Source organism: Reyranella sp. CPCC 100927, assembly GCF_007859315.1.
Taxonomy (GTDB): Bacteria; Pseudomonadota; Alphaproteobacteria; order Reyranellales; family Reyranellaceae; genus Vineibacter.
This window is the reverse complement of sequence record NZ_VOHA01000004.1, coordinates 278241-333735: the sequence shown is the minus strand read 5'-3', so window position 1 is coordinate 333735 and position 55495 is coordinate 278241. Positions and strand designations below refer to the sequence as shown.

At 65.1% G+C, this 55495-nt stretch carries 59 protein-coding genes and 1 riboswitch (2 of these 60 only partly in view); of the genes, 27 read left to right on the top strand and 32 right to left on the bottom strand.

Features of this window, described 5'->3' with window-relative positions:
- On the bottom strand, positions 1 to 863 hold the 5' portion of the coding sequence (locus FQU96_RS14380; RefSeq protein WP_178130525.1) for an LLM class flavin-dependent oxidoreductase. It extends 229 nt beyond the left edge of the window; the window shows 863 of its 1092 coding nt (coding positions 1–863); its start codon is at positions 861 to 863; the stop codon falls past the left edge of the window.
- 711 nt (positions 864 to 1574) lie between these two features.
- On the opposite strand from FQU96_RS14380, the gene FQU96_RS42650 reads away from it, so the two are divergent.
- Positions 1575 to 1886 (top strand): hypothetical protein, encoded by a 312-nt coding sequence (locus FQU96_RS42650; protein WP_255468205.1) that lies wholly within the window; start codon positions 1575 to 1577, stop codon positions 1884 to 1886.
- Positions 1887 to 1895: 9 nt separating this feature from the next.
- Here the strand turns inward: FQU96_RS42650 and FQU96_RS14370 are convergent, their stop codons facing one another.
- Positions 1896 to 2288 (bottom strand): VOC family protein, encoded by a 393-nt coding sequence (locus FQU96_RS14370; RefSeq protein ID WP_146541961.1) that lies wholly within the window; start codon positions 2286 to 2288, stop codon positions 1896 to 1898.
- A 143-nt stretch (positions 2289 to 2431) separates the two neighbouring features.
- Between FQU96_RS14370 and FQU96_RS14365 the strand changes: the two genes are divergently transcribed.
- A complete protein-coding gene (locus FQU96_RS14365; protein WP_146541960.1) occupies positions 2432 to 3415 on the top strand; it encodes a hypothetical protein in 984 nt (327 codons plus the stop codon).
- 10 nt (positions 3416 to 3425) lie between these two features.
- On the opposite strand, the gene FQU96_RS14360 is transcribed toward FQU96_RS14365, so the two are convergent.
- Complete coding sequence (locus tag FQU96_RS14360; RefSeq protein ID WP_146541959.1) at positions 3426 to 4685, bottom strand: MFS transporter; 1260 nt, start codon at positions 4683 to 4685, stop codon at positions 3426 to 3428.
- Between the two features lie 111 nt (positions 4686 to 4796).
- On the opposite strand from FQU96_RS14360, the gene FQU96_RS14355 reads away from it, so the two are divergent.
- Positions 4797 to 5423, top strand: a complete 627-nt coding sequence (locus FQU96_RS14355) for a TetR/AcrR family transcriptional regulator (protein ID WP_146541958.1) — start codon at positions 4797 to 4799, stop codon at positions 5421 to 5423.
- Here FQU96_RS14355 and FQU96_RS14350 read toward each other — a convergent pair.
- Positions 5410 to 6375, bottom strand: a complete 966-nt coding sequence (locus FQU96_RS14350) for a hypothetical protein (RefSeq protein WP_146541957.1) — start codon at positions 6373 to 6375, stop codon at positions 5410 to 5412. The genes FQU96_RS14355 and FQU96_RS14350 overlap by 14 nt on opposite strands.
- Before the next feature lie 121 nt (positions 6376 to 6496).
- On the opposite strand from FQU96_RS14350, the gene FQU96_RS14345 reads away from it, so the two are divergent.
- On the top strand, positions 6497 to 7231 hold the full coding sequence (locus FQU96_RS14345) for an SH3 domain-containing protein (protein WP_178130509.1): 735 nt from the start codon (positions 6497 to 6499) through the stop codon (positions 7229 to 7231).
- 30 nt (positions 7232 to 7261) lie between these two features.
- On the opposite strand, the gene FQU96_RS14340 is transcribed toward FQU96_RS14345, so the two are convergent.
- Positions 7262 to 8182, bottom strand: a complete 921-nt coding sequence (locus FQU96_RS14340; RefSeq protein WP_146541955.1) for an NAD(P)-dependent oxidoreductase — start codon at positions 8180 to 8182, stop codon at positions 7262 to 7264.
- Between the two features lie 63 nt (positions 8183 to 8245).
- The gene (locus tag FQU96_RS14335; RefSeq protein ID WP_146541954.1) at positions 8246 to 9172 is read right to left on the bottom strand and encodes a LysR family transcriptional regulator; all 927 of its coding nucleotides are present in this window, start codon (positions 9170 to 9172) and stop codon (positions 8246 to 8248) included.
- 163 nt (positions 9173 to 9335) lie between these two features.
- Here FQU96_RS14335 and FQU96_RS14330 point away from each other — a divergent pair, with 163 nt between their 5' ends.
- The 9 genes from FQU96_RS14330 (at position 9336) to FQU96_RS14290 (ending at position 19401) form a co-directional block, all read left to right on the top strand.
- Positions 9336 to 10949 (top strand): ABC transporter substrate-binding protein, encoded by a 1614-nt coding sequence (locus FQU96_RS14330; protein WP_146542176.1) that lies wholly within the window; start codon positions 9336 to 9338, stop codon positions 10947 to 10949.
- Positions 10950 to 10976: 27 nt separating this feature from the next.
- Positions 10977 to 11930, top strand: a complete 954-nt coding sequence (locus FQU96_RS14325) for an ABC transporter permease (RefSeq protein WP_146541953.1) — start codon at positions 10977 to 10979, stop codon at positions 11928 to 11930.
- A gap of 62 nt (positions 11931 to 11992) precedes the next feature.
- On the top strand, positions 11993 to 12844 hold the full coding sequence (locus FQU96_RS14320; protein ID WP_255468366.1) for an ABC transporter permease: 852 nt from the start codon (positions 11993 to 11995) through the stop codon (positions 12842 to 12844).
- A gap of 8 nt (positions 12845 to 12852) precedes the next feature.
- Complete coding sequence (locus tag FQU96_RS14315; RefSeq protein ID WP_146542175.1) at positions 12853 to 13911, top strand: ABC transporter ATP-binding protein; 1059 nt, start codon at positions 12853 to 12855, stop codon at positions 13909 to 13911.
- Positions 13904 to 14917 (top strand): ABC transporter ATP-binding protein, encoded by a 1014-nt coding sequence (locus tag FQU96_RS14310; protein WP_146541951.1) that lies wholly within the window; start codon positions 13904 to 13906, stop codon positions 14915 to 14917. Before FQU96_RS14315 ends, FQU96_RS14310 begins: the two co-directional genes overlap by 8 nt.
- A 25-nt stretch (positions 14918 to 14942) precedes the next feature.
- Positions 14943 to 16124: an amidase gene (locus FQU96_RS14305; RefSeq protein WP_146541950.1), complete on the top strand. Its 1182-nt coding sequence runs from the start codon at positions 14943 to 14945 to the stop codon at positions 16122 to 16124.
- 18 nt (positions 16125 to 16142) lie between these two features.
- Positions 16143 to 17249: a mandelate racemase/muconate lactonizing enzyme family protein gene (locus tag FQU96_RS14300; protein ID WP_146541949.1), complete on the top strand. Its 1107-nt coding sequence runs from the start codon at positions 16143 to 16145 to the stop codon at positions 17247 to 17249.
- A 47-nt stretch (positions 17250 to 17296) separates the two neighbouring features.
- Positions 17297 to 18397, top strand: a complete 1101-nt coding sequence (locus tag FQU96_RS14295) for a mandelate racemase/muconate lactonizing enzyme family protein (RefSeq protein WP_178130508.1) — start codon at positions 17297 to 17299, stop codon at positions 18395 to 18397.
- A gap of 65 nt (positions 18398 to 18462) precedes the next feature.
- Complete coding sequence (locus FQU96_RS14290; RefSeq protein WP_146541947.1) at positions 18463 to 19401, top strand: 2-hydroxyacid dehydrogenase; 939 nt, start codon at positions 18463 to 18465, stop codon at positions 19399 to 19401.
- 10 nt (positions 19402 to 19411) lie between these two features.
- Here the strand turns inward: FQU96_RS14290 and FQU96_RS14285 are convergent, their stop codons facing one another.
- The 4 genes from FQU96_RS14285 to FQU96_RS14270 all read right to left on the bottom strand — a co-directional run bounded on the left by FQU96_RS14285 (position 19412) and on the right by FQU96_RS14270 (position 22225).
- Positions 19412 to 20314, bottom strand: coding sequence for a 2OG-Fe(II) oxygenase (locus FQU96_RS14285; protein WP_146541946.1), 903 nt, complete (start codon positions 20312 to 20314; stop codon positions 19412 to 19414).
- A 229-nt stretch (positions 20315 to 20543) separates the two neighbouring features.
- Entirely contained in the window at positions 20544 to 20876 is a 333-nt protein-coding gene (locus tag FQU96_RS14280) for a DUF962 domain-containing protein (RefSeq protein ID WP_146541945.1), read from the bottom strand.
- Positions 20877 to 20976: 100 nt separating this feature from the next.
- A complete protein-coding gene (locus tag FQU96_RS14275) occupies positions 20977 to 21378 on the bottom strand; it encodes a hypothetical protein (RefSeq protein ID WP_146541944.1) in 402 nt (133 codons plus the stop codon).
- 79 nt (positions 21379 to 21457) lie between these two features.
- On the bottom strand, positions 21458 to 22225 hold the full coding sequence (locus FQU96_RS14270; RefSeq protein WP_178130507.1) for a C13 family peptidase: 768 nt from the start codon (positions 22223 to 22225) through the stop codon (positions 21458 to 21460).
- A gap of 155 nt (positions 22226 to 22380) precedes the next feature.
- On the opposite strand from FQU96_RS14270, the gene FQU96_RS14265 reads away from it, so the two are divergent.
- Together FQU96_RS14265 and FQU96_RS14260 are read left to right on the top strand one after the other, a co-directional pair.
- A complete protein-coding gene (locus FQU96_RS14265; protein WP_146541942.1) occupies positions 22381 to 22890 on the top strand; it encodes a Dps family protein in 510 nt (169 codons plus the stop codon).
- A 52-nt stretch (positions 22891 to 22942) separates the two neighbouring features.
- Positions 22943 to 23806, top strand: coding sequence for a pirin family protein (locus FQU96_RS14260; RefSeq protein WP_146541941.1), 864 nt, complete (start codon positions 22943 to 22945; stop codon positions 23804 to 23806).
- Between the two features lie 157 nt (positions 23807 to 23963).
- Here the strand turns inward: FQU96_RS14260 and FQU96_RS14255 are convergent, their stop codons facing one another.
- The 10 genes from FQU96_RS14255 to FQU96_RS14210 form a co-directional block, all read right to left on the bottom strand.
- Positions 23964 to 25184, bottom strand: coding sequence for a porin (locus FQU96_RS14255; RefSeq protein ID WP_146541940.1), 1221 nt, complete (start codon positions 25182 to 25184; stop codon positions 23964 to 23966).
- Between the two features lie 260 nt (positions 25185 to 25444).
- The gene (locus tag FQU96_RS14250) at positions 25445 to 26776 is read right to left on the bottom strand and encodes an ATP-binding protein (protein ID WP_146541939.1); all 1332 of its coding nucleotides are present in this window, start codon (positions 26774 to 26776) and stop codon (positions 25445 to 25447) included.
- Positions 26773 to 27528, bottom strand: a complete 756-nt coding sequence (locus FQU96_RS14245; protein WP_146541938.1) for a response regulator — start codon at positions 27526 to 27528, stop codon at positions 26773 to 26775. The genes FQU96_RS14250 and FQU96_RS14245 overlap by 4 nt, the downstream gene beginning before the upstream one ends.
- 10 nt (positions 27529 to 27538) lie before the next feature.
- Entirely contained in the window at positions 27539 to 27826 is a 288-nt protein-coding gene (locus tag FQU96_RS14240) for a copper-binding protein (protein ID WP_146541937.1), read from the bottom strand.
- Between the two features lie 40 nt (positions 27827 to 27866).
- Positions 27867 to 28364, bottom strand: coding sequence for a plastocyanin/azurin family copper-binding protein (locus tag FQU96_RS14235; RefSeq protein ID WP_146541936.1), 498 nt, complete (start codon positions 28362 to 28364; stop codon positions 27867 to 27869).
- Positions 28365 to 28380: 16 nt separating this feature from the next.
- Positions 28381 to 29772 carry a multicopper oxidase family protein gene (locus FQU96_RS14230; protein ID WP_146541935.1) on the bottom strand — a complete coding sequence of 464 codons (1392 nt, stop codon included), beginning with the start codon at positions 29770 to 29772 and terminating at the stop codon, positions 28381 to 28383.
- Positions 29773 to 29788: 16 nt separating this feature from the next.
- Positions 29789 to 31225 (bottom strand): TolC family protein, encoded by a 1437-nt coding sequence (locus FQU96_RS14225; RefSeq protein ID WP_255468175.1) that lies wholly within the window; start codon positions 31223 to 31225, stop codon positions 29789 to 29791.
- On the bottom strand, positions 31222 to 31446 hold the full coding sequence (locus tag FQU96_RS14220) for a hypothetical protein (protein WP_146541933.1): 225 nt from the start codon (positions 31444 to 31446) through the stop codon (positions 31222 to 31224). Before FQU96_RS14220 ends, FQU96_RS14225 begins: the two co-directional genes overlap by 4 nt.
- Before the next feature lie 161 nt (positions 31447 to 31607).
- The gene (locus FQU96_RS14215; protein WP_146541932.1) at positions 31608 to 32015 is read right to left on the bottom strand and encodes a hypothetical protein; all 408 of its coding nucleotides are present in this window, start codon (positions 32013 to 32015) and stop codon (positions 31608 to 31610) included.
- 65 nt (positions 32016 to 32080) lie between these two features.
- Positions 32081 to 32281, bottom strand: a complete 201-nt coding sequence (locus FQU96_RS14210) for a heavy-metal-associated domain-containing protein (RefSeq protein ID WP_146541931.1) — start codon at positions 32279 to 32281, stop codon at positions 32081 to 32083.
- Positions 32282 to 32437: 156 nt separating this feature from the next.
- Positions 32438 to 32576: riboswitch (yybP-ykoY riboswitch) on the top strand.
- Between the two features lie 67 nt (positions 32577 to 32643).
- On the opposite strand from FQU96_RS14210, the gene FQU96_RS14205 reads away from it, so the two are divergent.
- Positions 32644 to 33213 carry a TMEM165/GDT1 family protein gene (locus FQU96_RS14205; RefSeq protein WP_146541930.1) on the top strand — a complete coding sequence of 190 codons (570 nt, stop codon included), beginning with the start codon at positions 32644 to 32646 and terminating at the stop codon, positions 33211 to 33213.
- A 110-nt stretch (positions 33214 to 33323) separates the two neighbouring features.
- Here the strand turns inward: FQU96_RS14205 and FQU96_RS14200 are convergent, their stop codons facing one another.
- The 3 genes from FQU96_RS14200 to FQU96_RS14190 all read right to left on the bottom strand — a co-directional run bounded on the left by FQU96_RS14200 (position 33324) and on the right by FQU96_RS14190 (position 35558).
- On the bottom strand, positions 33324 to 34307 hold the full coding sequence (locus FQU96_RS14200; RefSeq protein WP_146541929.1) for a cation diffusion facilitator family transporter: 984 nt from the start codon (positions 34305 to 34307) through the stop codon (positions 33324 to 33326).
- Between the two features lie 163 nt (positions 34308 to 34470).
- The gene (locus FQU96_RS14195; protein ID WP_146541928.1) at positions 34471 to 34749 is read right to left on the bottom strand and encodes a hypothetical protein; all 279 of its coding nucleotides are present in this window, start codon (positions 34747 to 34749) and stop codon (positions 34471 to 34473) included.
- A 170-nt stretch (positions 34750 to 34919) separates the two neighbouring features.
- On the bottom strand, positions 34920 to 35558 hold the full coding sequence (locus FQU96_RS14190) for a tetratricopeptide repeat protein (protein ID WP_178130506.1): 639 nt from the start codon (positions 35556 to 35558) through the stop codon (positions 34920 to 34922).
- Positions 35559 to 35916: 358 nt separating this feature from the next.
- Here FQU96_RS14190 and FQU96_RS14185 point away from each other — a divergent pair, with 358 nt between their 5' ends.
- Positions 35917 to 41796, top strand: a complete 5880-nt coding sequence (locus tag FQU96_RS14185; RefSeq protein WP_146541926.1) for an autotransporter-associated beta strand repeat-containing protein — start codon at positions 35917 to 35919, stop codon at positions 41794 to 41796.
- Between the two features lie 197 nt (positions 41797 to 41993).
- On the top strand, positions 41994 to 42497 hold the full coding sequence (locus FQU96_RS14180) for a DUF6496 domain-containing protein (protein WP_146541925.1): 504 nt from the start codon (positions 41994 to 41996) through the stop codon (positions 42495 to 42497).
- A 223-nt stretch (positions 42498 to 42720) separates the two neighbouring features.
- Here the strand turns inward: FQU96_RS14180 and FQU96_RS14175 are convergent, their stop codons facing one another.
- A complete protein-coding gene (locus FQU96_RS14175) occupies positions 42721 to 43008 on the bottom strand; it encodes a hypothetical protein (RefSeq protein WP_146541924.1) in 288 nt (95 codons plus the stop codon).
- Positions 43009 to 43455: 447 nt separating this feature from the next.
- On the opposite strand from FQU96_RS14175, the gene FQU96_RS14170 reads away from it, so the two are divergent.
- Positions 43456 to 43635: a hypothetical protein gene (locus FQU96_RS14170; protein WP_146541923.1), complete on the top strand. Its 180-nt coding sequence runs from the start codon at positions 43456 to 43458 to the stop codon at positions 43633 to 43635.
- A gap of 75 nt (positions 43636 to 43710) precedes the next feature.
- On the opposite strand, the gene ppk2 is transcribed toward FQU96_RS14170, so the two are convergent.
- Complete coding sequence (gene ppk2 / locus FQU96_RS14165; RefSeq protein ID WP_146541922.1) at positions 43711 to 44634, bottom strand: polyphosphate kinase 2; 924 nt, start codon at positions 44632 to 44634, stop codon at positions 43711 to 43713.
- 156 nt (positions 44635 to 44790) lie between these two features.
- Here ppk2 and FQU96_RS14160 point away from each other — a divergent pair, with 156 nt between their 5' ends.
- Both FQU96_RS14160 and FQU96_RS14155 read left to right on the top strand, forming a co-directional pair.
- Complete coding sequence (locus FQU96_RS14160; RefSeq protein ID WP_146541921.1) at positions 44791 to 46080, top strand: tetratricopeptide repeat protein; 1290 nt, start codon at positions 44791 to 44793, stop codon at positions 46078 to 46080.
- A 128-nt stretch (positions 46081 to 46208) separates the two neighbouring features.
- Positions 46209 to 47357, top strand: coding sequence for a helix-turn-helix transcriptional regulator (locus FQU96_RS14155; protein ID WP_146541920.1), 1149 nt, complete (start codon positions 46209 to 46211; stop codon positions 47355 to 47357).
- A 14-nt stretch (positions 47358 to 47371) separates the two neighbouring features.
- On the opposite strand, the gene FQU96_RS14150 is transcribed toward FQU96_RS14155, so the two are convergent.
- The 3 genes from FQU96_RS14150 to FQU96_RS14140 all read right to left on the bottom strand — a co-directional run bounded on the left by FQU96_RS14150 (position 47372) and on the right by FQU96_RS14140 (position 49371).
- On the bottom strand, positions 47372 to 48529 hold the full coding sequence (locus tag FQU96_RS14150; RefSeq protein ID WP_146541919.1) for a tripartite tricarboxylate transporter substrate binding protein: 1158 nt from the start codon (positions 48527 to 48529) through the stop codon (positions 47372 to 47374).
- Complete coding sequence (locus tag FQU96_RS14145) at positions 48519 to 48827, bottom strand: hypothetical protein (RefSeq protein WP_146541918.1); 309 nt, start codon at positions 48825 to 48827, stop codon at positions 48519 to 48521. Before FQU96_RS14145 ends, FQU96_RS14150 begins: the two co-directional genes overlap by 11 nt.
- Positions 48828 to 48981: 154 nt before the next feature.
- Complete coding sequence (locus FQU96_RS14140; protein ID WP_146541917.1) at positions 48982 to 49371, bottom strand: GFA family protein; 390 nt, start codon at positions 49369 to 49371, stop codon at positions 48982 to 48984.
- Between the two features lie 257 nt (positions 49372 to 49628).
- Between FQU96_RS14140 and FQU96_RS14135 the strand changes: the two genes are divergently transcribed.
- From FQU96_RS14135 to FQU96_RS14115, 5 genes are all read left to right on the top strand, one after another.
- Entirely contained in the window at positions 49629 to 49844 is a 216-nt protein-coding gene (locus tag FQU96_RS14135) for a hypothetical protein (RefSeq protein WP_146541916.1), read from the top strand.
- A 395-nt stretch (positions 49845 to 50239) separates the two neighbouring features.
- The gene (locus tag FQU96_RS14130; RefSeq protein ID WP_255468151.1) at positions 50240 to 51328 is read left to right on the top strand and encodes an MFS transporter; all 1089 of its coding nucleotides are present in this window, start codon (positions 50240 to 50242) and stop codon (positions 51326 to 51328) included.
- Positions 51329 to 51567: 239 nt separating this feature from the next.
- Positions 51568 to 52065: a hypothetical protein gene (locus FQU96_RS14125; protein WP_146541914.1), complete on the top strand. Its 498-nt coding sequence runs from the start codon at positions 51568 to 51570 to the stop codon at positions 52063 to 52065.
- A gap of 28 nt (positions 52066 to 52093) precedes the next feature.
- On the top strand, positions 52094 to 52300 hold the full coding sequence (locus tag FQU96_RS14120; RefSeq protein WP_146541913.1) for a hypothetical protein: 207 nt from the start codon (positions 52094 to 52096) through the stop codon (positions 52298 to 52300).
- A gap of 136 nt (positions 52301 to 52436) precedes the next feature.
- Complete coding sequence (locus FQU96_RS14115; protein ID WP_146541912.1) at positions 52437 to 52682, top strand: hypothetical protein; 246 nt, start codon at positions 52437 to 52439, stop codon at positions 52680 to 52682.
- A gap of 91 nt (positions 52683 to 52773) precedes the next feature.
- On the opposite strand, the gene FQU96_RS14110 is transcribed toward FQU96_RS14115, so the two are convergent.
- Genes FQU96_RS14110 through FQU96_RS14100 form a run of 3 tightly spaced genes read right to left on the bottom strand, consistent with a single transcriptional unit; the run spans position 52774 to position 54243 of the window.
- Positions 52774 to 53157, bottom strand: coding sequence for a hypothetical protein (locus FQU96_RS14110; protein ID WP_146541911.1), 384 nt, complete (start codon positions 53155 to 53157; stop codon positions 52774 to 52776).
- Positions 53158 to 53173: 16 nt separating this feature from the next.
- Positions 53174 to 53341, bottom strand: a complete 168-nt coding sequence (locus tag FQU96_RS14105) for a DUF1328 domain-containing protein (protein WP_146541910.1) — start codon at positions 53339 to 53341, stop codon at positions 53174 to 53176.
- 44 nt (positions 53342 to 53385) lie between these two features.
- Positions 53386 to 54243, bottom strand: coding sequence for a hypothetical protein (locus FQU96_RS14100; protein ID WP_146541909.1), 858 nt, complete (start codon positions 54241 to 54243; stop codon positions 53386 to 53388).
- 194 nt (positions 54244 to 54437) lie between these two features.
- Between FQU96_RS14100 and FQU96_RS14095 the strand changes: the two genes are divergently transcribed.
- A complete protein-coding gene (locus FQU96_RS14095; RefSeq protein ID WP_146541908.1) occupies positions 54438 to 54680 on the top strand; it encodes a hypothetical protein in 243 nt (80 codons plus the stop codon).
- A gap of 137 nt (positions 54681 to 54817) precedes the next feature.
- On the opposite strand, the gene FQU96_RS14090 is transcribed toward FQU96_RS14095, so the two are convergent.
- Positions 54818 to 55495: the 3' portion of a diacylglycerol kinase family protein gene (locus FQU96_RS14090; protein ID WP_146541907.1), read on the bottom strand. It continues 294 nt past the right edge of the window; only the last 678 of its 972 coding nucleotides appear in the window; its start codon lies beyond the right edge, outside the window; the stop codon is at positions 54818 to 54820.

Here is a 55495-nt window from a genome sequence, read left to right as displayed (position 1 = left end):
ATGGTCTTGGCCATCACCGACTCCGGATCGGTGTTGGTTTTCTGCACGGCACGCAGTGCCGTATCCTTCTCGGCCAGCGCGGCAAGGTGCTGCAGTGCCGCGTGGGCTTCCTCGTCCGTCGGGCGCGCGATCACGAAAGCGGACAGGCCGAAACGCAGCGGCGGTGCCCCATCACGCGGCCGCCGGGCGACGTCAGCAATCAGGGCCTGCACATCAGCCAGCGGCTGCCCGTTGATGAACCAGACATCACCCTTGTCAGCGACCAAGGCACGCGCCGGCTCCGATTCGCCGCCAACATAGATCCGCGGCCGCGATCGATGGATGCCGGCCGGACGCAAGGCATAACCGTCCAACTGGAAATGCCGGCCTTCGAAAGTGACGGCTTCGCCACGCAGCAGCGGTTCCACCACCTGCAGCCATTCGTGGCCATAGGCATAGCGCTCGTCGTGGGGTGGAAACGGTATGCCGGCACGTTCCAGCTCCGGCTTGTTCCAGGCGTTCACCAGGTTGATGGCGAACCGGCCGCCGCTGATTTCCTCGATCTGCATGGCCATCTTGGCCAGCACTGCCGGATGGTACAGAAGCGGCTTGATGGCGGTGATGATTTCGATCCGACTGGTGAGCGCAGCGATCGCGGCCGATGCCGTCCAGGCCTCGAGCTGGGCGAGATCGGGCTTGTGCGGATTGATCGTGTGCTGCGCCACCAGCGTCGAATCGAAACCCAGCGCTTCCGCCTCGAGGATGAGATCGCGATTGCGCACCCACGATGCATCATAGGGTTCGTCCGGATCCTGCAGCGCGGCGCGACTGCCATGAACCAGGGCCCAGATCCCGAAGCGCATCCGTGGCGTCACCAACTCCATATCCTCCATCTGGGCACCCCTGCGCGGCGGCAGAAGCTGGCGGGTTGATCCGTGATCGACAAATTAGAAATCCTTAAGACCAAGGACAGGATTCCTCGACCCGAAGCCGCATCATCAGGTAATGACGTTTCCATGCGTGCCTTTCCGATCGCTCCCCCACTTGTTGCATACGCCGGCGTGCTGTTCTGCATGGCTTCACCGGCAGTGGCCCAAGGTAGTGCTCCCGAACGCTGGGCTGTCACTGGCGTCAACGCCGGCAAGACCCTGGTGATGCGGGCCCAACCATCACCCAGGGGAAAAGCGGTCGGCGTCATCCCGGGCGACGCGCGCGGTCTGGCCAGCCTCGAGTGTCGCGAGGATCCTGACAAACCGGCCGAACAGCGGCGTTGGTGTCGCGTGCGCTACAAGAAGATCGAGGGCTGGGTCTCTGCCAGTTTCCTGAAGGAAGACCCCGAGCAACAGGCTGCGGCGCCAACACCGGCAAGGCCATCCGCTCCATCCGAGCCCCCCGCCGCGCCCGCGTCTCCCACCACGCCACCCGCGGCAGCGGCAACTCCCGCACCAGCAACCGAAGCTGCCCCTGCGATACCACGGTCGCCACCGGGTCCCGCGGCGCCCGCCGAGCCGGTGGCAAATGCCGCCCCGGCATCACCACCGCCGACATCCAAGGCACCAACCGGCTCAGATGCCCTTGTCTTCACGTGTGCGGCGGTGAGCACGATCATCATCACGGTCGACAAGGACGGCACCATCGCCAACCAGAGCTATCCGGCGCGCGACAAGACACGGTTGACGATCACCGTCAAACCGGCCGCACCCGAGTCGGCCGGCCCGGCGACAACCGCCACGGTCTCGCAGATGGTAGGCCAGCAGGGCGAGCGTTTCGACGGCACGCTCGTGTGGGGCAAAGCTGTCGATGCGCGCGAGGGTCATTGGCGCCTTGATCTGGAAAACAAGACGCTGCGCATGGTGCAGCCGCAGGAAGGCATCGCTGCCCGCTTCTTCCGCTTCGATTGCGAGTGACGTCGCCGTTCAGCGCCGTGCGCTCGTGTAGGTCGAAACTTCGACCAGATTGCCGTCGGGATCACGACAATAGATCGAGGTCATCGGCCCCAGCGCGCCGGTTCGTGTGACCGGTCCCTCCATGATCGCAATTCCGGCCTGCCGCCAGCGTGAAACGACAGGATCAAGTTCGCCCTCGGTGATGAAACAGAAGTCGAGGGAGCCCGGTGCATCCACCGCGCCCGTTATCCAACCAGCCGTTCCTGTCGGACGCAGATTGATTTTCTGACGCCCGAATTTCAGCGCCAGCCGGCCGTCCGATCCGTACGCTTCGCGCTCGAAGCCGAGTGCCCGTTCGTACCACGACGCCATGGTCTCGACGTCGCGGCAATTCATGACGAGATGGTCAATGCGATCGATCATGGACACCTCTGTACGCAGGTTTGCGCCGTGTTCCTCAAAGGACACCTTATCGAGCTGATCAGCAAGACTTATGCGCCAGCACGGCCGGCACCGAATATGATGATCGACATGATGGGTTCAGGCCTCACGACACGAGAAGCCGATTGGTCATAGATCCCAGGGTTCAGACCGGACCGCGTCCTCAGATTACGTGGGTCGTCAAAGGCCGGGCGCGCTGTCTGCCGGACGGCTCGGGCTACGCGTTCCCCGCGCCGCGCGAAACACTCGTCGAAATCCATCTTCAACTGCCCTCGGGGCCCGGAGCGACATCGCTTGTAGCCAGTGCCCTCACCAAGGACGATGGCACGTTCGAGGTCGTCGTTACCGGCGGCGTCAACCTGATCGCAAATCCCTTCACGGTGCGGCTGGTCAACCCCTACACGGGCGAGCGGCACGAGAAACCTGTTCAGCAGTTCGTCCTTCCGCCGTCACGCTTCGCATCGCCGGGAGCCCTGAACATCGAGTTCGACGCCGGCGAGTTCATCCTGCCGTGGGATCCGCAGCTGTCCCTGCTGGGCATGATCGACGTTCGCCGCTTCAAGCACGCGCCGCCCTTCGCCAGCGGGTTGGCCAACAAGCTCGTGCAGCAGGCCAAGGGAATGATCTGTTTGCTACGTGAATTCGACATCGCAGCGCCGGACCGTGACCGTGATGCCGACCGGATGTTCAAGGATCTTGAAAGCGAGGCGGCGGCCGGCTCCACCGCACTGAGCGACCGCATCGCAGCTGCTCTTGGCCAGGTGAAACCGTTCAATGCGCCGCCGCCGCTTGCTCCCGTCAGCCGCGTGCAACGCACCGATATCTTCACCCGCGCACTACAGCAGCTCGGCACCCTGCCCGTCGCCCGCGCGCGGCGCACGATGGCATGGACCGGCTTCGGAAAAGCGCTAGCGACGGCCTTCAACCGACAGGCGCCCAGGTCATTCATCGACATGACTCTCGGTATGCCGACGGTAAGTGCTCTGCTGTTCACCGCCAGCCACGTGGCGCAAAAGCATACGGTCAACGTACGCCTGTCCGGGCTGGTCTCGATGGCATTCAAACACCACCACCGCCACTACAACCTCACCGAGGTGGTGATCCCGTAGTCCAGAGCGTTCAACCCGAGCACCGCTGAACGGCATCGCCCGTCGCACGCGCGGAATGACCTGGAGCCGCGACCGGGCGCTCCGCCGCGGCCGCCGGCACGTTGAGCGTGCGGTAGCCGATCACGGCCACGGCCAGCGCCGCCATGCCCGACGCCACCGACACCCAGAAGCCGTTGGCAGCGCCGAAGTTGTCGATCACCCAGCCGGACACGGAGGAGCCGATGGCGAGGCCGATGCCGACGCCGGTCATGCCCCAGGTCATGCCTTCGGTGAGCTGTGATGCCGGCACCAGACGCTCGATCAACCCCATCATGATGATGACCATGGGCGCGATGCTGGCGCCGTTGAGAAACAGCACCAGCGCCAATGTCGGGATGCTGTCGACCATCAGCAGCGGCCAGGTCATCACCGCGGCCAGCGTGATGGCAGCGAAGAACTGGCGTGCCAGCGGCAGCGTGATCGTCAGCGTACCGAAGACCAGGCCGGCAATCATCGAGCCGGCAGCGTAGGCAGCCAGCACGAGGCTGGCCGCCGCCTTCTCGCCGTGCGCCTCGGCGAAAGCGACAGCGGTCACCTCCGCCGTGCCGAAGATCGAGCCCATCGCCGCGAAGGCCAGCGCCACCGTCTGCACCGCACCCAGGCCGATGACGGCGCCGCCGCCAGCCGTCCGCGGTGGGTGGATCGGCGGCTCGGTCGCCCTCTGGGCCGCAAACAGGGCTGTACCGACCGTCAGCAACACCGTGGCAGCCAGCGGCCCCGCCTCGGGAAACACCGCAACGCTCAGCCCGATCGCGGTGATGGGGCCGAGGATGAAGATGACCTCGTCCACCACCGACTCGAAGGCAAATGCGGTGCGCAACTGGGGTGTGTCACGGTAGAGCGCCACCCAGCGGGCGCGCACCATGGCGACCATGCTGGGCATGACGCCCGCGACGGCCGCGGTCAGGAACAAGATCGGCGATGGCAGGCGGTACCGGGTCGCCAGCATGAGCGCTACCAAGCCAGCCACGGCAATGACCGTCGCCGGCACCAGGACCCGGCTCTGCCCGTAGCGGTCGACCAGGCGGGAAATCTGCGGCGCCAGCGCGGCGTTGGCGAGGGCAAACGTCGCCGAGACGGCGCCCGCCAGCCAGTACTCGCCGTGCGTCTGGGACAACATGGTGACGATGCCGATCGTTGTCATCGACAGCGGCATGCGGGCGACAAAGCCGGCGGCGGAGAAGCGCTTGGCGCCGGGAGCCTTGAAGATCTCGCCATAGGGGTTGGGCACCGGGGCGCTCCTGCTCTTGATTCACTGACATACGCAACGTATGTGTGTGCAGGTAATTGCATACGCCGCGTATGTCAAGTAGCATACGGGACGTATGTGAAAGGAAGGTGCATGGCGCGCAAACCGCGCAGCGAGATGATCGTCGAAACCCGCGCCAAGCTGCTGGCCGCCGCGCGGCAGGCCTTCGGCACGGTCGGTTACGCCGCTGCATCGATGGACGATTTCACGGCCGCCGCCGGCCTGACCCGCGGTGCCCTCTACCATCATTTCGGCGACAAGAAGGGCCTGCTGGAGGCCGTCATCGCCCAGATCGATGCCGAGATGTCGATACGGCTGAGTGCCGTTTCAGCACGGGCCGCCAATCCCTGGCAGGGTTTCGTCGATGAATGCACCGCCTATATCGAGATGGCGCTGGAGCCGGAAATCCAGCGTATCGTGTTGCGCGACGGCCCGGCCGCCCTGGGTGATCCCTGGCAATGGCCGACGCAAAGTGCCTGCATCCGCTCGATGACCGCCAGCCTGCAGCAGCTGATCGATCAAGACGCCCTCATCGCCATCGATCCCGAGGCCGCGGCCCGGCTGATCAACGGCGCCACGGTACACGCCGCGCAGTGGATTGCTCATGCCGATGACCCCGTCGGCGCCTCGAAGAAGGCAGTGCGTGCGCTGAACGCCCTGCTCGACGGCCTGCGCTCCCAGAGCAGCAGGGGCGCTGGGAGCGACCTCACGAGAAGATAAAAGGGTTCCACAGCTTGGAGTTCCTTGCAAGGATACTGTAAAGATTAATACTATTTGCCTTGGCTATTACATAGTTGGCTTTGAAGTCGTCATAGTGCAACTTTGGGGCCTTGAAGTATTTTTCTGGCAGGTAGTTGTCATTGATATCGCGGTGATCTTTCCTCAGGCCTCGTCCTCGCAGGCATGAGTACACGTTGGTCGCGTTCACCGACAGAAAGTCGGTCTCGCTGAACTTGAATCCCTGCAAATCGACGTATGGCGTTTGACGATTTTCCACCACGTGGGCCAGTTCGTGAAAGATGACTTCGTCGGCGCTTTCGCCTGGATTGTCGCCTGTCCAATCCTGCGCCGTGAAGCGCACCGCGGAGTTCGCGTTCTTGTGCGACGGTATCCAAGGATAAATGATCACCGGCTTGTCGATCAGGGCCAGAAGTCCACCTCCCACGATGACCTTGCTCATCTTGTCGAGTGCCTCGATGACGCCGGCCTGCCAGGCGTCTTCAGAGAGAGGGGTCTGCCGCTGCAGTGAGCCAAACGGATAGAACTGGATGTAACTGTTGCCTTTGTAAGAGTCCAAACGCCCCAAGCGCTGTCGTTCGGCCCAATGGTCGCTTGATATCGCGTCAATCTTGACGAACTCAGAAAACCGAACCCATTTGGGCTCGTTAGGTGTACCGCCTTTGATGAAAAGGGCGATCTGGTCGTTTTTGGACAGCCCCTTTACAGTGAATTTCTTCAGATTGGGGTACGGTCCATTGGCAATCGAGGACTCCGTCCAATACGCCATCCCATCGGATGTCGACGGACCGACCGCATACTGAGCATCTGTCGCATCCGCAGGAAGGCCCCACGCCAGGACGGTCGCGACGCCGAGCCTCGATGCGACCGTAAAGTGTGTCAGCCTCGGGACATGATAGTCCCTGGGAGGAGGATTAGGAACCAAGTGAGCCATCGTCGCCTCCGGATCGATGCGTCACACATGCTAAAGCGCCGGGAGGAGCACCGCGTCCTTCACTTGAAGGACAGGCGGTGACCCCATGACGTTGCGCCGGCAATGCGGTAATGACGAATGCATGCGGTATCGTCCCTTCCCGATCGCCCTGATTTCTTGCGTGCTTGCGGCGGTCGCCGCCAGCGCGCCGGTGCCGGCCGTGGCCCAGGGCACCAACCCGGAGCGCTGGACAGTTTCCGGTGTCAGCGCCGGCAAGACACTGACTGTGCGCGATCAGCCCTCGAGCGCCGGCGAACCCGTGGGCACGGTGCCGCACGATGCCCGCGGCTTGGTCAACCTGGGCTGTCGCGGCGAGACCCCACGGCAGCGCTGGTGCCGCATCCGCTACAAGAGCGTCGAAGGCTGGGTCTCCGGCCGCTTCCTGAAAGCGGACGCCGAGGCGACAGCACCAGCGGCCACCGCTGTGCCACTGCCGCAATCGTCGTCACCGCCGCCATCACCACCGCCAACAGAGGCCGGCAGCCTCGCGTTCACCTGTACGGCAGCCGGCGCCGTGATTGTCAAAGTCGAGCCGGACGGCGCGGTAACGCACCAGAGCTATCCGCCACGCGAAACGATGCAGGTGACGATCACCGTCAAGCCATCGGCACCCGAATCGGCTGGTCCGGTCGCACCGGCCATGATCTGGCAGATGATGGGCCCCCAGGGTGAGCGCTTCGGCGGCACGCTGGCCTGGGGCAAGGCGGTGGATGCCCGCGACGGCCAATGGCACCTTGACCTGCAGACCAAGACGCTGCGCCTGGCGCAACTCCAGGAGGGTACAGCCGCCCGCTTCTTCCGCTTCGACTGCCAGTAGCGTCCGGCAGGAGCAGGGCGGGCCCCTCTCTCACCCCTGTCCCGTAGCCCGCAGTTCCGCGAGCAGTTCGCTGAAGCTGGTGCGGCAGGTGAACCCCAGGCGCCGTGCGGCGTGCGACGGGTCGTAGATGCGGTCGATGCTGTCGAACATCGTCCAGCCCAGCCGAGCGTATATCTGCGGATAGTCGGGGAAGTAGCGTGCCACCACGGCGGGCGCGTCGTCGATCAGCGCCGCGCGATCGTCGCGCGAGAATGGCGGCGGCGCCGAAATGATGAAGATGTCGAAGCCGACGTCTGGCGCTTTGTCGAGCGCGACGACATGCGCCTCCGCGGCATCGGCGACAGTCAGGCGCCGGAACAGCAGCTCGTTGGCTTTGGTGTTGGCGTCCGATTGCTTGATTACATGTGCCATGTCGTCGGCTTCGGGGAAAAATCGACCGGTCCGCAGCACGACGACAGGCAGCTTCGACTGCTCGTGGTAGAGGCGGCAGAGGTGTTCGGCCGAGAGCTTGCTGACGCCGTAGATGTTGCGCGGCTGCGGCGACATCTCCTCCGTCATCCACTCGGCCTGACGCGCGCCCCCTGCCCGGCCAGCCCGGATGCGCCTCGAGATCATCAATGACGTCGTGGAGGTGAAGACGAAGCGCTCGACGCCGTGCGCGATCGACTCTTCCAGCAGGTTCAAGGTGCCCGTGACATTGGTGGCGATGAAATCGCTGGCCGTATAACGCTCGATGTGCGGTTTGTGCAGGGCGCCGGCGTGAATGACGGCCTGGATCCGGCCCCCGCCAAAGGCCGACCGCACGACCTCACGGTCGGCGACGGACCCGACGATTGCTGTGTGGGCCGACGGTACCGGGTCGAGACCGACGACGTCATGGCCCAACGCCTGCAGCCGCGGCGCCAGCGTCTGGCCCAGCCACCCCGAGGATCCTGTCAGCAACAACCGCATGCCACGCCCACCCGAAACAGGCCGGCATTCTGGCGGCGCTGGCCGGAAAAGCGAACGTATAAATTATTCACGGCTTTGATGGGCGCGGGCAGCCCGCGACAGCGCACGCGGCGCAACAGCCCGGACCACTTGTGCCAGGCGGTCGGCAGTGGGCGAAAACCTTTGCCCTCGCACTGTGACCAGTCCGACCGTTCGCGTGAGCGTTGGCGATACGATCCGCAGTGCCTGCATTCTCTTGGACGGCTTCGACGGTACGATGGACTTCGGCAGGATCGCCGCTCCCAGTTGCATGTCTACCATCGCGATCAGAGTCTGGGCCTGGAAACATTCATATTTCGATGTCAGCGTGATTCCGGCGCGTTCCGCGGCCTGGTCCAACAGCAAGCGCAGCGACGTCGCGTTGTCCTGCATCAAGACCGGCATCTTCGAAAGATCCTTGAGTCCGATCCTGTCCGTATCGGCCGGCATCAGGCTGCGCGGGACCAGGGCAATGATATCCTCCTGCAGCACCGGCTCGAAGTCGAAGTCCTGTGCCTCGACTTGCGGTGCGATCCCGAAATCGACATCGCCCCGCAGCACGCTGGCGTAAAGGTCCGTCGAGGGCAGTTCCTTCACGAATATCCGGACGGCGGGGTAGTCCTTCTCAAATGCCGCGAGAACCGGTGGCAGCAGCGTTGCCGCCGCGACAGGCGTCGAGGCCAGCGATACACGACCGATCTGCATGGCGATCGTTTCCTGGATCTCGCGGATTCCTGCGTCGACTTCACGCAATCCGCGTCGCGCTGAATCGAACAACTGTTGCCCGGCCCGCGTGAGCTTCACGCTGCGCGTGGTCCTGTGAAACAGCTCCGCGCCGACTTGCCGCTCCAGCAATTTGATCTGCGCGCTGACGGCCGATTGGGACCGATGAACCATTTCCGAGGCGTCCCGGAAGCTGCCGTTGTCAGCGACAAGCAGGAACGTACGCAGGAGATTGAAGTTGATCTGCATGGTCCCTCATTATGCAGTTTTTCCGAATAATTCCCATTCATTATTTTGATTGTTCGCGAATGACGCGGTCGCTACGTCAGCGGCCAGCGCACACGAGAAGCGCATCAAGGGAGGCAGAAACGTGCGACTCAAGATCCGGTCATCCCTGCTGGCAGTCTTTCGAATGGCACTGCTGTCATCGCTCAGTACGGCGGCGTTCGCTCAGGAGAAAGTCATACGGATCGGCATGACGGCGGCCGATATTCCGCGCACGTCGGGCCAGCCCGACCAGGGATATGAAGGCAATCGCTTCACCGGCATCACGATCTACGACAGCCTCACGCAGTGGGATCTAAGCTCGACCAGCAAGGCCAGCGAGATGATCCCCGGCCTGGCGCTGACTTGGAACGTCGACCCGACCGATCCCACGAAATGGATTTTCACCCTGCGCCCCGGCGTCCGGTTCCACGACGGTTCAGCCTTCGATGCCGATGCCGTGGTCTGGAACGTTGACAAGGTGCTGCGCAAGGATGCGCCCCAGTACGACCCGGCACAGATCGGTGCCACGCTCTCGCGGATGCCGACGCTTCGTTCGGCACGGAAGATCGACGATCTGACTGTCGAGATCACGACGTCCGAGCCGGACTCGTTCCTGCCGATCAACCTCATCAACCTCTACATGGCATCGCCTGCTCACTGGGAAAAGAAGTTCGCCGCTGTGCCCGCTGGCATCACCGACAAGGCCGAACGCAGCAAAGCTGCCTGGACGGCCTTCGCAGCCGACTTTTCCGGTACTGGCCCGTTCAGGGCAGCCAAGTTCGTGCCGCGCGAACGCTTGGAGATCGTCCGCAACCCCGAATACTGGGACGCGACGCGACGCCCGAAAGTTGACCGCCTCGTGATGCTGCCCTTGCCGGAGAGCAGCGCGCGCACGGCCGCCCTGCTCTCCGGTCAGGTCGACTGGATCGAGGCGCCGGCGCCGGATGCGGTCGACGCCATCAAGAAACGTGGCTTCACGCTCTACACGAATCTGCAGCCGCATCTCTGGCCCTGGCAATTCGCCATGCAGCCCGGTTCACCCTTCGCCGACAGAAGGCTGCGCCATGCCGCCAATCTCTGCGTCGATCGCGCCGCCCTCAAGGAACTGCTTAGCGGCTTGATGGCTGAATCAACGGGCATTGTGAGTCCTGGGCATCCCTGGCGCGGCGAGCCGACATTCCAGGTCAGGTATGATCCGGCGGCCGCCCGGAAGCTGATGATCGAGGCCGGCTACGCCCAGGTCAAACCGGCCAGGATCAGAGTCCAGATCTCGGCGTCCGGCTCAGGCCAGATGCAGCCGCTGCCGATGAATGAATTCATCCAGCAGAACCTGAAGGCCTGCTTCTTCGACGTGCAGTTCGACGTCATGGAATGGAACACGCTCTTCTCCAATTGGCGCCTGGGTGCCAAGGACCCCAGCGCCAATGGCGCCGCCGCCATCAATGTCAGTATCGCAACCACCGACCCCTTCCTCGCGATGGCGCGCTTCGTCAGCAGCAAGGCCTTTCCGCCGGTGTCGAACAACTGGGGCTATTTCAGCAATCCCGACATTGATGTCCTCCTCGCAAAGGCGCGGACGGCTTTCGAACCGGAACAGCGCGATCGTGCGCTTGCCGTGCTGCACGCACGCATCGTCGATGAGGCACCGTTCCTTTTCATCGCACACGACGTCAGTCCGCGGGCACTCTCCCCGAAGATCAAAGGCGTCGTGCAGCCGCGGAGCTGGTTCATCGACTTCACGACGATGTCCGTCGACTGACTGGCGAGCCGGTCCGGAGGCACACTGATGATCGCCTATCTGCTGCGCCGCGTCGGCTATGCGCTGCCCACCATGCTCGGCGTTGCCTTCCTCTGCTTCATGCTGGTTCACCTCGCGCCCGGCGATCCATTGGTGTCGATCCTCCCACCCGATGCCTCGGCTGATCTGCAGAAGCAATTGATGCGGCTCTATGGCTTCGACAGGCCCTTGCCGGTGCAGTTCGGACACTGGGTATGGCGCGCCCTGCAGGGCGATCTCGGGACATCCATCGCGACGGCGCGTCCGGTCGTCCACGAGGTGTTCAATGCCGTGGGCAACACCTTCATCCTGGCGACGCTCGCGACGCTGATCGGTTTCACGGTCGGATCGCTGTTCGGTTTCGTCGGCGGATATTTCCGCAATTCCTGGATGGATCGCGCCGCGTCTGTTGTCTCCGTGATCGGAGTCAGCCTGCCGCACTACTGGATCGGCATGGTGCTGGTGATCATCTTCTCCGTGCAGCTGATGTGGCTGCCGCCAAGCGGGGCGGGTCCCAGCGGATCCGGTCAATGGCAGTGGGATGTGGCGCATGTGAAATACTTGCTGCTGCCCGCCTTCACCATGTCGTTCATTCCGATGGGCATCGTTGCCCGCACCGTCCGCGCGCTTGTTGGCGATATCCTGGCCCAGGAGTTCGTCGTTGGTTTGCGTGCGCGCGGCCTGGGTGAATTCGGCGTATTCAGGCATGTCGTCAAGAATTGCGCCCCCACGGCGCTGGCCGTCATGGGCCTGCAGCTCGGCTATCTGCTGGGTGGATCGATCCTCATCGAGACGGTCTTCTCCTGGCCGGGGACGGGTTTTCTGCTGAACCAGGCCATCTTCCAGCGCGACCTGCCGCTGCTGCAGGGCGTGATCCTGATACTCGCGCTCTTTTTCGTCGGCCTCAACCTGGCGGTCGACGTCCTGCAGATGCTGCTCGATCCCCGCATTGAAAGGACATGACCTCAGTGTCCGCTGTTTCTCAACCTCACGGCGACGCCGGCCTGCTGCCGCGCTTGGACGCCATGGCAGTACGCTCGCCCAGCCATCGCGCCAGAGTCATGCGTCGGCTGGCCCGCGACCCGATCGCCATGATGGCCAGCGCGATTATCCTCGCCCTCATTGTCGCCGCCATCTGCGCGCCCTGGCTCATGCCCGCCGACCCATTTGCGACATCGATGCTGAAACGGCTGCGCCCCGTGGGCACGCCCGGCTATCTGCTCGGGTCGGACGAACTCGGGCGCGACATGCTTTCGCGGCTCATGCTCGGCGGCCGGCTCTCGCTGTTCATGGGCATCGCACCGGTGGTGATGGCATTCGTCATCGGCAGCGCCATCGGCATCCTGGCCGGCTACGCCGGCGGCCGCATCAACATGCTGATCATGCGGTGCATCGATGTGTTCTATGCCTTCCCCTCCGTTCTGCTGGCGATTGCGCTCTCGGGCGCGCTGGGTGCGGGCATCACGAATGCCCTGATATCGCTGACTGCCGTATTCGTGCCCCAGATCGCGCGCGTTGCGGAAAGCGTGACCACGCAGGCACGACGAAGCGACTACGTCGAGGCGGCACGTGCATCGGGAGCGTCCGCCACGATCATCGTCTGGCAACACGTCCTCAGAAACGTCACGGGTCCGATCTTCGTCTATGCGACCAGCCTGATCTCGGTCTCCATGATCCTGGCGTCGGGCCTCTCCTTTCTCGGCCTGGGCGTCAAGCCACCGGAACCCGAATGGGGCCTGATGCTCAACAGCCTGCGCGCTGCCATCTACGGCCAGCCGATCGTCGCCGCGCTCCCCGGGGTCCTGATTTTCCTGACCTCGATATCCTTCAACCTGCTGGCCGACAGCCTGCGGATGGCCATGGAGGTGAAACAGTGAGCGCCACCATGGCAGGAACTGGCAATTTGCCTCGACCACTGATGCGCGTCCGGAACCTGATGAAGCATTTCCCGCTCAGGCGACGGGCGATCGGTCTTGGCCGCTCTTCCGTGCGCGCCGTCGACGGCATCAGCTTCGACGTCATGAAGGGCGAAACGCTGGGTGTCGTGGGCGAATCGGGCTGTGGCAAGTCGACCATGGCGCGCGTTTTGATGCAGCTCATCCGGCAGGACAGCGGCGAGGTGGTCTTCGACGGCCGGACAGTGGGTGACCGGACACTTCCCCTGCAGGCTTTCCGCCGGCAGGCGCAAATGGTGTTCCAGGATAGCTACGCCTCTCTCAATCCGCGCATGACGATCGAGGACTCCATCGCCTTTGGTCCGATCGTCCATGGCACGACTCCTGCCAAGGCGCTCGATCGCTCGCATGCTCTGCTCGCTCGTGTGGGCCTCGCACCGGCCCGTTTTGCCGGACGATACCCTCATGAACTATCGGGCGGCCAGCGGCAGCGCGTGAACATCGCACGTGCGCTCGCCGTCGAACCACAGCTCGTCATTCTCGACGAGGCGGTGTCGGCGCTCGACAAATCCGTCGAGGCCCAGGTTCTCAACCTGCTCGAGGACCTCAAGCGTGAGTTGGCGCTGACCTACCTGTTCATCAGCCACGACCTGAACGTAGTCCGTTACCTGTGTGACCGCGTCATCGTGATGTATCTCGGTCAGGTCGTCGAGATAGGCCCTGCGGCGGAGGTTTTCGACAGCCCGCGACACCCCTATACAAAGGCATTGCTGCGCTCGGTGCCCAGCGGCGACCCGTTGCGCCGCCTCGACGCGCCGCCGCTTTCGGGTGACCCGCCAAACCCGATCGAGCCGCCTTCCGGCTGTCGCTTCCACCCACGATGCGTCGTTGCGCAGCCGGTGTGCAGCCGAGCGGTACCGTCGTTGACCGACTGTGGCGATCGACATGCCGTGGCCTGCCTGCGGTGGCAATCCGGCTCTGGCTATTCGCCTGCGTCGGACATCGGCGGACTGCCGCCCATCAGGACCGTCGAGGTGTCGCATGCCTGACGCCAACCTGCCCTTGTCGCCCCCTGCCGTGATGCTGCGCGACCTGCACGTCAGTTTCACGATGCCTGGCAAGCAGATCAATGCCGTGAACGGCGTCGATCTGCTGCTGCGCCAAGGCGAGGTCGTGGCGCTCATCGGCGAATCGGGTTCCGGAAAAAGTGTGACGTTGCGCGCGATCATGCGGTTGCTCGACGAACGCGGCACCTGCATGTCCGGCACGCTGAGCGTCAATGGCAAGGACGTGCTCGGCATGTCCTCCCGGGCGCTGGCGGCCATGCGCGGCAAGGACGTCGCCATGGTCTTCCAGGAGCCTCTGCTGGCACTTGATCCGGCGTACACGATCGGCAACCAGATCGCGGAAACCATCCGGCGGCACGAACGCATCACCGCAAGGGATGCGGCTGCCCGTGCCTTGGCGCTGTTCGAGAAGGTCTGCATCCCCAGTCCGCAGCGGCGCCTGGCTGCTTATCCTCATGAGCTGTCGGGCGGCATGCGCCAGCGCGCGATGATCGCGCTTGCCCTCGCCTGCCATCCGAAAGTGCTGTTGGCGGACGAACCAACCACGGCACTCGATGCCACCGTCCAGATCCAGATCCTGCTGCTGCTGCGCGAGCTGCAGCGCGACCTCGGCTTGTCGGTGATATTCGTCACACATGACATTGCAGCGGCGGTCGAGGTGGCCGATCGCATCGCCGTCATGTATGCCGGGCGCATCGTTGAAGAGGGCTCGACACGGGCTTTGATCTCGGCCCCGCGCCACCCCTACACCATCGCCTTGTTGAACAGCCGCCGTCACGCCGCCGAGCAGCGCGGCACGCGCCTCGAAACGATCGGTGGCGCGCCGCCGGACCTCGCCGCGCTGCCGCCCGGCTGCGCCTTCGCTGCCCGCTGCTCGCGCGCAACAGACGACTGCCGGGCGGCGCAACCGCTCGCATTCGACGTCGAACCCGACCATCGCGTGCGCTGCATTCACACCGGCATGACCGCCGCGACGGCACGTATCTGAACCCATCCGCAAGAAGAGGCACAGCATGCCATTGCATGATCCCAGCCTGGCGTTCGTTCCCTACCCTGATGTCGCGGTCGCACGAGCGGCGACGGGGCCGCTGTCCGATCTCAGCTTCGGAGTCAAGGATATCTACGACGTGGCTGGATACCCGACGGGTAGTGGCAGCCCTCACCTGCTGGCGATGTCCGGCATCAAGACGCACACGGCACCGGCTGTACAAACACTCCTCGATGCCGGTGCGCGCTTCATCGGCAAGACCGTCACCGACGAGTTCGCGTTCTCGATGAACGGCAAGAACGCGCATTTCGGCGCGCCGATCAATGGCGCGGCGAAGGACCGTGTCACCGGCGGATCATCGTGCGGCTCGGCATCCGCCGTTTCATCCGGCGCATGCGACTTCGCGATCGGAAGCGACACCGGCGGCTCGGTCCGCGCACCGGCCAGCCACTGCAACCTGTTCGGGATACGGGTGACGCATGGACGCGTGCCGTTGGGTGGCGCTCTGGAATTGGCGCCCAGCTTCGACGCGTTCGGCTGGTTCGCGCGTGACGCACACACATTCTCGGCCGTTGGCGAGGTTCTGCTGCATGCCGATCCGGCGCCGCTGCCCAAGACCATTCGCTTGCTGTGGCCGCAAGATGTCTGGTCGCTGGTAGAAGTACCAGCGCGGCCGGCGCTGGAAGCCACCGCCCGCAAGGTCTCTGCCACGATTGGCGAAGCCCTGCCCATCGCGCAAGTCGCCTTGGAAGACTGGGACGCCATGTATTGGGGCTTCCGCTACGTGCAGGGCCGCGAAGCGTGGCTCAGCCACGGACCGGTCATCGAGCGCTATGCACCTCCGCTCGGTCCCGGTGTCGCCGAGCGCTTTGCCTGGTCGCGGACGGTCACGGACCAGCAGGTGGGTGCGGCACGGGCGTTCCGTGCGCGATTTCGCGAGAAGCTCAAGTCCCTGTTGGGTGACGATGGCGTCCTGCTGATGCCGACGCTTCCCGACGTCGCGCCCTTGCGGACGACCAGCGACGACAGCCTCGAAGCGTACCGGAACAAGGCACTCTGCATGCTCTGCATCGCCAGTCTGGCGGGCGTCCCCCAGGTGTCGATGCCGCTGGCCAGTCGTGATGGCGTGCCCTTGGGGATATCGCTGGTGGGGCCGGCCGGCGCCGATAGATCGCTCATCGCCCTGGCACACGCTGCGGCTCGCTGAACACCCGAGGATCGGTTGATGCGGAAAGAAATTCCTATCGAGCGGATGGATGTGATCGTGACGGCCATACCGGCCAGCGATGCACCTCCGGAAGGCGCGCGCTGGTACGGCAGACACTCGACACAATTGCTGGTGAAGCTCCATTCGCAGGGCATCTACGGCGTTGGCGAGGGCTTCGCCTATGGCGCTCCCAAGGCGGCACTGGAAGTCATCGAAACCGTACTTGCTCCCGTTGTCCTTCAGCAGGACGCGGCGTCGATCGACGAGAGAGTCAAGCAGATGGCGCGGGCGACACGCATCTGCGGTCGCAGCGGTATCGCAGCTTTCGCCGTTGCCGCGATCGAGATTGCGCTGTGGGACCTGCTCGGAAAGGCCCGAGGCGTACCCGTTCATGAATTGCTGGGCGGCGCACGACATGCGGCACTTCCCGCCTATGCCAGCCTGCCGCGCTTTGATACGCCGCAAGCGGCGGCATCGGAGTCGGTCCGGCTGGCGACCCAAGGTTTCACCGCCGTGAAGCTGCACCAGACGGATGTTGCGTCCGTAATCGCCGTGCGCCAGGCACTGGGCGAGAACGTCGATCTGATGCTCGACACCAATTGCGCATGGACCGAGGACGAAGCCGTTACCATGGCGCGTGCGCTGGAACCCGCACGGCTGGCGTGGCTTGAGGAGCCGGTTTGGCCGCCCGAGGACTACAAGGCGATTGCGCGCGTCAGGGCTTCGACAGACATTCCGATCTCTCTGGGCGAGAATGAATATTCACTGGCGGGCTTCGAGCAGTGTCTCCAGGCCAGAGCGACCGATTTTCTTCAACCCAGCGTCGCCAAGTTGGGAATCCTGGCCATGACAGCGACCGCCGCGATGGCGCGCGCCGCGTCCGCGCGCTTCGTTCCACACTCCTTCTATTTCGGCCCCGGTCTCGCCGCGACAGCGCATGTCCTGGCGACTTTGCCGGAGAAAGACTGGATGGAATTGCCGGCAGGCGATGTCCCTGTTCTCGAGGAGCCGTTGGTAGCGAAGAAAGGCACGATCTCGCTGCCCCGCGCGCCGGGCCTCGGGATCGTACTCAATGAAGATATGCTGCAGCGCCATTGCTTGGCGCAACGCGTCCTCGCCGCCTGACACAGCGTGCGCGGCGGATGCCTTGGACCAGGACGGGTTTTCCACCGATGAAGATCGAGAACATCACGACGCGAATCGTCAAGCTTCCCACCAGGGACCTCATGATAACGGGGAACATCCGGATCGACTCGATCTGGATTCTGGTGGTCGATCTGGAGACCGACCAGGGTGCGCGTGGCCGCTCGTACATCTGGGGCTTCAACAAAGCCGGTGCCGACACGTTGCGCGGCGTCGTCGAACACCTGTCGTCCGTTGTACTGGGAGAGAACCCTTTTTTCACCACGAAGCTGTGGGCACGCATGTGGCAGGCAACCATCCAGTGGGGTCATGGGGGAATGGCCATCATGGGCATGGGTGCGATCGACGCCGCCGCCTGGGACCTGATCGGCTGCGTGGCGAATCAGCCCCTGGCCAATCTGCTCGGCCGGAAACTCGATCGCGTACCGGTTTATGCCAGCGGTCTGTGGATCACCGACGATCTGCAGCAGCTCGCGCGCGAAGCGGCGGTACACCTCGAGCACGGGTTTCGCGCGATGAAGATGCGCGTGGGCCGCGGCGACGTCGACCGGGACGTGGCTGCTGTCCGCGCCGTGCGCGACGTCGTGGGCCCGTCCGTGGACCTGATGGTCGATTTCAGCTCGGCGCCGTCGAGGTCCTATGCGACGCGGCTCGCGCACGCGCTGGAACCGTTTGCGCTGTTCTGGATCGAAGACCCGATCGCCGACGAGGATGTCGAAGACCACGCAGCATTGGCGCGGGACACGCGCACGCCCATCTGTTTCGGCGAAAAAGTGTATACCCCGCAGGGCTTGCAGAAAATCATCGCGGCTCACGCCGCCGACGTCCTGATGGTGGATCTGCAACGCGCCGGCGGCGTCACCGGCTGGACGCGCTGTGCCGCCATGGCCGATGCCGCGCGCCTGCCCCTGACCTCGCACCTGCTGCCTGAACTCAACGTCCACCTCATGGCGTCGGCGCCGACGGGCATCTATCTCGAATACGTGGATTGGGCCCAAGACCTGTTCACCGAAAAGATGCGTTTGTCCAACGGCCATGTCGACGTTCCCGACCGGCCCGGCTTTGGTCTGGCGTGGGATGACGAGCGCCTGCGGCACTACACGCAACACCATCAGAATTTTCACCGCTGACGCGTCATCGCCGCGGCCCTGTCACCGCCGACAGCTCCGCATTTTTCTCCAGGAGTTCCAGCAGAATGTCCGACAAGATCCCCCTGCTCGTCCTGACCGATCTTTCGCCCGGTCACAGGGCGGCTGCCGCCGAAGCCTTCGACCTCACCTATGCCACCACGCCACACGACCGCAGCGCTGCGATCGTCGCGACCGGTGATCGCATTCGCGCCGTACTGACCATCGGCCTGGTCGGATTGACGGCGGCGGAGATGGCCGCAATGCCGGCGCTGGAACTGGTCTGCTGTATGGGCGGTGGCTATGAGGGGGTCGACATCGAGGCCGCACGTGGTCGGGGCATCGTGGTGGCCAGTGGGCGCGGCACGAACGACGATTGTGTCGCCGATCACGCCATCGGGCTGGTGATCGCCATCGTTCGCAACCTCCGCCAGCTTGATCGTCTGTGTCGCGAAGGTGTGTGGCGCACGGCCATTCCGCACCCACCGACCGTTACCGGCAAGCGCCTGGGGATCCTGGGCCTCGGTGCCATCGGCGAGAAGATCGCGAAACGCGCGACCGCGTTCGATATGTCCATCGGCTATCACAATCGAAAACCAAACGAGACCGTGCCCTATCGTTTTTTCGCCAACCTCAAGGACCTGGCGCAGTGGAGCGACATCCTGGTGTGTGCCGCCCCCGGCGGCGCCGCCACCCGGCACCTGGTCGACGCCGACATACTCGACGCCCTTGGCCCCGACGGCTTCCTGGTGAATGTCGGGCGTGGCAGTGTTGTGGACACCGCGGCTCTCGCCGCCGCTCTGCGCGAGGGCACCATCGCGGGTGCCGGAATCGATGTCTACGAGAGCGAGCCGGCCCGCCCCGAGGCGCTCATCGACCTGCAAAACATGATCATTACGCCACATCTCGCAGGGTGGTCACCCGAGGCCACACAAGCTCAGTTCGAGCAGTTCTTGGCCAACGTACAGGGACACTTTTCCGGTCGCGGCGCCGTCTCACCGGTATGACGGATCGCGCTCAGGGCCACTGACGGCGGGTGATCAGACGGAAGGCGTCGATCAGGACAGGCGGCGTCCAGTATTTCACACCCAGAGCCAGGCGGGCGTACGGCCCGACCGTGATCGGCTTGCGGATAATGGTCGTGTGGTAATGATCCGTCGACTCGTCACCACGGCCGTTACTGTAGAAGTATGCCGCCGCCGACCGCCGCGCGCGCCCATTGGGCGCGCGCACCGGATCGGGATGACCGTGGATGCTCCGGGACGACTGATAGAACAGGATCGAGCGGCCGAACTCGGGCACGACCTCGACGGTGCACCGGTCGCTGTCGACATCCCACAACTGCAGGGCGCCGCCGTACTCGGGCTTCCAGTCCTTGTTGAGATAGGTCAGGAAGACCAGCCTGTTGTCCAGCCTGGTCACGGGATGCTTGTTGAAGTCGACGTGCGGGGCGAACTTGCCGCCGGTCGGGATCTTGTGCAGCCCGCCGCCGTACAGCATCGGGTCGGTGATCAGGCCATCGATGCCGGAAATGCGGCCCAGGAAATCAACGAAACGCTTCGAGTAGATCGTGTCGAAGTAAAGTTGTGCGGCCGGTCCCAGTCGAGCTGAAGGCTTGGTGCCCAGCTTGCGCTCGTTGCGATTGTCGTACCGCTCCCAGTCGGCGCGGCTCACGAACTCAAACTCGTCGTGGATACGCTCCAGCAACCGCGGCTCGAACAGCCCCTCAAAGACGAGATGCTTGAACGGCTGGGCCTGGCGAAAGCGTTCGCCCAACGCCTCGATGCTGTCATCCATCAGCATCGCCGGGTTAACCAACGCGGCCGTGTCAAGTTCGACACCGTCGAGACTGACATAGGCCCGCGCGTGCCGATGGCCCGCATCGGCACCCGCTTGACCCAACACAAAGTTGTTGGTCATCCCCGTTGCCCCAACGCCTTTTGCCGGCGCCAACGCCCGTTACCGCTCCGACAGCCTTACGCCGTCAGACTACGCTTCGCGCAGGCTCAATTCGCCTGCCGCGATCCGAACTGTGAACGTTATTCCCCGTAACCCCTACAATCATCGTAACGCGACTGACCCAGTGCTGCAACAGGCGCGTTGGCACTGTGGGAAATACACTCATGGGATGAGGCGTATTCCATGGCGCTCAGGCCCGGATCTGATGCTTCATCAACTCACGGCCCAGCTGGCCCGTGAGGAACAGGAAGCACATCTTGTAGTCGCTGATCAGCGACCAGAGCGGGTACGTGAAGGTTGCCGGCCGGTTCTTCTCGATGAAGAAGTGACCGATCCAGGCGGCGCCATAACCAGCCAGCGGCACAGCGAGCAGCCACCACCAACTCTGGGTCGCGATCGCCCAGACCAGGATGACCATCGACAGGATGGTGCCGACATAGTGGATCGCACGGGTCGCCGGCTTGGCGTGCTCGCGCAGATAGAACGGCCAGAACTCGGCATAGGTCGCACAAGCCTTGGTCATATCCGCCTCCGCCCCGGGGCAGGTTCTTCAGGTGCCCCAGTTTACGACGGGTGCCGGTGGTGGCCCAGCGAATCCGCGACGGCGTCAGCCCGCCCTGGCGTCAGCCCGGCAAGGCGCTTGCCGCCTGCAGGCTCGCCACCAGGCAGAACATGGCGGCCACCGAGAACGCGATGTCCCGGAAACGCCAGCGCCGTGGTGACTGGCTGACGACCATGCCGGTGATCAGAGCCGGCACGAAGCCTGCAATGATGAACTGAGCAAGCGCCCGGGCCGTGGCATACCCCAGCGCGTAGGACGACGCGTCGACGGGCAGCTGCCGCAGCACCGCCGGCAGCAGGATCGCCGTCGCCACGATGTAGGTGATCCCGGCCGCCGCGAACGCCTTGCCGAACGGATGTGACGTCGGCACCGCGAGCGCGCGGCTGGCCCCCTTTCGCGCGGGAGCGCCGCCCCCGGCCTGGGATGACGGCGGGACCTGCCGCAGTTCAGATGCGAAGCTCATGACGATCTCAGGAGTGAGTATTTGCTCTTTAATATATGAGCAAACACTCACCGTCAAGAGCTGGGTGGGCTCGCAGCCCCTAAAAAGCCGTGAGCTGGGCCACGCCACCGCCAATGAATGCCTGGGGATGCGACGCCGGATCGCCGCGACGCCTTTCCTGGGCATCGACGCAAACCCGGATACCGTCGACGATCGATTGCCACGGCGCCCCGCGGCGGAGTGACTCCAGGAAACAGCGATCGTAGTAGGTATAGCGCTCCTGCGCGCCGCACCCGAAGGACGGCAGGTCCGACCGGGCGGCGGCCAGGATGACCCGATTGGGCCGCCGCATGCCCCGGTCGGCGGTGTAGACACCCGAAAAGCACCCCGACGCCACGACAACGGTCGGACGTTCGCCACACGCCTGGTCGAGCAGCTGGTCCAGGTAACCCGGCCCGATGACGGCGCGCGACCGCGCCACGACCAAGCCGCCGCGCGGATAACCGTGCGAAGTGATGAAAACGAAGCAACCGGCTCCGGGAGGGCCGGCAAGCCGTTCGCGTTGGCGCTCGATATTCCGCCGGTCGGCGACCGCATCGCGGACCGACGAATCGGCCTTCAGCACGCTGATATCGCCAGCTGACAAACCAAAGGCCATGAGCCGCTCGCGCAGCGCATCGACGGCGTTGCTGAAAACCGGCTGCGCATCGTCGGCGGCGACCAGCAGCGCCTTCCACGTTGCCGGCTGGAGTGATGTCGAGCCTTGCGCCGCCGGCACGGCAGGTGCCGTCAGCGTTGACGTCTGCGCGCAGCCTGCTGCGAACCCCGCGACTGCTGCGGCGAGGCAACCTTTGACAAGCCATGACATCCTGGACATCGACTCACCCGACAGCGATCCGTCGGGCGACCATAACGATGATGCTGCAGCGGTGCACGTTCATCCCGACGTCAATATCACGGCTTTATTATTGATCCTGTGCGGTGGACAATCGCGCTCCCCGGATCCCGGCAGAAGGTAGCGACATGAATGATGCCAAGAAGCGGCGGACGGCCCCGCTGCAGACCCCGACCACCCTCCCCTCCAACGCCACGACGGATCTGTCTGCCGCGCTCACGGCGCTGCTCGCCGACATGTTCGCGCTGTATGTGAAGACGAAGAACTTCCACTGGCACGTCTCGGGCCCGTACTTCCGCGACTACCACCTGTTGCTGGACGAGCAGGCCACCCAGATCCTGGCGACGACCGACCCGATCGCCGAGCGCGTCCGCAAGCTGGGCGGCACCACCGTGCGCTCCGTCGGCCATATCGGCCGACTGCAGCGGGTGCTGGACAATGACGCTGACTTTGTCACGCCCGATGACATGCTGGCCGAGCTGCGCGATGACAACACCCAGCTCTGCACGCGCCTGCGCGAGGTCCACGGGCTGTGCGACGAGCACGGTGATGTCGCCACGGCCAGCCTGATCGAGAACTGGATCGACGAGGCCGAAGGCCGGGTCTGGTTCCTCTTCGAGGCGGGCCGCCAAGGCTAGTTCCCTTGCTCCCCGCGGCGGTGGGGAGAAGGCATGCGTAATGGAGGAAGCCATGTTGGATCTCGTCATCGAGCAGCGCCGCCGGGACATCGGTGGTTTCGAGGTGGGGCGCGTACTGCCGATCGCCCAGCGGCGGATGGTGGGCCCGTTCGTCTTCTTCGACCACATGGGGCCGGTCGACTTTGCCCGCGGTATCCCGCGCAGTGTCGATGTTCGGCCGCACCCGCATATCGGCCTGTCGACGGTCACCTACCTGTTCAGCGGCGAGATCATGCACCGCGACAGCGTCGGCTCCGAACAGGCGATCCGACCCGGCGAGGTCAACTGGATGACGGCGGGCCGCGGCATCACGCACTCGGAGCGCTTCGAGCGGGCGCGCGCCGAGGGCGACTCCATGCACGGTATCCAGGCCTGGGTCGCCCTGCCGCAGGCAGAGGAAGAAACCGATCCCGCCTTCATCCACCACAGCGCCGCTGACCTGCCCACGCTCACCGAAGGCGGCCTGTGGGCACGGCTGGTGGCGGGCGAAGCCTTCGGCGCCAAGGCCAAAGTCAAGACCCACTCGCCAATGTTCTACGTGCACTGCTCGCTGCAGCCGGGCGCCAAGGCGCCGTTGCCGGCCGAATACCCGGAACGCGCTGCCTACGTCGCAACCGGTACCGTCGAGGTCGACGGCCAAACCTTCGAAGCCGGCCGCATGCTCGTCTTCAAGCCCGGTGCGCCGGTTGTGGTCACGGCCGTGACGCCGGCAACCGTCATGCTGCTGGGCGGCGAGCCGCTGGGCCCGCGCTTTATCGAATGGAACTTCGTGTCGTCCTCGAAGGAACGCATCGAGCAGGCCAAGGCCGACTGGCGCGGCGGTCGCATGAAGCTGCCCGACCTCGACAACCAGGAGTTCATACCCCTGCCGGGTTGACCCGGCACAGCCGACAAGAAAGCGGGCCCCGAAGGGCCCGCTGAAAACGACGCCGCGAGAGAGAGAACATGAAAGAAGCAGCGTCGATCAGAAAGGTCGCCGGGGTGTTACCCTTGCTCAGGGGGTAGCGGCCGTCCTTCCTGAATGCTGAGGTGTCTCAGAACGTCAGCGCCGTGCCGAGGACGACCGCCCAGGTGTCGGCTTTCTCGCTCTTCGACTGGCCGGATCCCATCTGGTAGAACACGCCGCCCGTCAGCTTGATGCCCGGTGACAGCGTGTAGTTGGTGCCCAGCTCGAAGTAGTCGAGCTTGTCCTTGCCGGGCACGTTCTGGCTGTTGGGCGTCCGGTTACGGTCGGGGTTGCGGCCACCCCACCAGCCTGCCGACACCTGCCAGGCTCCCGTTTCGTACATCAGCGAGGCCGTATACCAGCGCACGCCGTTGGCGCCCTTCAGTCCCATGTTATCGCGCCCCAGACCGCCACCGAGCGTGAAGCCTCCGACACCAACCTGACCGCCCACGGCCCAGGTCTTGTAGCGCCCGAAGATCCCAGGTGCCGCTGCACCACCGGCACCGACAGGGCCACGATCGAATGCTGCCGTCGCATAGGCGCCATACAGCGCGACGGACACGTCACCGAACTTGTTCAGGTAGTTGGCACTGATGTCGAGGCCATTGTTCCACTGGTTGTTGTTGTTCGGACAGCTGTTGAAATTGGCGCCGCCCTGGCGGAAGGCACAGGTGGCGGCCCCAGCCGTGGCGGAGAATGCCGGCGTATAGGAAAACCCGACCTGAAGGCCGGCGATACGCGGCGTAAAGTATGTCAGCTTGGTCGCATCACCGCTGAAGCCGACATTCTGCGCCGCCGCCGTCCCAAGGATCATGAAGCCGCGGCCAGCCTGATTGCTGGCCGCGGTATTATCGCCCCGTTGCCAGAAATTGTGGTCGTTGAAACCCCAGCCGATCAAGGCCGACGGCGATGAGTAGACCATTTTGAAGGACGCCGAGTCCGTGCCGCCGAATTCAATGCGTCCCCAATCGCCGAAAGCGAAGAGGTATTCTTCGTCGAACTGATCATTGGAGGATGTAGCACCTCCGCCCTGCGACCACGCTTCCAGTTCAAGCCGAAGGCCGATCGAGGTGCCGTTATCGAGCTTCGTCGTACCGGTGAACCAGATCTCACCCTCATACTTGAAATTCGCCGACCGATAACCCTGGCCGATACCCGCAGGCGAGACGTCACGTCCCGTCTGCCCGAGGATGATCATCGCCTGGAAATAGCCACGTAGCTCAAGCTTGATGGGATCGGCTGCCATGGCCGGCGCTGCCAGCAGTCCGCCGGCTACCAGCGCGGTTGTTCCCAGCAATGTCTTCTTCATGTTTCTCCCCCGCTCCGGCCGTATGGCCTTACGATTGGTGCTCAACGCAATCAGGTGCGCGTCGGCAATCGCCTTCGGCGCCAGCGCAGCCTTCTCCTGTGGCAGACAAGCCTTTCGAGGGTTGCGCTGCCGATAACGTCAACTGCACTGGCTGGGAGCTTAGTTTTCGTCTTTTTCTTGAAAATTTCTGGAACGTAACGAAATGTTTCTGCCTTTATTTGTGCGCATCTCACGACCACTTCGGCCCATGCGAATGTCACTCACCCTTTTTCAGGCAACGACAATAGAAGCTCAGCCCGGAGTCCACCTCCGGCGCGATTGCTGAGCATCACGTCGCCGCCATGCGCACGGGCGGCCATGCGGGCTACCGTCAGGCCGAGACCGACGCCGTCGCGGCCGCGCGTGCCGCTCATCCGCCAGAACGGCTCGAAGACGTCACCCATGTGTTCGGCGGGAATGCCGGGCCCGTCATCGTCGACAACGACGGCAACCTGCGAATCGCGGCGCTCGATGGTCACGCGGACCCGGTGACCATATTTCACGCCGTTGGCGATCAGGTTTCCGATCGCCCGCTTCAGCATCACACGCCGGGCCGGCAACACTACGGGCGCGGTACGCGCGAGCACCACGTCATGGCCCTGATCCGCAAAGTCATTGCAGATCGTGGCGCACAGGCTCGCAATGTCGAGCGCCCGGCTCGGCTCCGTCTCGGCTTCCCCGCGCAGGAAGGCCAGCACGGTGTCGATCATGGTTTCCATTTCGGCCACGTCCGCCGCAATGATCTCGCGTGTTTGATCATCGCCCAGCAGTTCGGTGCGCAGCCGCAGCCGCGTGAGCGGACTCTTGAGATCATGCGAGACAGCGGCCAGGGTTTGCACCCGGCTTTCCATCAGGCGCGTGATGCGCGCGCGCATGTCGTTGAAAGCCATCGCGGCCTCGCGCGCCTCGCGCGGGCCATGTACGGGGATGGGTGGCTCGGCAGCAGGATCATGCCCCAGCCGCCGAGCGGCCTCGGTAACGACGCGCAGCGGCGCATTGGCGCCGCGCACGAGGATGATCGATATGATCAGTACGCCCAACGCCACGGCCGTGGTGAACAGCAGCGTGCCGTACCACGCCGCCGTCGGCCCATCGGGGTCGGCCACCGAGAAATTGATCCAGGAATCGTCGTCCAGCTGTACCGCGACCCAGATCGAATGGCGTTTCGTCAGCGAGCCGCGCTGGTGTGATACGGCGACACGCAGCCCCGAGGCAGCGATCTCCGGCGCCAACTCCGCCAGGTGCGCCCTGAGCGTCAGGGCCGCCGGGTCGCTGGACGGTGTCGCCGCGATGGGTGTTTCCAAACTCCAGTGGACCTCGATGGTAGGCCCGGACACGCTGTGTGCCATCGCCTCGCGTTCCGCCGGCGGCCGTTCGCGGATGACCCGTTTGACACTCACCAGGCGTTCGGCCAGCTGCCGTTCGTTGCTGTAGCCGATCTCGGCGTGGAAGCCGGTATTGTAGAGCCACAGGCCAATGGCATGAAACACGCCCAGACCGATCAACAGGATCGCGATCGTGCGGCCAGCGAGCGTATCGGGCACGAACGTCATGGCTTATGGACGGACGGCGTGAACATGTAGCCGATGCCGCGAATGGTCTTGATCATCGGCGGGCCGGTGTCGGCTTCGATCTTGCTGCGCAACCGGCTGACCTGCACATCGATGCTCCGGTCGAAGCCGGCAGCGAGACGATTACGGGACAGATCGAGCAGCCGTTCCCGCGACATGACACGTTGGGGGTTCTCGACGAACGCCACCAGCAGATCATATTCACCGGTACTCAGTTCCACGATGGCACCCGCGGGCGACAGCAGTTCGCGGCGCGCGAAATCCAGGGTCCAGCCGTTGAAGCGCAGGCTCTGAACCGTCGACCCGACCGACGATGGGCGTGCGCCGCGCCGGCGCAGGACCGCTTTTATCCGTGCCAGGAGTTCACGCAGGCTGAACGGCTTGGCGAGATAATCGTCGGCGCCGATCTCGAGGCCGACGATGCGGTCGGTTTCATCGCCCTTCGCCGTCAGCATGATGACCGGTATCGTCGAGCGTTGCCGCACTTCACGACACAGATCGAGTCCCGATGCTCCCGGCAGCATGACATCCAAGACGATCAGGTCGACATCGATGGCGCCGAGCGCCTCACGCATCTCTCGGGCATCGCGCGCACCGCTGGCCTGGAAACCGTTCTCCAGCAGATAACGCACGACCATGTGGCGGGTCTGCGGATCGTCGTCGACGACAAGGATGCGCTCGGCAGCGTCGTGCCCGCGTTGCGGTACCGACGCTGCGCTGCTGTCGTCCGACATCCCTCGACCTTTACCGCTTCTGGATCTTGGTCACGGTGATCGCGCCATTGACGCGCTCGGCCTCGAATTTCACGCCGTCACCAACCTTCACCGCCTTCAACATGGCAGCATCCTTGACCCTGAACACCATGGTCATCGCGTCCATGTCAAGATTCTTGATGGGCCCATGCTTGAGCGTGATCTTGCCAGCCGGCTCGTCGATCTTCACGACCTGGCCGTCGACCGGTACGGCCTGCGCGAGGGCGAGAGAGGTGCCGAGAGCGATCCAGGCGGCTGTCGCTACGATGAACTTGCGCATATGTGTCTCCTTGAGTTTCCGTATGCCGAGAAAGGGTTCGCTACTTCACGACCACCGTGCCGAACATGCCGGACTCGCGATGGCCCGGAAGCAGGCACGAGAAGTCGAACGTGCCGGCCTTGGTGAACTTCCAAACGATCTCGCCGGTCTTCTTGGCGGACAGCCGCTTGGCGTTGGGGTCGTCGTGCTCCATGTCGGGGTTCTTCTTCATCTCCTCGCCGTGCTTGAGGTTCTCCTCCAGAGTGCCGAGCACGAACTCGTGGTCCTGGCCTGCGTTATTGCGCAGCATGAAGCGGATCTGCTCGCCGCGGCGCACCTCGATCTTGTCCGGGATGAACAGCATCTTGCCGTCCGCCTCGGTCATGGTGATCTGCACGACGCGCGCCGGCTTCTTGGGGTCGCCGGGCATGCCGTAGTTGGTTTCGTCGGACTCGCTGTGGCCGTGGCCCTCGCCCGGCTTGTGGCCTGGCGCGGTGATGGCCGGGGCGGAGAACGCCAGCGCCGTCACGACGGACAGGGCGAGGAATCGAAGCTGCATGGTTTTCCTCCTGAGATCAGTGATTGCGGTGGCCGCCGGACGGCGCGCCCGGCTTGGTCATGCGCGGCACCGGCTGCGGTGCCTGCGGTGCCTGGGGGGCACGTGACGGCGTCTGCGCCGTGCCCTGCCACTCGTAGGCGACGGTGCCGGCGGGATGCTGGTACCAGCCGGGATCCTTGTAGTCGTTGGCGGCCAGCCCCTCGCGGATCTTCATCACCGTGAACATGCCGCCCATCTCGATCGGGCCGAACGGACCGAAGCCGGTCATCATCGGCAGCGTGTTGGCCGGCAGCGGCATCTCCATCTCGCCCATGTCGGCCATGCCGGCGGTGCCCATCGGCATGTAGTCGGGCACCAGGCGGCGGATCTTCTTGGCGATCTCGCGCTTGTCGACGCCGATATAGGTGCGCACGTCGTGGCCCATGGCGTTCATGGTGTGGTGCGACTTGTGGCAGTGGAACGCCCAGTCGCCGGGATTGTCGGCCAGCATGTCGAAGGCGCGAATGGCGCCCACCGGCACGTCGATCGTCGTCTCCGGCCACTGGGCGCTTTCGGGCACCCAGCCGCCGTCGGTGCAGCTCACGCGGATGTCGTGACCGTGCACGTGGATCGGATGGTTGGTCATGGTGAGATTGCCGATGCGCACGCGGATGCGATCGCCCAGCCGGATCGGCATCATGTCGATGCCGGGAAAGACCCGGCTGTTCCAGGTCCACATGTTGAAGTCCGTCATCTCGGCGACCTTGGGCACGTAGGTACCGGGATCGATGTCGTAGGCGCTCATGATGAAGACGAAGTCGCGATCGACGCGCCGGTATGCCGGATCGCGCGGATGCACGATGAACATCCCCATCATGCCCATCGCCATCTGCACCATCTCGTCGGCGTGGGGGTGATACATGAACGTGCCGCTCTTCTTCAGTTCGTACTCGTAGACGAACGTCTTGCCTGGCGGGATGTGCGGCTGGCTGAGGCCGCCGACACCGTCCATGCCGGCCGGCAGGATCATGCCGTGCCAGTGGACCGTGGTGTGCTCGGGCAGCTTGTTGGTGACGAAGATGCGCACCTTGTCACCCTCGACTGCTTCGATCGTGGGACCCGGCGCCTGGCCGTTGTAGCCCCACAGGTGCCCCACCATGCCGGGCGCGAACTCGCGCACGACAGGCTCGGCAACGAGGTGGAATTCCTTCCAGCCGCCGTTCATGCGCCAGGGCAAGGTCCAGCCGTTCAGAGTCACCACAGGCTGATAATCCGGCCCGCTGGTGGGAACGATCGGCGGCTGCATGGTCGTCTTGTCCATGACCGGCGCCTCGGGAATCGACTGCGCCTGGACGCGGCCGCTCACGGCGGTGGCGCCCAGCAGGACGAGGCCGGACGCCTCGAGAAGATTGCGACGTGAAATGCTCATGGGATGCCTCGTGGGGTCAGTGCGCGGCGGCAGGTTCGGCGGATGGCGCGGCGGTACCGCCACGCCCCTCGCCGCCACCGGTGCCGCCGCCGATGATCGCGGTCTGGAAATCGACCTCGGTCAGCAGGAAGTCGCGCCTGGCCTCGATGGCGGCCATGGTGCTGGTGATGCGCTCGCGCGCCGTCGTCAGCAGCTCGAAGACGTCGATCAGCATGCCGTTGTAGCGCAGCAGCGCTTCGTCCGAGACGATCTTGCGCAGCGGCAGCACGCTCTGCTGATACTGCCGCGCGATGTCATAGGACCCACGGTATGTCTGGTACGCCGTGCGCGCCTCGGAGCGGACGTTGACCGCCTTCTCCGCCAACCGGTTCAATGCGCGCATGTAGGTCTCGCGCGCCCGGCGCATGCTGGTCTCGCCGCCATCGAAGATCGGGATCTCGATATCGACGCCCGGTCCGAGCCGCCGCCCCCGCTCGGTACCCTCGGGCGTTCGGCTGCGCTCGAAAGTGCCGAGCCCGCCTAGCTCCAGCAACGATATGTACCGCGTCGCCTCGGTCAGTCCGGCGGCCTTGGCCGTCGCGTCCAGTTCGCGGCGCGCCATCAGCACGTCGACCCGGCGGCTGATCGCGTCCGCCTCGACATCCGTCACGGCGCTGATGGTGCGCGGCAATGGCGGCAAGGTGGCCGGCAGCTTGAAGGCAAGATCGTTGCCCCACAGGCCGAGTAGCCGGATCAGCGCCTCACGATCGCTGCGCGCGCGCAGGCGCGCCTGCGCCAGCTGTACGCCGACCTCGGCATTGAAGGCGCCGGCGCGCGCCTGGTCGAGCTTGTTGGCGCTGCCGGTCTCACCCAGCTTGCGCATCAGGTCGGCGGCGGCATCGGCCGACGCCCGCGCCTGGGTCAGGAAGCTCGCCAGCTCCTGCGACGCGACGGCACGGATATAGGCGCGCCGGGTTTCGGCGGCGAGGCGAAAGCTCGTCTCGACCGCCCGGTACTGCGCCTGGTTGAACTCCTGTGCCGCGATCGCGGTGCGCGCCGGCAGCGTGAACAGCGCCAGGATGTTCAGCACGATGCTGGCCTCGATCTCGACCGTGCCTTTGCCGGCCGTGCGCGCCAGCGACACGATCGGATTGGGTGGCAGGCTGGCGGCGACGTAATCAGCCTCGGAAATGCCGAGGTCGTTGTAGGCCGCCTGCAAGCCACGATTGTTGAGCAGCGCGATCTGCACCGCGCCCTCGATATCGAGTGGCGCTGCCAGCAACGCATCGATGCGTTCGCGCGCGGCGCGCGCGTCAGCCGCGTTGGTGATTTTCACCACGTCCTTGCCGATCGCGGTGCGCGTCTTGTCCTGCACGACGGACATGCCGCCGTCAGGCGTGAATGAGGCGCATCCCGAAAGCAGGACGGCGCCCAGCACCGCCGCGATGGTCCGTGAGGTACACCAGCTGATCACGGCGTCCTCCGGGCACCGGGCGCGACGCGATCGTTGAGATCGCGCCATGGCTTGGGCTTGACGGGTCGGTAGTCGGCGGTGCCGGCGGTCACCGGCACATATGCGGGCGCGCTGACCGATACGGTTGGATCGGCGGGGTCGGCGCCGGTCTGCGGCGTCGGCAAGGGGCTGGCGCAACCGGCCAGCCCGATGGCGGCGGCAGCCAATACAGTCGTCTTCATGCTATCCTCGGATCCGAACACCCGGACGTCACGCATCCGGCGCGTTGGATAATGTGATCCTGCGGCGTGTGGGACTTCAGCCTGGTGCGATCATGCGCACGCGGCTGAAAACGCGGCGCTCGGCTGCGAGGACGACAGCGAAGAAGAAGATGCGGGCGTCGTCAGCCGATCGGCGCGACGCGAAACTTGGGCGGTCGATCCAGACGCGTGACGAAGGCAGCCACGACACCGTGGAGGATCGGGCGGTCGCTGGTGGCATGGACCGCCGGCGTCCACAAACCGGTCAGCGCCGGCGATGGCAGAGCCGGCACGCACATCGCCACACAACACGCCATGGAACCGGCCTTGTGATCGCCACTCGGATCATTGCCAGGATCCGTGGCAGCCGGCGTGACGGGTCCAGGCATCGACACAGCGGCCTGTCCATCATGACCGTCGCAGCCGTGTCCCACGCCCATCGTCGCAGGCGTCTGCATGCGGTGGGTACTATGCGCCGTCACGGGCGTCACGTAGGCCACGATCGCGAGCCACGCCAACAGCACATGGAGGAAGCGCCGGCAACCAGTCATGGTACGCAACCTAATGATCGCCGATTGCGTCCGCAAGAAGGCTGTTCATCTTCCGGGATGCAAGGTCAGGCGGCCGGCTGCGGTTCATAGCCGGCACCGCGGATCGCGTCGGCCAACCGCGCTGGCTCGACGTTGCTGCGGATCGAGACTTCCTTGGCCCGAACATCAACGCTGACGCTGGCCTGGGGATCGATGCCCTTCACGGCCCGTTCGATGGCCGCAGCGCAGTGGCCACATGACATCGAGGGTACGGTGTAGCGAAGCATGGTGTACTCCTATGAGACGCGGTTGGTGTCGCGGTGAATGTGGGGCTTCCCACCATGGGAAGGTCAAGCCCTCCATTCACGGCGCGCGGTGCGGCGTTCCACCTCATCCGGCCCCTGCGCACGTTCTTGCTTTCTGATCGGAAAAGCCCTACCAAGCGCCCGGTCATTGGGGAGTAGCCGACCTCTTCGAGAGGGGCTTGCGTCAACAGACTTGGCGACCGCGAGGTCACCATGGCGCGAGCGGCGGACGCCGGAAACGGCACGCTTAGCGAGACCTTTGGCATCGGTATCCGACACCCGGGCTGGGCGGCGGATGCTGATGTCCATTGTGTCTCACCCGCGCTCGGCCCCCGGATTCCTTCATGTACGCGTTTCTCACCTCGACCGGTGTCGTCGCCGTTTCCGAAATCGGTGACAAGACGCAGCTGCTGGCGCTGGTGCTGGCTTGCCGGTTTCGTCAGCCGGTTCCGATCATCCTCGGCATCTTCGTGGCGACCCTCGCCAATCACGCGCTGGCGGCGCTCGCCGGCGAATGGATCGGCACGGCGCTGGATCCCACCACCTTGCGCTGGGCACTGGGCGCCTTGTTCCTGGCGATTGCCGTGTGGGCACTGATTCCCGACAAACTCGACGACGCCGGCAGCAACAGTGCCTATGCCGGCAGCGCCTTCATCGCCACCACCATCGCCTTCTTCCTGGCCGAGATCGGCGACAAGACACAGATCGCCACGGCGGCGCTGGCGGCGCAGTTCAGCGCGCTGCTGCCGGTGGTGATCGGCACGACACTCGGCATGATGCTCGCCAACGTCCCTGCCGTCCTGATCGCCGACCGCTTCGCTCACCGCATCAACCTGAAATACGTACGCTGGGCCGCTGCCGCGATCTTCGCCACGCTCGGCGTGCTGTCGCTATCGGGCGTGTCGATCATGTGATTCCCTTTGGACCGTGGGCGTCCACGCCCGCATCGGCGCGCTAGCGCCGAAAGCCTTCGCTCTTCGCTTCGCTGCGAGCGAATGCGCGCGTGGACGCGCGCGGTCCAAAATCACACGACGTCAGCAGGCGCCAGCCGGCAGGGATGGTCGGGATCACCGGCCTCGATCTGGAAGGTCGCGTGGTGGATGCCGAAGCGCTCGCGCACCTCGCGGCCGGCGCGCGCGAGCAGCCCGTCGTCGAGCGCAGCACCAGGCCGCACCAGATGCGCCGTCATCGCCACCTCGGTCGTGCTCATCGCCCAGATGTGCAGGTCGTGGACTTCCGTGACACCCGGCAGCGCACCGAGATAGGTCTCGACCGCCTGACGGTCGACGGACTCGGGCACCGCATCGAGTGCGAGGTTGAGCGAGTCGCGCAGCAGCGACCAGGTGCCGATGGTGATCACCAGCGCAATGGCCAGACTGACCACCGGATCGAGCCAGCTCCACCCCGTCATCATGATCAGCACACCGGCGATCACCACCCCCAACGACACACCGGCGTCGGCGAGCATGTGCAGGTAGGCGCCTTTGATGTTGAGGTCGCCCTTGCGGCCGGACATGAACATCAATGCCGTCACCGCGTTGATGACGATGCCGATGGTGGCAACCACGATCACCGTGCCGCCCGCGATCGGCTCGGGTTTGCCGAAGCGATGGACCGCCTCCCAGACGATGCCGCCGACGGCGACCAGCAGCAGCGCAGCGTTGGTCAGCGAGGCAAGGATCGAACTGCGCTTCATCCCGTAGGTGCGCTTCGCCGTCGGACGCCTCTGTGCCAGCAGCGCGGCGCCCCAGGCCAGCACCAGGCTCAGCACGTCGCTGAGGTTGTGGCCGGCGTCCGCCAGCAGCGCGAGCGAATTGGCGAGGACACCGTACACCGCCTCGACCACGACGAAGACCAGGTTGAGCACGATGCCGACGGCGAAGGCACGATTGTAGTTGGCCGGACCATGGGCGTGACCGTGGCCATGCGCATGGCCATGACCGTGGGCATGGCTGTGGCCCTTGTGGTTGCCGCCATGATCGTGATCGTGGTGCGCGTGCGCGGCCATCTTTGTCGTTCCTGCACCAGTGTTATAACGTTACGTACAATTGCTCACTTGAATAGTTGTTTGATAGATGGACGCAACGACCACCCTTGTCAACAAAATGCGGCGCGGCGCCCGTCAAGGGCGCCGTGCTTCCTGTAGTACAAAATTTATGGGCTGTGCGGCACTAGCCGCCGTTCTGTTGCATCTTCTCGATCCGATCGTATTCCCGGTACTCGTCCCAGGCATGGGGCTGGCTCCGGGGATCGGGCTTGTCGACGAACACCTTCAAATAGGTCTGCCGGTCGTGGACATGGCAGTCGCCCCCTCCCGCCGGCTGGGCACTGCATGACGGATGTCCATCGGTGGCGTGCGCTGACTGAGGCGTCATGATCTGCGCCTGAGCCGATGCCAGCGCCAGGGCACCCGTCATCACCATGGTGCCAATGATCACGAGACTCTTCATCGGAAACTCCTCTCACTTGCTGCCACCCGGCCGACGGCCTGGGTGATGCGGCAAGATGTGGAAGGAGCGCGTGACGGGCGTGTCTCTCCCCTGTAACAAAATGTTTCGACACGATGACCTGCCATCACAACGGCGTCATCCCGGGCACGGCCAGGATGACGGCAGTGCTTCTACCGCTCGGCCTGGGCCGGCGCGCCGAGTTCGAGCAGCGCATCGCGGGCCGCAACATGGCCGCGCTTGGCGGCGCGCGCGAAATCGGTGACCGCGTCCTGCAGGCGCCCCTGCCCATGATGGGCGATCGCGCGGTTGAAATAGGCCACGGCCAGGTCCGGATTGATGCCGATTGCCGCATCATAGTCGGCGATGCCCTTGTCGACGTGCCCCGTGGCCTGATGCATCAGGCCACGCATGACGTAAGCCTCGGCGAACGCCGGATCGGCGCCCACGGCCGCCGTATAGTCGGCCAGCGCGCTGTAGTGGTCGCGCATCGCCCGGTAGGCGTTGCCGCGCTCGTAGTGAGCCACGGCCAGTGCCCTGCCCTCCAGCCTTGCGTTCCTGATCTTGAACGTGCCGGCATGGACGGCGATCCACGCCTTGTCGGCATCATCGCGCCAGGCCCCGGCTGGTGCCGCCCCATCAGCCGGCTGCGGCTGCGGCAGCGACGACGCCGACGAAATCGCCGCGGCCAGGACGACGACGGCGCACGAGCACCCCAGCAGCACCTGAAGCCACGAGGCCCGGGCGGCGGCAAGCGGATACCATTCTTTCCAGACACGACGAGCGTGCCGCTCGATCACGGACTGGCTCATGGGGAACTCCCTCGGCGCCGCGCTGTCGGCGGCAAGTGCCGGGCGCAAGATGCTGGGAGGTGGTCCCTCACGCGTCATCCATTCGAATGAGAACACCCAAAATCGTCCGTGAGAACACGCGCGATGGCAGCGAACACGGGAATAACCGGGTCCCGTCGTCGGTCCAGCAACAGGACGATCGCGGCAACGGCCTGCCGCGCGCCATGACGGCCGTCCTGGGTTGATCCAGTTGTTGAAAACATAGCGATAGTTGCATTGCTGCATTGGACAAAATCGCAGGCATACGCTAAATGTTCGTTAGTCGGATAAATGCATCGCTAGATCAATCAAAGTCCGGCTCTTGGGGGAGTTGGTACCGATGTCCACGCGTTCGCGTCTGCACGCCTGGTTGCAGTCGTCCACCTTTCTATCAATCGGTTTGATTGCACTGGCAGCGGCCTCCTCGCCCACGCGGGCGCAGACGGCCTGGACCGGGACCACGTCAAGCGACTGGTTCGACGCCGGCAACTGGACCCCGGCCGCAGTACCAAATGCCGGGACCGTCGTGCTCGACACGACAACACCGAGCCCGACCATCATCGCCGGCGCACCGGCGACAGCGGGCACTGTCATCGTCGGCGATACGGCCTCAGGGCAACTCACCCTCGGTGAGGGCGGCACGTTGACGGCCGGATCCGTCATCATCGCCAACCAGGCCGGTTCGACCGGTACCCTGACCATCGGTGGCACAGCTCCGGTCGGCCAGCTCAATACCACGACCGTCACCTTCGGTGCCGGCACCGGCACGATCAATATCAACCACACCGCCTTCGTGCCCTACACTCTCGCCGCGCAGATCAGCGGCAACGGTGCGGTGACGGTGCAGGCTGGTTTCACATTCTCACCTCCTGTCACCATCTTTACGGCCGACAACACGTATACCGGCGGCACGACGATCAATGGTGCCGTATTGCACCTGGGCAACGGCGGCACGACGGGCTCGATTGTCGGCGACGTGGTCCTGGCAAGCACGCTCCCCTTCGCCACGGGCACGCTCTCGATCAATCGATCCGACACCCTGACGCTGAACGGCAACATTTCTGGTATCGGTTTGATCACCCAGGTTGGCACCGGCACGACGGTGCTGACAGGCAACAACACCTATCAGGGCAACACCAACATCTTCAACGGTACTCTTGTTGCCGGCAGCGACACGGCGTTGGGCCTCAGTATCGTCAATATCGCCGGCGGCACGCTCGGCTACGCCGACGGCGTCACGATCAACAACCAGGTCGCTGGATCTTTTGCGCCGGGCGCCGTGAATCTCGGCGTCGCCAGCGGCACCGCCACGCAAGCGGGCGAGATCACGACGTTCGCCGGCCCGGTCGTTAAGGTCGGCGCCGGCACCTTGGTTCTGACCGCCGACAGCACCAATGTCGCCGGCGTCACGATCGATGCGGGGCGTCTGCAGTTCGGCGCTGGCGGAACAACCGGCTCGATCACCGCGAACATCACCAACAACAGTGTCCTGGCGTTCAACCGCTCTGACACGTTTACGTTCGCCAACGACATCACCGGCAACGGTGCCGTCGAGCAGAACGGCAGCGGCACCACGATTTTCACAGGCACCAACACCTATTCCGGCGGCACCACGATCAACGCCGGCACGTTGCAGCTCGGCAACGGCGGCATCACCGGATCCATCGTCGGCAACGTGACCAATAACGGCACGCTGGCGTTCAACCGCAGCGATGATGTGACGTTCGCTGGCGTGATCTCCGGCAACGGCACCGTCGACGTTCGGTCCGGTAACGTCAGCGTCACGGCCGACAACACCTACACCGGCGGCACCACCATCCGCGGCGGTGCGCTGCTGGCGCTCGGCGATGGTGGCGCCAGCGGCGCAATCGCCGGCAATGTCGTCCTCGATGGCGGCGGCCTCGCGTTCAACCGGTCCGATGCCGTGACGTTCGTTGGCGCGATTTCTGGGACAGGCATCGTCATACAGGTCGGTAGCGGCACGACGATCCTGGCGGGCAACAACACCTACACCGGCAATACCCAGATTTTCTTCGGCACCCTGGTGGCCGGCACGAGTTCAGCGCTCGGTACAGGCCTGGTTCTGATCAATGGTGGCGCGACACTCGGATATGCCGATGGCATTACCATCACGAACCAGATCGGCTCATTGGCGGGCCTGGGCGCCTCGATCACCCTCGAGGTCGCTACCGGAACGGCCACGCAGGCCGGAACCATCACGCCGCCGTTCTTTGGTGGGCTGGTCAAGAGCGGTGCTGGCACCCTGGTGGTGACATCGGACAATATCTTCCCCTTATCCAGCACCACGATCAGTGCCGGCCGGCTTCAACTGGGCGATGGCAACACCACCGGTTCGATCGTTAGCGATATCGTCAACAACAGCATCCTGGCCTTCAATCGCTCCGATACCGTGACGTTCGCCAACACGATATCCGGCACCGGCGTCGTCGAGCAGAATGGCACCGGGACCACGGTGCTGACCGGCGCCAATTCGTATCTTGGCGGCACGATCATCAACGCCGGCACGCTGTCGGTATCCAGCGACGCCAATCTCGGTGATCCCAATGGCGGCATCACCTTCAACGGCGGTACGCTGCAGAACACCGCCGCGTTCACAACGATGCGCGCTATCACGCTCAACGCCGCGGGTGGTACCTTCCAGACCGACACCGACCTCGAAATCGGCGGCGACATCACCGGCGATGGCGGCCTGACCAAGACCGGCACCGCGACCCTGACGCTGACCGGCAACAACAATTTCGACGGCCCCACGATCATCAATGCCGGCACCTTGCTGGCAGCGACGTCCACGGCGCTCTCGCCGCTGTCGGCCATCACCGTCAATGCCGGCGCCGCCCTGGAGGTTCTCGACGGTGGCATCTTTGCCGGCGCTGGCTCGCTGGCCGGCGACGGTTTGGTCGTGATCGGCACGGGCTCGATACTGGTCGTTGGCCTGAACGACCAGAGCACCACGTTCTCCGGTTCGATCAACGGCAATGGCTCCTTCGAAAAGGAAGGAGCTGGTACATTGACGCTGACCGGCACCAGCAGCATCGGCGGCATACTGAGCGTCTGCTGTGGTACGCTCGACATCAACGGTGGCTCGTTCACCGCAGGCCTCACGGACATCGGCTTCGGCACGCTCGCCATCACCAACGGCGGCCGGCTGCAGACCGGTGACCTGCTCAACAGCGCCAATCTGTTGATTACCGGCCCCGGCTCCGTCGCCACGGCCAGCGGCGACACTGTGATCGGCGCGTTCGACATCGCCACGGCAACGATCAGCAACGGCGGCAGGCTGGAGAGCCTGGGCGATGCCTTCATCGGCATGGCCTCTACCATCACCGTAACCGGCACTGGCTCGGCCTGGACGATCGCTGGCGGGCTGGGAATCGGCGATCCCTTTGGCGGCCCTGGTGCGCTGACGGTCGCCGACGGTGCCGTCGTTACCGTCACCGGCCCGACGATCATCGATGCGAGCGGCATCCTCTTTCTCGGCGACGGCGCCCTGGCCGGCAGCATCGTGACACCGCTGATCATCAACGACGGCCAGATCGTTGCCAACTTCACCGACACGCTGGTCCTTGCCGTGCCCATCGACGGCGGCGGCGCGCTGTTCCAGACCGGCGCCGGCACCCTGATCCTGACCGGCGACAACACCTACACCGGCGGCACCTCGATCACCGCCGGCCGGCTGCAATTGGGCAACGGCGGGACCACCGGTTCGATCGTCGGCGACGTCGCCAACGACGCCATCCTCGCCTTCAACCGGTCCGACGCCGTCACCTTCGCCGGTGTGATCTCCGGCACCGGCAGTGTCGAGCACAACGGGACGGGTACCACAACCTTGACCGGCGCCAACACCTACAGTGGCGGCACGGTGCTGAACGCGGGCACGCTGTCGGTGTCGGCCGATACCAATCTCGGCAGTGCCAGCGGCGGCCTGACCTTCAACAGCGGTACCCTGCAGAACACCGCCGCCTTCGTGACGGCGCGCAACGTCACGCTCAATGCCGCCGGCGGCACGTTCCAGACCGATGCCGATCTCACCGTCGGCGGCGTGATCAGCGGGACCGGCGGCCTCACCAAGACCGGCACGGCCACGCTGATCCTCACCGGCAACAACACCTACGCCGGCACGACGACCATCACCGCCGGCACCCTGCAGCTCGGCAACGGCGGCACCACGGGGTCGATCGCAGGCGATGTGGTCAACAACGCCGTGCTGGCCTTCAACCGGTCGGACACGCTGATCGTCGGCGGCGCCATTTCCGGCACCGGCGTCGTTCAACAGAACGGCACCGGCACCACGGCCCTGACCGGTGCCAACACCCATAGCGGCGGCACCACGATCAACGCCGGCACCCTGCAGCTGGGCAACGGCGGCACCACCGGCTCCATCACCGGCAACGTGACCAACAACGGCGCGCTGGCGTTCAACCGCTCCAACACGCTCACCGTCGACGGCGTCATTTCGGGCACCGGCACGGTGCAGCAGAACGGTACCGGCACAACGGTACTGACCGGCACCAGCACCTATACGGGTGGCACCACCGTCAACGCCGGGCGCCTGATCGTGAACGGCACGATCGCCAGCACGGTGGCGGTCAACGGCGGCGTCCTGGGCGGCAGCGGCACGGTGGGTGGCATCACCGCCAACAGCGGCGGCACGGTGTCGCCGGGCAACTCCGTGGGCACGATCAACGTCGCCGGCGACGTCGCCTTCGCGGCCGGCTCGACCTATCTGGTGGAGATCGACGCGGCCAACAATGCCGACCGCATCGTCGCCACCGGCATCGCGACCTTGAGCGGCGGCACGGTGCAGGTGCAAAAGACCGGCACCTACACGGCCGGCACACGCCATACCATCCTCTCCGCCAACGGTGGCGTGAACGGCACGTTCGGCGGCCTGACCACGACAGGCACCAGCCTGCCGCTGATCGACCTGCTGCTGAGCTACGATCCCACCAACGTCTATCTCGATGTCACGCGCAACGCCGTGACGTTCTGCGGCATCGCGGCCACCGGCAACCAGTGCGCCACGGGCACGGGCACCGAGAGCCTGGGCGCCGGCAACGCCATCTACGACGCGATCGCCAACCTGCCTGACGCCGCCAGCATCCGCCGCGCCTTCGATCTGCTGTCGGGCGAGATCCATGCCAGCACCGCCGCGACCATGGTCGGGCAATCCCAGTACCTGCGCGACGCCGTGATCGGCCGCGTGCGGCAGTCATACGGCGCCGCCGGGCCGGCGACCGCATTGGCGCCGGAAGGCAAGGTCATGGCGTTCGCCGGCACGGCGCCGGGCGTCATTCCCGACGCCACGCCGGCCGATGCCGCCGCCCGCCTGTTCGCACAAGCCCCGGCTGCGCCCGCAACCGGCGACACCGTCATCGCCGCCTGGACACAGGGCATCGGCGCCTGGAGCAAGCGCAGCGGCGACGGCAACGCCGGCACCTTGAACGGCTCGCTGGGTGGGTTCCTGATCGGTGTCGATGCCACGTTCGAGCGCACCTGGCGCGTCGGGCTGGCCGCGGGCTACACGCGCGCCTCGTTCGACGTCGACAGCCGCGCCTCCTCCGGCCACAGCGACAACGTCCATGTCGCCCTCTATGGCGGCGGCCAGCTCGGTGCGCTGGGTCTGCGTGCCGGCGCCAGCCTCACCTGGCACGCCATCGACACCACGCGCCGTGTCGCCTTCCCGGGCGTCGCCGACCGGCTGAAGGCGGACTACAACGCCCGCACGACCCAGATCTTCGGCGAAGCCGGCTACGCCCTGTCGTTCGATCGCGTTTCCGTCGAGCCCTTCGCCGGCCTCGCCTACGTCAACTACCGCAGCGACCGCATCAACGAGACCGGCGGCGCGGCCGCGCTGACCGGCCGCCGCCAGGCCTTCGACATGGGATTCAGCACCCTGGGCCTGCGCGCCGCGGCAACGGTGACGGCGCCGTCCGACACGACTGTCGCGACCGTGCGCGGCACGCTGGGCTGGCGCCATGCCTTCGGCGACGTGACACCGGAACAGCGCCTGGCCTTCCGCACCGGCAGCGACCCCTTCACCGTCGTCGGCGTGCCGATCGCGCGTGACAGCCTGCTCGTCGAGGCCGGCCTCGACGTCGACGTGACGAACTACGCCAGGTTCGGCCTCACCTACAGCGGCCAGTTCGCCACCAAGGCCCGTGACCACGCCGTCAAGGGCAGCCTGACGCTGCGCTTCTAGCCTGAGAGTGCGGGCGTCCCGCCCGCCATCTCCGGTGAAAGCTTCGCGGCGCCCGCACGCGCCGTACCAAGAGATAAGCGGGCGGGACGGCCGCGCTCCCAGGGCGTTTGCAACGGCCGGATCAATTCGACGCCATGGACGTTGCGCAGAGGTGTGGCACGCATCGCAGCGTGCCGATCAGCCTTTGGGAGCGTCTCATGCCACAGAAACGGACCATTGAAAAAGCACGGCGCGATCAGCGCGCCGGCAAGTCGCCCACGACGCAAGCCGGCGAGTTCGTCCATGAGGAAGTTCACAAGATCCGCCGCGGCGCGCATGGCGCCCGTTCGGCCAAGCAGGCCATTGCCATCGGCCTGTCCGAAGCGCGGCGGGCCGGCGTCGACCTGCCCCCACCGCGACAGGGTGAGGCCAAATCGAGCACCCGCCGCAGCGCCCGCTATGCCTACGAGGTGGGCCAGGGCAAGCGCAAACCGCGGCGGCGGCCGCGCGTCGCGCGTGCGGTGAAAAAGGTACTGAAGCGTGAGCCGCGCAGCACCGCTTCACGCGCCGCATTGTCACGGCAGACTCGCAGCGCCGCGCGTCAGCGGACGGCTTCGCAGCGAACTGCCGCCGCCCGCAAGGCCGTACGCACGAAGGGCGCCGCCGGGCGCAGCGCCGCGGCGCGCAAGGGTGCGCGCACGCGCAAGCGGCGGGCAGCCTGATACTGCATGGGCAAGCGAAGACCGCCGCACCGGGGGGAGAGGCAGTGCGGCGGTCGACCTCGCTGGGAGGCTGGCGCCGGGAGTTGGAATGCAGCGCCATCCTGCTGACGCAGGACATCGGGAAAGGTTCCGTTGCCACCCGGAAAACCACACGGTCTCGGCAGCAGCAGGACGTGATCATCCCGGATCGCGAGCGCCCTCGAACGCATGCCGGGTGACGCGCCTACTTCGCTGCGCCTGTTTCGAACCGAAGCTCGGCCGACGGAAAGACGAAACGAACGGCCGAGGAATCGGGCTCCCAGGCAATGACCCGGGTCGAGGAGCGCGACCCGAAATAGGGCCCGGGGAAAGGCGTGCTGGTGAGTTTGTGGGCGACGCCGGGTCCGGTCACACGGAACTCGAACCAGCGCCGAGGCTTGCCGGTCAGGAAATGGCGTTCCGTATAGTCCATGACGGACGCCGTGAACCGGCCGTCCGGCGAGCGCCGCTCCTCACCCGTTCCCACGGGCATCGTATCGAGCCAGCGAAGGCCGGCCAGAAGCACGACAGACACAGCGACAAGAACAGCCAGTATGCAGGCGCTGACGATCCAGAACGTGCGATAGCGCCTTCCCTGAGGCTGGTTCGCTCTTGCGTCAGACCGCTGTTCCATCGCGTCCGGTCAGCCCCGCTCGTACTCTGCCCCTTCCTGAGAAGGACGCCGAGATTCTGACACACAACGATGCGAGGCGAAAACGCGTTCTATGCCGTCCGCAGATCGTCCAGATGGATCGTTCGCTGCCGGACACGCTTGCTCGTGGCGTGATCGATGGCATTGGTGACGGCTGGTGCCGACGTTGCCCAGCCCTTTCATGCCGGCCGGATTGACGTCGGTGACGGCCTCGATCGGCCCTGCCGGCAACCTTGCAGACGGCTGCGCGTTCAAGCGGTGGGACTGCTGAATTCTCGGAGGTGTCGAATGTTGAAACGGCTTGGTGCGGCCGCGCTGGCATGCGCGCTGGTGGGCGCCTGTTCCGTGCGCGAGGAGAAGACGATCGTCGCGCCGGCAGGCGCGGCCGAGAGCTGCCAGGCGCGCGGTTATCAGCCCGGCACCTCCGCCTACAACGATTGCGTGGCGCGCGCGGCCGACAGGCGATAGCGACGCAACCTCCGGTCAAACGTGCTCACGCTGTCATCGTGAGCACTGTCCCCTCGCCGCCTGCGGAAAGCGCGCTCAATACTTCTGCGGCACGTACAGTTCGGCCGGCAGGGTCTGACGGTCGTAGTTGGGATTGAAGACGCGGTCCGGCAGGGTGATGTCCTCGTGCGGCACCTCGGCATACGGGAACTGCTGCAGCAGGTGATCGATGCAGTTCAGGCGGGCGCGCTTCTTGTCATTGGCTTCGACGATGAACCAGGGTGCCTCGGCGATGTTGGTGCGGGCCAGCATCTCCTCCTTGGCCTTCGTGTAGTCCTCCCAGCGCACGCGGGACTGCAGGTCCATCGGGCTGAGCTTCCACTGCTTCATGGGATCATGGATGCGCATGAGAAAGCGCATCTGCTGTTCCTGGTCGGTGATCGAGAACCAGTACTTGATGACCTTGATGCCCGACCGCACCAGCATGCGCTCGAACTCAGGCGCGTCCTGGAAGAAGGCGTCCACCTGCTCGCGCGTGGCAAAGCCCATGACCCGCTCGACGCCGGCGCGGTTGTACCACGAGCGGTCGAACAGAACGATCTCGCCACCGGCCGGCAGGTGCGTCACGTAGCGCTGGAAGTACCATTGCGTTTTTTCGTGCTCGGTCGGCGCCGGCAGCGCCACGACGCGGCAGATACGCGGATTGAGACGCTGGGTGATGCGCTTGATCACGCCACCCTTGCCCGCCGAGTCGCGCCCTTCGAAGATCACGACGACCTTGGTCTTGGTGTGCGACACCCAGGACTGCAGCTTGATCAGCTCGGCCTGGAGGCTCAGGAGATTGCGGAAATACTGTTGCCGTTCGATCGACGGCGGATGGGCCTCCTTGTAGATCTTGGCGATTTCCCGCGACAGTGCCGGCTCGGAGAGCTCAAGCTCATAGTCCTCATCGAGGGTATCGGCGAGTTCCGCCTCGAGCCAGTCCTTCCCGTTGAGATGCTGCTTGTCCGACGTGGTCATGGTGCTGCTCCTGAAGGCCCGCGAGGGAAGCGCGTTTGCTAGAATCCGGATGTTAAAGTGCCATGACACCCGGCAGTTCCATCGGTGGAACATGTACCGGCGACCGTTTTTCGCGTATTGTCGCTATCGCTCAAATGGCCATGAGAACAAGGGGTCATGGGGACGACGGGGACTGGAACCGGCGATCGGCGTCTGAACGGATGGAAAGAGATTGCCTATTTTTTCAGCCGCAACGAACGCACGGTCAAGCGCTGGGCACACACGCGGGGTTTGCCGGTGCGGCGCGTGCCGGGTGCTGGCGGGACCAAGGTCTTCGGCTTCGCGGATGAACTGACCGCCTGGCTCAAGCAGGAAGGCGAAGCACACGCTGCCACGGCGACACAATCCGCCAGGGCGCCACAGGCTCCGGTTCCTCAGGCCCGCGAGCTCTATCTTGCCGGCATGTACTATCTGAACATGCAGACGGCGGAAGGGCTTGAGCGGGCGCAGCACCATTTCACGCAAGCCATTGCGCTGGATCCCAACGATGCCGGAAGCTTCGTCGGGCTGGCGACCTGCTATACGCAGCTGCGGCGCTTCACCTTGATGTCGGACGACGAGGCGTACACCCGGGCCAGGACCGCGGTCGAGCGCGCTATTGCCATCGACGCGACATTGTCGCAGGCCCACAGCCTGCTCGGCGATGTCCTCTTCTACGGTGTCTGGGACATCGCGGCGGCACTGACGTCGTTCCGGCGTGCCCTGGAGCTGGATCCCACGTCATCGCTCGCCCATCACCGCTATGCCATCGCCCTGATGCATATGGGGCGCTTCGAGGACGCCTTGACCGAGATCGGCCAGGCGCAGGCGCTGAACCCGGTGTACCGGGCGGTGCTCGCCGACAAGGGGCGGATCCTGTTTCATGCCGGCCGCCACGCCGACGCGATGGCGGTCCTGACGCAGCTGGCCGTGGCCTCGCCGGACTTCCTGCCGCCCCAGGCCTATCTCGCCGTGATCCACCTGGCGCAGGGTGACCATGCCGCCTACCTGACGGCCGCCTTGCGCGTGGCGACCCTGCGCGGCGACGCTGCGGGCCACGCGACCATACAGGCCGGCCAACGCGGCCTTGACCTGGGCGGCCCGGCGGCCATGAGCCGGGCGATGCTGGCCGAGCGCAAGGCGCTCTATCACGAAGGAAAATCCGGCGCCTACGAGTTGGCCCAAGCCCAGGCCCTTGCCGGCAACGGCGCGGCGGCAGTGGACAGCCTGCGCCAGGCCTTTGAGCGCCGTCAGTCGGCCGTGCTGAACCTGGTCGTCGATCCGGCCTTCGATCGCCTGCATGGCGATCGCGGCTTCGAGGCGCTGGTCGATCGCCTCGGTTTCCAGTCGACAGCGTCCGGCCCGCACACGAGCAACCGGCCTGCCCTGACCCTGGTGAATCGCCCCGAGCCGCCCCGGGCAGCGTGACAACGCGGGGCCCGCAGCACGGCCGGGATGTCACCGTTTGTCCCTATAAGTCCGCTTCGCGGCAGCGCCGCACATTTCCTATCATCGCCTGACCGCTGCATCGCCGAGCAGCGATGGCGTGAGGATCGATGATTTCGCCACCGCCCTCCGAGAAGCTCCTGGACCTGATCTACGACGCCGCGAGCGAACCGGAGGCGTGGCGGCAGGTTATGACCGAGATCGCCGACCTGACCGGGAGCCAGGGCGGCATCCTGTTCGGCCAGTCGCTGACGGCCGCCAGGGTCTATTTCGACTATAATGGTCGGCTGGATCCCGACTGCAATCGCGTCTACCAGCAGCGGCACATGCTCAATCCATGGTCGGTCGCCATGGAGTCGCAGCCGGTCGGCCGCATCGTCTTCTCCGATGACGTGGTGCCGTTGTCGTCGCTGCGGTCGACCGGGTTCTTCGACGAGGTCCTGCGGCCGCAGGACGTCGCGCACAATGCCATGATCCCGCTGGCCGCCCGCAACGACTTCCGTGCCGCGTTCAACATCTGCCGCAGTCCGCACCAGGGGGCTTTCGGCACCGGCGAGCGGCGTCTGCTGACGACGCTGACACCGCACCTATGCCGCTCGATCACGCTGGGGTTTCGCCTCGACGCCTACCGTGCCTTGCAGCACGCCGAATATCACGTGCTGGACCACCTCACGATCGGCGTTGCCCTGCTGGACCGACGCGGGCACGTCTTGTACGCCAATGCCGCCGCCCGACAGCTCGATTCGCCTTCCGGTGCGTTCCGCCTGCGCCATGCGCGCATCGAAGCGCGCATGCCGGGCCGCGCGCAACAGCTGAACAAACTCATTGCCGCGGCCCAGCGCGGCATGGTCGGCGGTGCGATGAAGCTGCCGCAGCCCGGCACCGACAAACCGCTGACGGTCCTTGTCACCTCGGTCCGGGGCCGCGATGTCGGGCGTTTCGCCGACGCCGCCCTGCCCGATGCGTCGGTCCTGCTGTTTTTCATCGACCCCAGCCACAATGCCAGGATCCCTGTCGACTGGCTGATGAATGCCTACGGCCTGACCGCGGCCGAGGCGAAGGTTGCCCTGGTGGCCGCATCGGGCGTGGCCGTCGCGAAAATGGCGGACCAGCTGGGCCTGTCGACGAACACCATCAAGACACACCTGCAGCAGGTGTTCGCCAAGACCGGCACCAACCGCCAGGCCGAATTGGCACGCCTGATGGCATCGATCGGCCTGTTGTCATCTGGCGCGCCGGATATTCCGAGCCGTTCATAAGCCAGCCGGCGGCATCATTGCGGCACGTGGCCGGCATCGGCCTGCAGCAGATAGAGCGAATCCCAATCGAACCGCGCCAGTCCGGCGGCGTCGATCAACAGGGCCATCCTGGCAATGTCCGCCTGTAGGACGGTGGCGAATTCTTCCGGCGCGCTGCCGACAATGTCGACCCCGCGATCGATCAGTTGCCGACGCAGATCGGGCTGCGATAGCGCGCGGACAAAGGCGGCGTGGACCTCGCGGATGACGTCGGCCGGCGTCCCGGCGGGTGCCACGATGCCGTACCGGGCCGACGACACTACCCCGGCGACTCCCGCTTCGGCCATCGTCGGCAGCGTGGCGGCGGCCGGCAGACGCCGCTCGGCGCTGACGGCGAGTCCACGCAGCCGGCCGCTGCGCACCAGCGGCAGAGCCGAGAGCACGCTGGCAAAGGCGGCCTTGACCTGTCCGATGCTGAGGTCGTGCAGGTAGCTCCCCTTGTAGGCGACATGGACCAGCGGCAGGTTGGTGCTGCTCTTGAGCATCTCGATCGCCAGGTGCTGCGAGGTGCCGTATCCGGCGGAGGCGAAGGGCAGCGCGTCCGGCCTGAGGCGGGCCAGCGACAGCAATTCCTCGACCGACTTGGCCGGAACACTGTTGTTGACGACCAGGATGTTCGGCGTCGCCGCAAGCTGCGTGATCGGCGCAAGGTCGCGCAGCGGATGATACGACAGCGCACTGAGGACGCCGATATTCAGCGCCATCGCCGCGTCGGTCGACAATGCCAGCGTGTAGCCGTCAGGCGCCGCATGAGCCACGCGCTCCACCGCGGCACTGCCGGCCGCACCCGGCATGTACTCGATGATGACCGGCTGTCCCCAGCTGGCGCCGACGGATTGCGCCAGCAGTCGCGCCATGAAGTCGACCGAGGTGCCAGGACGGAACGGAACGATCAGGCGCACCGGCCGATCGGGAAAGACGGCCTGAGCCGGACCAGTCCAGAGACCGGCGCACAGCAGCACGAGCAGGAACACGCGCCGTATGGATGCTCCGCAGTGCGTGACGTCGAGCCACATGCGAACGGCTTCCCAGGATTTTACCAGAACAGTCACTCTAATCCCGCATGCACCCTGCCCGCTATCGTACAGGCAGACGATGCCGTTACCGACATGGGCGAGCCGGTCAGGCGACATGCGCGCTCCTGCGACTCGAGCGGAAGCGATAGCGTTTGCTCGCCGTCAGGGCGATCACCGTCATGCAGCACAGCGCGTAGAGGCCACTGGCTGCCGCCAGGAAGTGATCATCGAGATTGATGGCGGCATAGGCGCCTGTCGAGACATGGCAGCCAGTCCACATCGCCCATGTCGAATAGGAGATCGCGGCGGCGCCGTTTTCGTCGCGCGCCACCCGGTAGATCTGAGGCAGGTATGACACCAGGCGCACCCCGGTGAAGACCGAGAACGCCAGCAGCGACGCTTCCGCCGGTGTCATGGATGCCCCCACAGCAATCCAAGCCGCACTATACCGCTCGGTGTCAGCGCTCGGTCACCGGCGCAGAGACGAGTGACGAGAGCCGGGTCAGGATACGCACGCTGGCCACAGCGTGCATCACCCGACCGGGTGAACCCGCAATCCTTCGCGCAACCTACGCCTCGGAGCGACTCTTGGACTCACGATTGTGGTCGTATCGTTTGAGCGGAAACGGCGGCAACCAGGACTCGCGACGGACGGTCCAGAGTTCATAGGTCGGCGTCAGCTGGTCGGGGGCATCCAGGGTGCCAAGGTTCACCTCGACTTCGTCTGCGGTGCGTCCGAAAACGGAGGAGCCGCAGCGGGGGCAGAAAAACCGCCCGTTGTAGTCGCGTGTTTCGCCTTCGATCGTCACCGCATCCTGCGGGAACACCGCGGAGGCATGAAAAAGGGCGCCATGATGCTTGCGGCAGTCGAGACAGTGACAGAGGCCACTCCTGTAGGGGCGTCCCGACGCCACAATTCGGACGTTGCCGCACAGGCAACCGCCGGTGAATCGGTCCATGTTGCGTCTCCTCCAAAATGACATGGCGGAATCTCTACACTGAACAGCACTGTTCATCTTGATCGAATCCGTCATCGCCGATGATCGATGGCGGCATAGGCGGTCCGGACACAGTCGCTGACCCACGCCGAGGATATTGCAGTGCGCATCACCCTGGTCGGGTGGCTCCAATCCCAGACCTGCCACGGAATTGCCTTGGCAACACGGGGCACCGCCCTGCGTTACCTCATCACAAGCTTCACCGTGAGGAGGAAGCCATGAGACTGATCCGAACGCCGTTGGCGCTATTGCCGTTGCTGCTGGTCGGAACGCTGGCCGCCTGTACGGTCCGCACCGAGAGGACGGAGCGCCAGGTATACGCGCCACCCCCGGCCGGTACGGTCGTCTACCCGTCGACGGCCTACTACTATTACCCGTCGAGGACGTACTACTACGACCGCGACCGGTACCACCCGGCTTATTACAGCTACTGATGGGAAGGCCCTTCTCCGCCCGCTGGCTGGGCGGAGAAGGCCGAGAAGCGCGGTCTTGGCCGATAGATCATGCAGCAGCGTGCTGCAGTGGGTCCGTTCTGGTTCGTCTTGTCGTCGACAGGCGTGCGGATCGGTTCTACAAAAGCGGCATGACGCTCCTGCTCTGCTTCCTCTGCATCAATATCGGCGTGGTGCTGGGCATGATCCTGTCCGCCACGGTGCGCAACATGGCATCGACGGTGGCGGTGAAACGCGACTGACACGCCTCTTGCGCCGATGGCCGTGAGCCCGACATAGTCGGGCTTCTTTGGTTCATCGAAGCACCCGCGTTCGTGTCCGCTCCCGCATCGTCACCCTCCCCATCCCTCGCGCGACAACAGCTTGCAACCCGTCTGGTGTTCCTGATCGCCGGCGGCGGTATCGCGGCATGGGCACCGCTGGTGCCTTACGTGCAGCAACGCGCCGCGCTTGATGCCCGTGACCTCGGCCTGCTGCTGTTGTGCATCGGCGCCGGTTCGATCGTCACCATGCCGCTGGCCGGCATCGTTGCAGCCCGCTTCGGCTGCCGCATGGTCCTGATCGTGGCATCGCTGCTGATCTGCTTGATGCTGCCGATCCTGGCCGTGGTGGCGGATGCCCGGCTGCTGGCGGCGGCCTTGCTGTGCTTCGGCGCTGCGCTGGGCGCGCTCGACTGTGTTGCCAACATCCAGGCCGTCATCGTCGAGCGCGCCAGCCGGCGGGCGATGATGTCGGGCTTCCACGGCATGTTCAGCCTCGGCGGCATCGCCGGTGCCGGCGGCATGAGCGGGCTGTTGAGCCTGGGCCTCGCGCCGCTCACCGCCGGCATCTGCGTCGTGGCCGTGCTGCTGGCGGCACTGCTGATCGCGGCTCCCTACCTGCTGCCCTACGGTGGCAGCGGCGGCACGATGTTCGCCTTGCCGCGGGGCATCGTTCTGGCGATCGGCATCCTGTGCTTCATCCTGTTCCTGGCCGAAGGTGCGGTGCTCGACTGGAGCGCGGTGTTTCTCACCACCTTGCGCGGCGTCACGCCGGAGCAGGCCGGCTTCGGCTACACCGCCTTCGCGGCCACGATGACGGTGGGCCGCCTGAGCGGCGATCGCATCGTGCAGGCGCTGGGCGGCATACGCATCGTCGTGCTTGGCTCGCTGTGCGCCGCCGCCGGCCTGGCGCTCGCCACGATCGCGCCGTGGTGGGAGGCGGCGTTGGCCGGCTATGCCCTGGTCGGCGCCGGCTGCGCCAATGTCGTGCCTGTCTTTTACAGCGCACTCGGCCGGCAGACCGTGATGCCTGAAAGTGTCGCCGTGCCGGCGGTCACGACCTTGGGCTATGCGGGGATCCTCGCCGGCCCGGTGCTGATCGGCTTTGCCGCGCATGCCACGAACCTGGCGGTGTCCTTCATCATTCTGGCCGTGCTGCTGGTCGGCGTCGCCGTCACCGCCCGCCCGCTGCTCAAGGCGCCGTAAGCCCGCCTATCGCATCCAAATCGGACCGCTCTTTACTTGCGACGATGGGCGCGCGCGCTCATTGTCCGCTCGCCGGCTGATATCAGCGTTCTCGTGTCGGCCGGCTCTCTAGGTTACCCAAACGTTTTGACTGGCCCGCCCGGCACAACCGCGGCGGGCTTCTTCTTTTAGTCTATTCTCCCGATGCGTGTCCGATTTCCGGGCTCGACCGCGACGAATGTTCATGTTATGTTCTTTTCATGAATACCGAAGCTTCCCGTCTGGTCCACGACATTGCCGCCAGTGGCGCGATGGTGGACGTCGCCTGCGGTGCGTGCGGACGCCTCTCCAAGATCGACCCGCGCAGCCTCGTTGGGTCCTACGGACAGCGCCGCCTGTCGGAGGTACCGCTGCGCTGCGGCTTCTGTGGCGCCGCCGGCGGCAAGGTCACGCTGCGCTTCGCGTCGCGCCTGTTCATGGACAGGCGTGGCGAGCCGCTGCGGGTGCGCACGCTCTATGACGGCGGTCAGGAACTGCGCCTGCTGTGCACCTGCTGCCGCCCCTCCCACGAGATCCGTTTCGCGACCGCACGCCAGGTCGAGGAGCAATTGGGCTGCATCAATCCCCTCGTGAGCGAAGCCTGCCAGCGTCTGGTTTGCAGCGTGTCTCTCAAGAACGGAATGGTGGGCGTCGCCGCCAGTCCGCGGACGGAGGCGCAAATGCGTCTGCCGCTGTTACACCGCCACCGCGCCCGCTGACCTGCCAACGATCGTGGGAGCGCCGGCCTTGTATGAAGCCGTTGTCGAAATACCGGCTGAGATCGCGGCTGATCCGAAGCAACTGGAAACGCTGAAACAGGCGGCCCAGGTGCTGACCTTTGGTCACTACAGGATCGCCCGGGCGGACCATCGGCTGTTCTTCGGCTTCGCCACGCTGTTGAACGCGCGGTTGTTCCGTAGACGCCTGGATGCGATCCGCGAAACTCGGGATTGATGCGCGTTGATGCGGGAACACCGATATCGACGATGCGGTCTGTGCCCGGATCTCCCGTCGACGGCGCGGCCTTCTGCTCGGTATGAGCGGAACGCAGGCTGATCTTGGCCGTTCTATTGCAGTCGCCGCAGCGGCAATGACGACAGTCACGCGCCACGACGAGGCCAACACCATGACCATACCTTTCACAAAAATCCTGGTGAACCAATGCTACCAAACCAGGAGCGGCGAGGTTCGGCGCGTCATCAGCATCACGCCCACAGGCGACGTGATCTTTATCGCCTATCCCAGTGACGGTGGTGCAGCAGCCGGCGAAGAGGAACAGACCACGGGTGCGTTGTTCGCGGAAGCTGCCGTGGAAGAAGTCCCCTGCCCGACGTGATGCTCTGCGCCGTCAGTCCAAGAGGCCACATGAAGGCAGGGCGACGATGCGCCACGACCATCGCCGATCATGCATACGGTGAACGCGCGGCTTACCAGCGCGAGCGACGGCCCCGGAACAGTCGCGAACTGATGTAGCCCAGCGCGAACGCGAACGATACGGCCACCAGCGGCCGTTCTCGGATCGAGTCTTCCAGACAGGCGACACCGTCGTCCTTGATGTCACCGGCGGTCCTGATCGTCTTGGCGGCCAGCGTGCCGGTGGCTTCGGCCGCGTCGCGCGCCAGATTGTCGACCAGTTGCGACGCCAGGCTCAGAAATGTCCGGGCCTTTTCGTCGACAATTCGCTTGGCATCGGCGCCGCCGGTCGCGATCGCACTTTCGATGGATGCCGCGATCGGCTTCAGTTGGCGCTTGAGGTCGTCGACTTCGTCCCACATCTGTCGCGTCGTGTCGGCGGTATCTCGATGCGCCATGACTGCGTCCTCCCCGTCAGCGGCTGCGGCCGGCCAGCCCCATCAAGGCCCCGACCACGAACAACACCAGGAAGATGAAGAACAGGATCTGGGCGATGCCGCCTGCCGCCGAAGCGATGCCGCCAAAGCCGAGGACCGCGGCGATCAGCGCCACGACCAGGAAAACCAGCGCCCAATGAAGCATGTCAATTCTCCTCCGAAAACGGATGCCACCACCGCATCGCCGGCCTACACCTCGCGCCGATGAGCGCCGCCCAGCAGAGCGCCGCCGACCGCACCCGTGCAGCCCAATAGCAGGGCGATGAAGCCCCAGAAGGCCGTGAAGGCGCCCGTACGCTTGGCTTTGTCGGCCGCTTCCTTGGCCCGCTGTTCCGCCTGCTGGACTGCGTCCCGCACCTGCTGTTCGGCGCGTGCGACGCGCTCCTTGGCTTCGGCCTCCGCAATGCCCGTGCGCTGCGCCACGATACCGGCGAGATAGTCGCGGTCGCTGGCCGCCATTTCGCCCCGCATCCAGCTCCGCCGCAAAATCTCGACGATCTCCTGCGGCCGTACTTCAGTGCCGCCCGGCTGGCCGCTGCGGGTCAACTGCCGGACCAGCACGCCGATCTCACCGTCGTCGACCGCGGCAACACCGGCCGCGGCGGTGCTGGCTCCCGCAGCGACCGCCTGGCCCACCGTGCGCGCCGCCGACACCGTCACGACGACGCTCAACATGACACCGATGATCAGGGCCATCGCCCAGACGGCGGCGCCGTGCGCGGCATCGCGGAAACGGGTCTCGTCGGTCGATCCCGATATCGCGTGCCGTCGAAGCCGGCCGGCAACGTAGCCGCCCACGAACAGGCCCCACAGCTGGGCCGTGATGAACCATATCACCGCCCCGATCGACAGCTGCTTGGCCGAGGAACCCACGGGCGCCCAGGGATCATACAGGGCCAAGCCGATGCCAAGCCCAAGGGTCACCATGGCGATCGTCGCCGCCAGGCCGACGACGGCGCCGGCGATGATGGCGCTCCACGTGACGGCTGAACTCTCACCATCGGGTAGTTCGATTGATTCGGCAACGATCGTCCCGCTGACAGCCATGGCACACCCTCTCATGCGCGCGGGCATGCCGGCGTGCCGGGTCCCGTCAACCGTGTGAACGCCGCGATGCGGATGGGGTTCCTTTTCTTGTTGTTTTGCGCTGCCTTGGCAGGACGTCGCGACTTTGCCTGGCAACAACCATCGCCCGACCTCGTTGCAAGGTTCGTGTGCCCTACAGCCAGGAGGAAGATGTCATGACCACCCCGAAGAAAAAGGACCATCGCGAGAAACGACCGGACGATCACGCCAGTGCCCCGACCAACGAGGGTGAAGGCAACCGGACGGCAGCGAAGGCTTACAACGATGCCACCCACACATTCGTCGAGTCCGGCAAGCCGGCCGCCGCGGCCAAGGAGGCAGAGCGCGCGGTGTCCACGCCTGAAGCAGAAGAGTTGACTGCAGCGGAAGCCAAGGGCCGTGCCCGCGCACGTCACTAGAACGTGTCACGTGCGCCTCTCCCGCTGCTGATTTTCACGAGACAGGTCGCGCCATCCGCTCGCAAGGATGGCGCGACCTCGAGCCTGTGGCGATGAGACATCAATGGATGCGTCGCGAGACTCGGAGTCCCCGAGCGCTAAGGCGCCAGTGCCATATCGGCAACCGCGGCCGGCGTCTGTGACACCTCGGGACGGGCTGCCGGTGGCGCCAGGACCATCACTGTCTGTGCCTGCGCCTTGATCTCCACGTCGGGCGACACCGCGGGCGGCTGGGCGCGCGCGCGCCAGAGCCGGTCATCGATATGCGCATCGTGGCGGTTGGCGACCAGCGTCAGGCAGCGGCCGCGGCGCACGTCGGCCGGCGCCGGCGTGTCGGCGCCCTGCAGGCGATCCGTTAAATAGTCGATGAAGTCCTGGCGCCGATCGGCCGGCACCAGTGCGATATCGAGCAGGCCGTCGTCCGCCTGCGCCCCGGGTGCCAGTTCGACGGAGGGACCCACAGAGCGGATGTTCATGGCGCCGAGCAGAAGAAACTCGCCGGAAAATCCGATACCGTCCACGGCGCCTGCCAACGGGATCGGACGATAAGATGCGGCGAGTGCCTTCAGCGCCAACCGATCGCGATACAATTTGAAATCCTGATCATCGCGTTTGGCATCGCTGTGCTTGTCTTGTGCATGCAGCTGCGCCATGACCGACGCCAGAAGGCCGAAGCCGACGCCTTCAACAAAAGGCAGCTTTCCCCACGGCCCGCTCGCCACGCCGATGTCCAGTGCGCGATGCCGGGCCTGCACCAGGCCGTCGATATGCTCCTG

Bases quoted from the DNA above. Each gene is read 5' to 3' on its own strand.
- FQU96_RS14195 (WP_146541928.1), bottom strand. From the start codon at position 34,749: ATGAAGAGTCTCGTGATCATTGGCACCATGGTGATGACGGGTGCCCTG.
- FQU96_RS14265 (WP_146541942.1), top strand. From the start codon at position 22,381: ATGAATGATGCCAAGAAGCGGCGGACGGCCCCGCTGCAGACCCCGACC.
- ppk2 (WP_146541922.1), bottom strand. From the start codon at position 44,634: ATGACCACGTCGGACAAGCAGCATCTCAACGGGAAGGACTGGCTCGAG.
- FQU96_RS14315 (WP_146542175.1), top strand. From the start codon at position 12,853: ATGGCAGGAACTGGCAATTTGCCTCGACCACTGATGCGCGTCCGGAAC.
- FQU96_RS14255 (WP_146541940.1), bottom strand. From the start codon at position 25,184: ATGAAGAAGACATTGCTGGGAACAACCGCGCTGGTAGCCGGCGGACTG.
- FQU96_RS14170 (WP_146541923.1), top strand. From the start codon at position 43,456: ATGTTGAAACGGCTTGGTGCGGCCGCGCTGGCATGCGCGCTGGTGGGC.
- FQU96_RS14110 (WP_146541911.1), bottom strand. From the start codon at position 53,157: ATGGCGCATCGAGATACCGCCGACACGACGCGACAGATGTGGGACGAA.
- FQU96_RS14240 (WP_146541937.1), bottom strand. From the start codon at position 27,826: ATGCGCAAGTTCATCGTAGCGACAGCCGCCTGGATCGCTCTCGGCACC.
- FQU96_RS14330 (WP_146542176.1), top strand. From the start codon at position 9,336: ATGGCACTGCTGTCATCGCTCAGTACGGCGGCGTTCGCTCAGGAGAAA.
- FQU96_RS14320 (WP_255468366.1), top strand. From the start codon at position 11,993: ATGGCAGTACGCTCGCCCAGCCATCGCGCCAGAGTCATGCGTCGGCTG.
- FQU96_RS14310 (WP_146541951.1), top strand. From the start codon at position 13,904: ATGCCTGACGCCAACCTGCCCTTGTCGCCCCCTGCCGTGATGCTGCGC.
- FQU96_RS14355 (WP_146541958.1), top strand. From the start codon at position 4,797: ATGGCGCGCAAACCGCGCAGCGAGATGATCGTCGAAACCCGCGCCAAG.
- FQU96_RS14270 (WP_178130507.1), bottom strand. From the start codon at position 22,225: ATGTCATGGCTTGTCAAAGGTTGCCTCGCCGCAGCAGTCGCGGGGTTC.
- FQU96_RS14245 (WP_146541938.1), bottom strand. From the start codon at position 27,528: ATGTCGGACGACAGCAGCGCAGCGTCGGTACCGCAACGCGGGCACGAC.
- FQU96_RS14220 (WP_146541933.1), bottom strand. From the start codon at position 31,446: ATGAAGACGACTGTATTGGCTGCCGCCGCCATCGGGCTGGCCGGTTGC.
- FQU96_RS14205 (WP_146541930.1), top strand. From the start codon at position 32,644: ATGTACGCGTTTCTCACCTCGACCGGTGTCGTCGCCGTTTCCGAAATC.
- FQU96_RS14100 (WP_146541909.1), bottom strand. From the start codon at position 54,243: ATGGCTGTCAGCGGGACGATCGTTGCCGAATCAATCGAACTACCCGAT.
- FQU96_RS14190 (WP_178130506.1), bottom strand. From the start codon at position 35,558: ATGAGCCAGTCCGTGATCGAGCGGCACGCTCGTCGTGTCTGGAAAGAA.
- FQU96_RS14350 (WP_146541957.1), bottom strand. From the start codon at position 6,375: ATGGCTCACTTGGTTCCTAATCCTCCTCCCAGGGACTATCATGTCCCG.
- FQU96_RS14145 (WP_146541918.1), bottom strand. From the start codon at position 48,827: ATGACACCGGCGGAAGCGTCGCTGCTGGCGTTCTCGGTCTTCACCGGG.
- FQU96_RS14125 (WP_146541914.1), top strand. From the start codon at position 51,568: ATGAATACCGAAGCTTCCCGTCTGGTCCACGACATTGCCGCCAGTGGC.
- FQU96_RS14150 (WP_146541919.1), bottom strand. From the start codon at position 48,529: ATGTCGCCTGACCGGCTCGCCCATGTCGGTAACGGCATCGTCTGCCTG.
- FQU96_RS14200 (WP_146541929.1), bottom strand. From the start codon at position 34,307: ATGGCCGCGCACGCGCACCACGATCACGATCATGGCGGCAACCACAAG.
- FQU96_RS14210 (WP_146541931.1), bottom strand. From the start codon at position 32,281: ATGCTTCGCTACACCGTACCCTCGATGTCATGTGGCCACTGCGCTGCG.
- FQU96_RS14185 (WP_146541926.1), top strand. From the start codon at position 35,917: ATGTCCACGCGTTCGCGTCTGCACGCCTGGTTGCAGTCGTCCACCTTT.
- FQU96_RS14140 (WP_146541917.1), bottom strand. From the start codon at position 49,371: ATGGACCGATTCACCGGCGGTTGCCTGTGCGGCAACGTCCGAATTGTG.
- FQU96_RS14325 (WP_146541953.1), top strand. From the start codon at position 10,977: ATGATCGCCTATCTGCTGCGCCGCGTCGGCTATGCGCTGCCCACCATG.
- FQU96_RS14305 (WP_146541950.1), top strand. From the start codon at position 14,943: ATGCCATTGCATGATCCCAGCCTGGCGTTCGTTCCCTACCCTGATGTC.
- FQU96_RS14250 (WP_146541939.1), bottom strand. From the start codon at position 26,776: ATGACGTTCGTGCCCGATACGCTCGCTGGCCGCACGATCGCGATCCTG.
- FQU96_RS14285 (WP_146541946.1), bottom strand. From the start codon at position 20,314: ATGACCAACAACTTTGTGTTGGGTCAAGCGGGTGCCGATGCGGGCCAT.
- FQU96_RS14370 (WP_146541961.1), bottom strand. From the start codon at position 2,288: ATGATCGATCGCATTGACCATCTCGTCATGAATTGCCGCGACGTCGAG.
- FQU96_RS14095 (WP_146541908.1), top strand. From the start codon at position 54,438: ATGACCACCCCGAAGAAAAAGGACCATCGCGAGAAACGACCGGACGAT.
- FQU96_RS14345 (WP_178130509.1), top strand. From the start codon at position 6,497: ATGCGGTATCGTCCCTTCCCGATCGCCCTGATTTCTTGCGTGCTTGCG.
- FQU96_RS14295 (WP_178130508.1), top strand. From the start codon at position 17,297: ATGAAGATCGAGAACATCACGACGCGAATCGTCAAGCTTCCCACCAGG.
- FQU96_RS14115 (WP_146541912.1), top strand. From the start codon at position 52,437: ATGACGACAGTCACGCGCCACGACGAGGCCAACACCATGACCATACCT.
- FQU96_RS14230 (WP_146541935.1), bottom strand. From the start codon at position 29,772: ATGAGCATTTCACGTCGCAATCTTCTCGAGGCGTCCGGCCTCGTCCTG.
- FQU96_RS14215 (WP_146541932.1), bottom strand. From the start codon at position 32,015: ATGACTGGTTGCCGGCGCTTCCTCCATGTGCTGTTGGCGTGGCTCGCG.
- FQU96_RS14180 (WP_146541925.1), top strand. From the start codon at position 41,994: ATGCCACAGAAACGGACCATTGAAAAAGCACGGCGCGATCAGCGCGCC.
- FQU96_RS14175 (WP_146541924.1), bottom strand. From the start codon at position 43,008: ATGCCCGTGGGAACGGGTGAGGAGCGGCGCTCGCCGGACGGCCGGTTC.
- FQU96_RS14155 (WP_146541920.1), top strand. From the start codon at position 46,209: ATGATTTCGCCACCGCCCTCCGAGAAGCTCCTGGACCTGATCTACGAC.
- FQU96_RS14260 (WP_146541941.1), top strand. From the start codon at position 22,943: ATGTTGGATCTCGTCATCGAGCAGCGCCGCCGGGACATCGGTGGTTTC.
- FQU96_RS14340 (WP_146541955.1), bottom strand. From the start codon at position 8,182: ATGCGGTTGTTGCTGACAGGATCCTCGGGGTGGCTGGGCCAGACGCTG.
- FQU96_RS14160 (WP_146541921.1), top strand. From the start codon at position 44,791: ATGGGGACGACGGGGACTGGAACCGGCGATCGGCGTCTGAACGGATGG.
- FQU96_RS14300 (WP_146541949.1), top strand. From the start codon at position 16,143: ATGCGGAAAGAAATTCCTATCGAGCGGATGGATGTGATCGTGACGGCC.
- FQU96_RS14280 (WP_146541945.1), bottom strand. From the start codon at position 20,876: ATGACCAAGGCTTGTGCGACCTATGCCGAGTTCTGGCCGTTCTATCTG.
- FQU96_RS14290 (WP_146541947.1), top strand. From the start codon at position 18,463: ATGTCCGACAAGATCCCCCTGCTCGTCCTGACCGATCTTTCGCCCGGT.
- FQU96_RS14235 (WP_146541936.1), bottom strand. From the start codon at position 28,364: ATGCAGCTTCGATTCCTCGCCCTGTCCGTCGTGACGGCGCTGGCGTTC.
- FQU96_RS14275 (WP_146541944.1), bottom strand. From the start codon at position 21,378: ATGAGCTTCGCATCTGAACTGCGGCAGGTCCCGCCGTCATCCCAGGCC.
- FQU96_RS14105 (WP_146541910.1), bottom strand. From the start codon at position 53,341: ATGCTTCATTGGGCGCTGGTTTTCCTGGTCGTGGCGCTGATCGCCGCG.
- FQU96_RS14135 (WP_146541916.1), top strand. From the start codon at position 49,629: ATGAGACTGATCCGAACGCCGTTGGCGCTATTGCCGTTGCTGCTGGTC.
- FQU96_RS14335 (WP_146541954.1), bottom strand. From the start codon at position 9,172: ATGCAGATCAACTTCAATCTCCTGCGTACGTTCCTGCTTGTCGCTGAC.